The organism is Streptomyces sp. NPDC040545 (assembly GCF_055595065.1).
In genome coordinates, this window is the sequence record NZ_JBVIWA010000007.1 from 269,354 (window position 1) to 312,609 (window position 43,256).

Genomic DNA, 43,256 nt, shown 5'->3' on the forward strand with positions numbered 1-43,256 from the left:
TCGCTGCTGATCCTCACGGGCGCGTCCCTGTGGGACACGAGCGACGACCTGACGCCGTTCGCGGCCAAGGCGAGGGAGTTCCTGGCCGCCGGAGTGCCGGTCGCGGCGATCTGCGGAGCCACCGCCGGCCTCGCCCGCGAGGGCCTGCTGGACGGCCGGACCCACACCAGCGCCGCCTCCTTCTACCTGGCCGAGCAGCCCGGCTACGGGGGCGCCGAGAACTACGTCGAGGCCGACGCGGTCACCGACGGCGACCTGATCACGGCGGGGCCGACGGAGCCGGTGGCCTTCGCCCGCGAGGTCTTCGCCCGCCTGGACGTCTACAAGCCGGAGGTCCTGGACGCCTGGTACGGGCTCTTCCATGACTCGGACGTCAGCGCGTACCCGGTCCTGATGGCGGCATCGGCGGCCGGCGATGCGTGAGGCGACGCGTGAGGCGACGCGTGAGGCGACGCACGAGCCGCTGCCCGCCGGAAGCGTCGGGGAGGCGGGTGGTGTCGGGGACGTCGGGGATATCGGGGATGTCGGGGATCTCGTCGGCCTCGGGGACGTCGGGGACCTCAAGGAGGCCCGTACCCCGCAGGACCTGCTGAGCCGCACCGCGCTCGGGGTGTTCCGGCTGAACGGCCAGTTCCTCGCCATCTCGGAAGAGCTGGCCAGGCCGGCCGGGCTCACGGCCGCCTGGTGGCAGGTCCTGGGCGCCGTACTGAGGGAGCCACTGCCCGTCGCGGGCATCGCCCGGAACATGGGCATCACCCGGCAGAGCGTGCAGCGCATCGCGGACCTGCTGGTCGCCAAGGGCCTGGCGGAGTACGCCCCGAACCCCGCCCACCGGCGGGCGAAGCTGCTGCGGCCCACCGAGGAGGGGCGGGGCGCGGTGGACCGGATCGGCCCGGGCCACGCGGCCCTGGCGGCCCGCCTCACCGCCGAGCTGGGCGATGCCGCCTTCGCGGAGACGGTCCGCGCCCTGGAACGGCTGGCCACGGCGCTGGACGCGCTGGAATCCGCCGCGCCGTCCGCCGCCGTTCCCGCACCCGCGCCGGAGTGAACCGACACCGGACGGCAGCGCCCGCGGCACTCAGCCGGCCCTCTTCTGTCCTCTGCCTGCGTCCCGAAGGACCGCCACGAGCGATTGTGTCGAGGTCAATAAGCCTGCAGGCAAAGCTTGTTACGTACAACGGGGCTGTCGGACACTGCGGCACATGGAGCCGTTGACGGTAGTGGCACGACTGTGGGAGCGGATCGGGGCACGCGACTGGGACGGCGTGGCCGGGCTCATCGCCGAGGACGCGGTCATCGAATGGCCCGTGAGCGGTGAGCGCATCGTGGGGCGCGCCAACTTCATAGCCGTGAACAGCGACGACGGCGACGCGGACGAGAGATCCGTGGAACTGCTGCGGATCCTGGCCGACGGAAACCTCGTGGTCACCGAGGTGGAGATACCTCAGGACCACGTCGTCTACCGGGCCGTCTCCCTCTGGACCGTGCGCGACGGGGAGATCGTGGGGGCGAGGGAGTACTGGACCAGCCCCGGCCAGGACCCGGCACCGCGCTGGCGGGCGGGCTACGTCGAACCCCTGGTGGCAGACTGAGCCGCGCGCTCACCGCTCTTCTCGGCGCGACCGGGGTCCTGGCGCTCGCCCCTCTGTGCTGGCCCGGCCTCCAGGCCCTGCTGAGGCCGGGCGCGGTGCCGGCGGAGCCCGGGGTCCCAAGATCGCCGTCTTCTACACGGGGCTGCTGCCCGCCCTCGTCCCGCCCTCGTCCCGCCGGGCCCGCGGTCGGCGGTCGGCATGGCGCTGCTGGTCCTGGTCCATGTCTTGCTGACGGTGGTCTGACTGGGCACGGACGTGTACGTGCTGTCGCGCGCCGGGCGGTTCTTCGCGCGGCCGCGGGTCCGGCGGGCACTGGACCGGACGACGGGTGTCGTCCTGATCGGCTTCGGTGTGCGGGTGGCGACGACGTGACGTCGTGACGGTCGTGGCGTCGTGACGGTCGTTGCCCTGCCTCGCAGGTATCCCCCGTCATACCTGAGAGCTACGCGCGAACACGGCTCCATGGCGTGACGCCGACCACGGGTCCGGATTTCTAACTTCGGTAGCAGAGAAGAGCGTTCACGGCTCTTCCGGCGACCGGAGGAAGAGGACCATGGCAGCGGGGACGGGGACAGGCACGGGGCCGCAGACGGGGACAGGGCCGCAGACCGGGACCACGGGAAGGACCGGCGGTGCGGGCACGGCGCTCGCCACGGGGAGGCCGGGGTCCGGCGGCGGCCGGCTGCGCCGCGGCCTGCTGGCCGCTCTGGTCGCCGCGGCCGTGGTGGTCCCCGTGTCCGCCGCGGCCTCCCCCAACGTCCCGGCCCCCGCGCCCGCCACGTTCTCGGAGGGCGCCACGCCCCGGAGCCGGTACGCCGCCAACAGTGCCAACCTCGCCGAGGCGGCCCGTACCGCCGAGGACGCCGACCGCCCCGGCCGCGCAGCCAGGCTGCGCGCCATGGGGGCGGCCGGGGCAGCCCAGTTCCTCACCTTCGACGGCCGCGGCAGGGGCCGCGCCGTCGAGGTGTTCGGCGAGCTGGAGAGCGCCGACCGGGTGGCCGTCCTGGTGCCCGGGTCCGACACGACACTGGACACCTACGAGCGGTTCCGTGCCGGGGCCGTCTCCCTCCAGCAGCGTCTGCAGGCGGAGCATCCGCGCTCCGCCGTGATCGCCTGGCTCGGGTACGACACCCCCGGCACGGTGAGCACCACCGTGCTGAGCGCCGGCCGGGCCGACGCGGCCGCTGCCGAACTGGCGCCCTTCCTGGAGCGGTTGCGCGGCATATCGGGTCCCGGCGCCCAGCTCTCCCTGCTGTGCCACTCCTATGGCTCCGTGGTCTGCGCCCGGACCGCCACCGGGTCCGCGGTCAGTGACGTGGTGCTGTTCGGCAGCCCGGGCACCGGGGCCGGATCCGCCCGTGAGCTGCCGACCGGGGCCCGGGTCTGGGCAGGCCGGGGCAGCGGCGACTGGATAGGCAGCGTCCCGCATGTCCGGCTCGGCGGGATCGGTTTCGGCACCGACCCGGTCGATCCCGCCTTCGGCGCCCGGGCCTTCGCCGCCGGCGCCGTCGGGCACAGCGACTACCTCAAGCCGGGCACCGAGTCCCTCGACAGCCTGGCCGCCATCGTCCTCGGCACCACCCCCGCTCCGGAGGCCGACCATGGTTGAGCTCCGCGCCCGCTGGTCCACCCTGGCCGCGGACATCGACGCCGCCACCCCGGCCGGCCGTGACCGGGCCGTGGACGCACTGCGGGCCTTCGCGATCCTCGGCGTGGTCCTCGGCCACTGGCTGGTCACCGCGCTGACCGCACGCGACGGCGCTCTGACCACCACCAGCCCGCTGGCGCACATGCCGTGGCTGGCCCCGGTGTCCTGGGTGTTCCAGACGCTGTCCGTCTTCTTCCTGGTGGGCGGCCATGTCGCCGCCCACGGGTACGCGTCGGCGCGCGAGCGCGGCCTCTCGTACGGCGCGTGGGCCGGGCAGCGACTGGGACGGCTGTTCCGGCCGGTCGCCGCGGTGCTGGCGCTCTGGGCGGTCGTCGCGGGCGGGATGCTGATCGGCGGGGCGGAGTTCGACACCGTCCGGTCGCTGGTCAAGCTGGTGCTGTCGCCGCTGTGGTTCCTGCTGGTGTTCGCCGCGCTCACCGCAGCGACCCCGCTCGTGGCCCGGCTCAACCCGCTGTGGCCGCTGGCCGTGGTCGCTGCCGTCGATGTGTGGCGCTTCGGGTTTCAGGGCCCCGAGTGGATCGGCTGGGTCAATGTGGCCGCGGGCTGGCTTGTGCCCTTCACCCTGGGCGCCGCCTGGTCCCGCGGGGCGTTCTCCCGGCGCGGCCGGGCGCTGCTCCTGCTCGGCACGGGCGTCCTGGCCACCGCCGCGCTGATCCTCTGGGGCGGGTACCCGGCATCGATGGTGGGTGTCCCCGGTGCCGCCGTATCGAATCTGAACCCGCCGACGCTGGCCGCGGTCGCCTTCGGGCTGGCCCAGTGCGGGCTGGCCCTCCTGGTGCGCGAGCCGCTGGCCCGGGCAATGCGACGGCCGACGGCCTGGGCGAAGGTGGCCCTGGTGAACCTCTCCGCCATGACCGTCTTCCTGTGGCACCAGACCGCCATGATGGCCGTCACCGCCCTCGGCCTGCTGGCCTCGGCCGACCTGCCCGGTCTGCACACGGTGCCCGACTCGGTGGGCTGGATAGCGGCCCGGCTGCTGTGGCTGCCCGTGTTCGCCGCCGCGCTGTCGCTCTGCTGGGCCGCGTTCCGTATCCATGAGCAGGCCGCCCGCCGTCCGAAGCCGTCCCGTACCGCCCGTACCGCCGCCGTCCCCCGCCCCGCGACCGACCCCGCCGAGGAGATCATCCATGTCTAGGGGCCGCCTTAGCCTGGACGGCGTGAACCAGCAGCCCGAGCCACCCGCCGCCGACGTCCGCACCCGCCTGCCGCGCGGCCTGGCCCGGGAGTTGTTCACCCTGCGGCGGGATCCCCTGCCGAAGATGTCGCGGCCGCGCTGGCTGGCGTGGCTGCCGCACGTGGTCCTCTGCTACGTGGCCATTCCCTGCGGCGTCCTGACCGGGATGCAGCTGAACGACCATTACGGGGTGTTCGGTTCGGCCGTGCTGGGGCTGTCGCTGCTGACGTCCGCGTCCGTCCTGCTCAGCATGTTCCGGCCGATCGCCGCCTGGTGGCTCGGCCTCGTCACCGCGGCTCTCGTCGCCTGGGTCATCCACGACCACGTCGGTCACGGTCAGTCCTGGCCCTGGACGGCCGCCGGGCCGTTCACGCTCGCGCCCCTGATCCTGATGGTCGCCCTCCGGGTGCCGCCCCGGGTGACCGTCTGGGTCATCGGCATCACGCTCTCCCTCTCCGGACTGGCCGAGGCCGTCCTCAGACCGCCGCACAGCCAGACGATCATCGCGGGCGTGGCCATCCTCTTCGGGTTCGTGGGGATCCTCGGCTACGCCCTGCGGGCCACCCGCCTCGCCCGGGGCAAACTCGTCGAGCAGGAGACCCTCACCGAGGAGGAGCGGGCCCGGCGCACCCTGCTGGAGGAGCGCAGCCGGATCGCCCGCGAACTGCACGACGTCGTCGCCCACCACATGTCGGTGATCTCCATCCAGGCGCAGGTCGCCCCGCACCTGGTGGAGAACCCGTCCGAGGAGCTCAAGGAGAATCTGGCCGGCATCCGGGAGAACGCGCTGGAGGCACTGACGGAGCTGCGGCGGGTGCTGGGCGTGCTGCGGTCCGAGCGGCCCGACGATCCCGCGAACCCCCATCATCCGCAGCCCACCCTCGGCGAGCTGGAAGGCCTCGTGGACAACGTGCGGGGGGCCGGCCTGGACGTGACGACCGAGATCGCGGGGATACGGCGGCCGCTGACCCCGGGCGTGGAGCTCACCGCGTACCGGATCGTGCAGGAGGCGCTGAGCAACGCTCTGCGCCATGCGCCCGGTTCGCGGGTGGAGGTGGGCATCGTGTACGGGCCGCGTGATCTGCACCTGTGCGTCGCGAACAGCGCGCCGACCCGGTCGGCCCCGCCCTCGCCCGGTGCCGGGCACGGGCTGCTGGGGATGCGGGAGCGGGCAGGCATGCTGGGGGGCGAACTGGCCGCCGGCCCGCGCCCCGACGGGGGGTACGAGGTGAGCGCCGTACTCCCGATGGATCCGCAGGACCTGCCCGCGGTCCCCCACCCCGAGACGAAGAGGGCCTCATGAGCACCCCGATCAAGGTGATGATCGCCGACGACCAGATGATGGTCCGGCAGGGCTTCACCGTGCTTCTCAACGCGCAGCCCGACATAGAGGTCGTGGGGCAGGCGGTGGACGGGGCGGACGCGGTGGCGAAGGTCGCCGAGCTGGCTCCGGACGTGGTGCTGATGGACATCCGGATGCCGGGAATGGGCGGGATCGAGGCCACGTCCGTGATCACCGCGGTTCCGGACGCCGCTGTGAAGGTGCTGGTGCTGACCACCTTCGATCTCGACGAGTACGTGTACGAGGCGCTGCGGGCCGGGGCCTCCGGGTTCCTGCTCAAGGACGCGTCCGCCGACCAGCTCGCCGAGGCGGTGCGGGTGGTGGCGGCCGGCGAGGCGCTGCTCTCGCCGAACATCACGAAGCGGCTGATCACGGAGTTCTCCCGGCTGGGGGCTCCGCGCGCGCCGTCGCGGGCCAGGATCGAGGCGCTGACCGAGCGGGAGACGGAGGTGCTGTCGCTGATCGCCCAGGGCCTGTCGAACGCCGAGATCTCGGAGCACCTGGTGCTGGCCGAGCAGACGGTGAAGACGCATGTGAGCCGGATCCTGGTGAAGCTGGGGCTGCGGGACCGTACGCAGGCCGCTGTGTTCGCGTACGAGACGGGTCTGATCCGCCCGACGGGCTACTGAGCGGGCCCGGGTAGTACTTGAGAGGGACCCGGGGAAATCCCCATCAGCGGCGACGCGGACGACGCCGGTACGGACCTACGGTGGTGTGTATGACCGAGACGACCACCGGGGGGACATCCCGGGCACCTGAGTTCCGACTGGCATCTGAGGTGATCGCGACCCTTCGCCGGGATCTCGTCACCGATGCCTTGGCCTACCGGCCGCTGCCCCTGGCGGAGACCTCCGGGCGCTTCGTGCGCCGGCTTCCCGGCGTTCTGCGCCGGTACGCGCCGTGGCGGCGGCATGCGACGGTGGCGGTCCTGGCCTTCCTCGTCGGGCTGACCGCGCTCAACACGCAGTCGGCCGCCTGGGGCGACCTGGGGCCGATAGCCGTGGCGATGCTCTCCGCGGCCCCGGTCATGATGACGCTGGTGCGGCCGGTCGGCGCGTGGTGGGCGGCCATCGCGATGACGTTGGTGACGGCCGGCATCGACAGTGGCTACGACTGGCCCTGGACCGAGAGCAGTTTCTTCGCGTACATCGTGGTCATGTTCCTCGTCACGCTGCGGACCGGGGCCCGGGTGGCGGCCTGGATGTGGACGCTCACCCTCGTACTGGGATCGGCGATCTCCGTGGTGTTCAGCGGCCATTGGGGGACGAACCTGCCCGAGATGGCGGTGGCTTCGGCCTTCGCCCTGGTGATCGCCGGCAGTATCCGGATACGCCGTGACGCGCGGGCCGAGGTGAGCGCGCAGCAGGAGGTCACGGCCGTCGAGCGGGACAAGCGGACACTGCTGGAGGAGCGGACCACGATCGCGCGGGAGTTGCACGACGTGGTGGCCCACCACATGTCGGTGGTGGCGATCCAGGCGGAGGCCGCGCCGTACCGGGTGAAGAACCCGCCGCCGGAGCTGGAGGCGGCGTTCGTCACCATCCGGGAGAACGCGGTGGCGGCTCTGACGGAGCTGCGGCGGGTGCTGGGTGTGGTGCGCTCCGCGGACTACGAGGCACCGGACGCCCCGCAGCCGACGCTGGCCTCGCTGGAGGGGCTGCTGGCCAATGTGCGGGATGCCGGTCTGAGCGTGGAGAAGACGATCACGGGCTCGGTGCGGGAGCTGCCGCAGGGCGTGGAGCTGTCGGCGTACCGGATCATCCAGGAGGCCCTCAGCAACACGCTGCGGCACGCGCCGGGGGCCGCGGCCGAGGTGGAGGTCTCGTACGTGCTGGGGGGTCTGGGCATACGGATCGTCAACGACCGGGCGACCGGGGACGCGCGACCCTCGCCGGGGGCCGGGCACGGGATCACCGGGATGCGGGAGCGGGTGGCCATGCTGGAGGGCGAGATGACGGCCGGCCGGACGGCGGCGGGCGGGTACGAGGTGGCGGTGTTCATACCGGTGCCCCACCGTGCGGAGCCGGCGGCGGAGTCGCGGGAGGGGACGGTATGACGATCAGGGTCCTGATCGTCGACGACCAGGTGATGGTGCGCGAGGGGTTCTCCGTTCTGCTGAACGCGATGGAGGGCATCGAGGTGGTCGGCGAGGCGGTCGACGGCCGGGAGGCCATCGAGCAGGTGGCGGTGCTGCGGCCGGATGTGGTGCTGATGGACATCCGGATGCCGCGGATGAACGGGCTGGAGGCCACGCGGGAGATCGTGGCCGCCGACACGGACGCGAAGGTGCTGGTCCTGACGACCTTCGACCTCGACGAGTACGTGTACCAAGCGCTGCGGGCCGGGGCCTCCGGGTTCCTGCTCAAGGACGCGTCGGCCCGTCAGCTGGCCCACGGGGTCAGGGTGGTGGCGGCGGGGGAGGCCCTGCTGGCGCCCTCGGTGACCAAGCGGCTGATCGTGGAGTTCTCGAAGATCTCCGAGGCCCGCAAGCTGGCGGACCCGGCGGGTGTGGGGGAGCTGACGGAGCGGGAGACGGAGGTGCTGGTACTGATCGCGCAGGGGCTGTCCAATGCGGAGATAGCCGACCGGCTGGTCGTCGCCGAGTCCACCATCAAGACGCATGTGAGCCGGATCCTGGTGAAACTGGGACTGCGGGACCGGACACAGGCGGCCGTGTACGCGTACGAGACCCGCTTGGTGACACCCGCCTGATCGGGCCCGGCTGCCTTTAGGGTGCGGGGATGGGCTTTGATCCGTGGGATGCCGCGTTCGTCGCCGATCCGTATCCGGCGTACCGGGAGTTGCGGGAGCAGGGGCGGGCCGTGTGGTGCGGGGCCACCGGGCAGTGGCTGGTGCCGCACTACGCCGATGTGAGTGCGCTGCTGCGGGACCGGCGGCTGGGGCGGACCTATCTCCACCGGTTCTCGCACGAGGAGTTCGGCCGCGAGGCGCCGCCGCCGGAGCACGAGCCCTTCCACGTGCTCAACGGCAACGGCCTGCTGGACCTGGAGGATCCCGCGCACGCGCGGGTGCGCAGGCTGGTGGCGAAGGCCTTCACGCCGCGGACGGTGGAGCGGCTCGTGCCCGCGGTGCAGCGGCTGGCCGGGGAGCTGGTGGGGCGGCTGCGTGCGGACGGGGGTGGGGATCTGCTCACCGTCGTCGCCGAGCCGCTGCCGGTGGCGGTGATCGCGGAGCTGCTGGGCGTGCCCGAGGCGGACCGGGGGTTGCTGCGGCCCTGGTCGGCGGACATCTGCGGGATGTTCGAGCTCCGGCCGGACGAGGAGACGGCGCGGCGCGCGGTGCGGGCGAGCGTCGACTTCAGCGCCTACCTCCGGGGGCTGATCGCCGAGCGGCGGAGCCGCCCCGGGGAGGATTTGATCTCCGGGCTGATCGCCGCCCACGATGAGGAGGGGCGGCTCAGCGAGCAGGAGATGATCTCCACCTGTGTGCTGCTGCTGAACGCCGGGCACGAGGCCACCGTCAATACGACCGTCAACGGCTGGTGGGCGCTGTTCCGCAACCCCGCGCAGCTCGCCGCGCTCCGCGCGAGCCGCGATCCCGAAAAGTTGTCCACAGCTGTGGATGAACTCATGCGGTACGACACTCCTCTCCAGATGTTCGAACGCTGGGTGCTCGACGACATCCGGATCGGTGACACCGTCGTCCCCCGCGGGGCCGAGGTCGCGCTGCTCTTCGGCTCTGCGAACCGGGATCCCGCGCGCTTCGACGATCCCGACGCGCTGGACCTCGTACGGGCCGACAACCCGCACCTGACCTTCGGGGCCGGGATCCACTACTGCCTCGGGGCGCCGCTGGCGCGGCGGGAGTTGGAGGCCTCGTTCGGGGCGCTGCTTGCGGACGGAGTCCCGCCGCTGCGGCTCGTCGAGGAGCCGCAGTGGCGGGACGGGTACGTCATCCGGGGGCTGGAGCAACTGCTGGTGGAGTTCTAGGCGATCATGTCGCGGCGGCGCAGGGCGCCGAGGCCCGCCGCCGTCAGGGCCACCGCCAGGGCCGTCAGGGCCAGCAGCGGGGCCGGGTCCAGGGCCTGCGCTCCCGGGAGCCGGGGCAGGTGGGCGAAGGGCGAGAGGTTCAGGACGGCCTGCGGGAGGTTCAGCGCCGGGCCGACCCAGCCCAGGGCCAGCGCACCCCCGGCCACCGCCCAGGCGGCCGCCGCGTACTGCGGGACCGCGCCGTACAGCAGCGCCGCCAGCGCCCCGATCAGCCATACCGCCGGGAGCTGGGCGAGCGTGGCGCCGATCGCCGCGCCCGGCTCCCGGCCGTGCCCGAGGCCGAGACCGAGGCCCGCCAGCAGCAGGATCAGCGCCGAGCCGCCGAAGGCCACGGCCAGGTGGCCGCCGGCCCAGCGCAGCCGGCCGACCGCGTTCGCGAGCAGCGGCTCCGCGCGCCCGCCCGACTCCTCGCCGCCCAGGCGCAATACGGCCGAGACGGCGTACAGGGCGGCGACCATGCCGAACATGCCGGCCATCGTGGCGAGGAAGGCGTCGGTGAGCGCACCCTGCGCGCCCTGCGCACCCGACCCGCTCTGCCCGCCCATCCGCTCGATGATCTCGCGGGTCCGGTCGTTGTCGCCGACCAGGTCCGCGGCGCCGTCCGCCATCCCGCCGAAGACGACCCCGGCGATCAGGAAGCCCGCACTCCAGCCCAGTACGCTGCCGCGCTGCAGCCGCCAGGCCAGCGCACCCGCCGTGCCCAGGCGCCCCTCGGCCGGCCCCGGCCGCGACGGCAGGAAGCTCATGCCCAGGTCACGGCGCCCGGCCAGGGCGTACGCGGCGCCCGTCTGCACCGTGACGGCGGCGGCGAACAGGAGGAGCACCCACCAGCGTTCGGCGGCGAAGGCCCGTACGTTCTCCACCCAGCCGAGCGGCGAGGCCCAGGTCAGGGCCGACCGACCGCCCTCCGTACCGGCGTCGCCCGCGGCCTTCAGGACGAAGGCCGCGCCGAGCACGGCGGCCGTGATCCCCTTGGCGGCGCGGGCACTCTCGGTCAGCTGGGCGGCGATGGCGGCGGTGCAGGCGAAGAGCATCCCGGTGCCCGCGACGGCCAGGCCGAGAGCGACCGCGCCGGGCGCGCCCTGCCCCGCGAGACCGCCGGCCACGAGCACGGCGACACAGGAGTTGGCCACGAGGGCGGCCAGCAGGGCGGCGGTCAGCGGGGCCCGTCGCCCCACCATCGCGGCGGAGAGCAGTTCCTGACGGCCCGTCTCCTCTTCCTCGCGGGTGTGCCGGACGACGATGATCAGGCTCATGGCGGCCGCGAGGACGGCGGCGTAGACACCGCCCCGCCAGGCGGTCAGGGCGCCGAGCGAATCGTCGAAGACCGGTCCGTACAGGGCGCGCATCGAGCTGTTGGCGTTCATCGAGGCGGCGGCCCGGGCGCGTTCGGCGGCGGTGGCATACACACTGCCCAGCGAGCCGGGCATGCTCACCACCATGAGCGCGGTGAGCAGCGTCCACACCGGCATCATCACGCGGTCGCGGCGCAGGGCGAGCCGCAGCAGCGCCCCGGTGCCGGCCAGTTGGTCGTTCATCGGGTCGCCTCTTCGCCGTAGTGACGCAGGAAGAGCTCTTCGAGGGTGGGCGGGGTCGAGGTCAGCGACCGCACGCCCGACGCGGTGAGGGAGCGGAGCACCGCGTCCAGCTTGTCGGTGTCGGCCTGGAGACGGACCTTCAGCCCCTGCACCTGGACGTCGTACACGCCCGGCAGGTGTGCGAGGCCGTTCGGCGGGGCGGCCAGCTCGGCGCTGATCGACGTACGGGTGAGGTGGCGGAGCTCGGCGAGGGTGCCGGTCTCCACGGTGCGGCCCTTGCGGATGATGCTGACCCGGTCGCAGAGGGTCTCGACCTCGCTGAGGATGTGCGAGCTGAGCAGGATGGTGCGTCCGGCGGCGCGCGCCTCGGCCACACAGCTCTGGAAGACCTCCTCCATCAGCGGGTCGAGGCCGGAGGTGGGTTCGTCGAGGACGAGCAGTTCGACGTCGGAGGCGAAGGCGGCGACGAGGGCGACCTTCTGCCGGTTGCCCTTGGAGTACGTGCGCCCCTTCTTGGTGGGGTCCAGCTCGAACCGCTCGACGAGTTCGGCGCGCCGGGTCTTGTCGAGGCCGCCGCGGAGGCGTCCGTAGAGGTCTATGACCTCGCCGCCGGAGAGATTGCGCCACAGGGTGACGTCGCCGGGGACGTAGGCGACGCGGCGGTGGAGGGCGACCGCGTCGGCCCAGGGGTCGCCGCCGAGGAGCTCGGCGGTGCCGGAGTCGGCGCGCAGCAGGCCCAGCAGGACCCGGATGGTGGTGGACTTGCCGGCGCCGTTGGGGCCGAGGAAACCGTGGACCTCGCCGGTGGTGACGGCGAGATCGAGTCCGTCCAGTGCGCGGGTGCGGCCGAATGCCTTGTGGAGGCTGGCGACGCTGATTGCCTTCGTCATGCTTCCGAACGTACGCTACTTTCACAAACTTGTGAAGCTTAAGAATCTCAGGAATCACGTAAAGTCGGGAAGGTGGCAGATGACATGGTGAATGTGGACGCGGGGACCGAAACCGGGGCCGGGACCGGGACCGATGCCGGCACGGAGACCGGCGCCGCTGTCGGCGCCCGGGACGGCGACGCCGTCTCCCGCTTCGTGGAGCGGTTCGCCGCGCAGCTGACCGAGGCCGGGATGCAGCGGATGGCCGCGCGCGTCTTCGCCCAGCTGCTGGCCAGCGACGGCGGCGCGATGACCTCGGCGGAGCTGGGCGAGGCCCTGCAGATCAGCCCGGCCGCGGTGTCGGGCGCCGTGTCCTACCTGACCCAGGTCAACATGGTCAGCCGCGAACGCGAACCGGGCTCACGACGCGACCGGTACGTCCTGCACAACGAGCTCTGGTACGAGACCTTCACGCGCCGCGACCAGGTCCTGACCCTGTGGGAGAAGACCCTGCGCGAGGGCGCGGCCACCCTCGGCACGGACTCCCCCGCCGGGGCGCGCGTCGCGGAGACGGCGGCCTTCTTCGAGTTCATGCAGGGCGAGATGCTGGGCCTGATGGACCGCTGGCGGGTCCACAAGGCGGCGATCGGCCTCGGCTGAGCCGGCCGGAGCGCGCCCGGGGGGTGCCCGGGGGCGCCCGGGCAGGCCGATCACATGATGATCAGATCCGGAAGCACCGATACCCGCAGACGGCACACCCCATGCGTGCCATGCTGGAACGCATGAACCTGGAGGACCTGGTACGGCTGCGCCGCGCCCGGGACATGATGGACCGCGAGTACGCGGAGCCGCTGGACGTTCAGGCACTCGCGAACGTCGCCCTCATGTCGCCGGGACACTTCTCCCGCAGCTTCCGCACCGCCTTCGGGGAAACCCCGTACAGCTACCTCATGACCCGCCGCGTCGAGCGCGCGAAGGCGCTGCTGCGACGCGGCGACATGAGCGTGACGGATGTCTGCTTCGCCGTCGGATGTACCTCGCTGGGGTCCTTCAGCTCGCGCTTCACCGAGCTCGTCGGCGAGACCCCCAGCGCCTACCGGGCCCGCAGCCACGACGACGGCGCGGCGATCCCGGCGTGCGTCGCCAAGATCCTCACGCGACCGGTCAGGATCGGAGAAGCGAAATCCGCACCCTCCTCGTAGCGTCGACGGCATGGACATCAACCTCTCGCAGTGCTTCATCGCAGTCGACGACCACGACAAGGCGCTCGCCTTCTACCGCGACGTCCTCGGCCTGGAGGTCCGCAACGACGTCGGCTTCGAAGGGATGCGCTGGGTGACCGTCGCCTCCCCCATGCAGCCGGACGTGGAGATCGTCCTCGAACCGCCGCTCGCCGACCCGGGCGCCTCGGCGGCCGACAAGCAGGCCATGGCGGAGCTGCTGGCCAAGGGCCTGCTGCGCGGCGTGATCTTCTCCACCGACGACGTCGACGCCACCTTCGAACACATCCGGGCCGCCGGCGGGGAGGTGCTGCAGGAGCCCGTCGACCAGCCGTACGGCGTCCGCGACTGCGCCTTCCGGGACCCGGCCGGCAACATGCTCCGCTTCAACCAGCCCCGCAAGCCCTAGAGGACCGCCCCCGACCGCAGGAGTCCGCGCAGGCGGCCCGCCCGAGAAATGGAGACACGATGAGCAGGGCCACCGAGCCGGACCCCACACCGCCCGTACCCCAGGCACCGCACGCCGCCGACAGCCACGGCCTGATCCGCGTGCACGGCGCGCGCGTGAACAACCTCAAGGACGTCAGCATCGAGATCCCCAAGCGCCGGCTCACGGTGTTCACCGGGGTCTCCGGCTCGGGCAAGAGCTCGCTGGTCTTCGACACGATCGCCGCCGAGTCCCAGCGGATGATCAACGAGACCTACAGCACCTTCATACAGGGCTTCATGCCCACGCTGGCCCGCCCCGACGTCGACGTGCTCGACGGACTCACCACCGCGATCACCGTCGACCAGCAGCGCATGGGCGGCGACCCCCGCTCCACCGTCGGCACCGCCACCGACGCCAACGCGATGCTGCGCATCCTCTTCAGCCGGCTCGGGAAGCCGCACATCGGCCCGCCCAGCGCCTACTCCTTCAACGTCGCCTCCGTCCGGGCGAGCGGCGGCATCACGGTCGAGCGCGGCGAGGCCAAGACCAAGACGGTGAAGGCGACCTTCTCCCGTACCGGCGGCATGTGCGTGCGCTGCGAGGGCCGCGGCTCGGTCTCCGACATCGACCTCACCCAGCTCTACGACGACTCCAAGTCGCTCGCCGAGGGCGCGTTCACCATCCCCGGCTGGAAGTCCGACAGCTTCTGGACCGTGCGGGTCTACGCCGAGTCGGGCTTCCTCGACCCGGACAAGCCGATCCGCAAGTACACCAAGAAGGAGATGCAGGACTTCCTCTACCGGGAGCCCACCAAGGTCAAGGTCGAGGGCGTCAACCTCACCTACGAGGGCCTCATCCCCAAGATCCAGAAGTCCTTCCTGTCCAAGGACAAGGAAGCGATGCAGCCGCACATCCGGGCCTTCGTGGAACGGGCGGTCACCTTCACCGTCTGCCCCGAGTGCGAGGGCACCCGGCTCAGCGAGGGCGCCCGGTCCTCGAAGATCAAGAAGATCAGCATCGCCGACGCCTGTTCCCTGCAGATCAGCGACCTGGCCGAGTGGGTACGCGGCCTCGCCGAGCCCTCGGTCGCCCCGCTGCTCACCGCGCTGCAGCTCACCCTCGACTCGTTCGTGGAGATCGGCCTCGGCTACCTCTCGCTCGACCGGGCCTCCGGGACCCTGTCCGGCGGCGAGGCACAGCGCGTCAAGATGATCCGCCACCTCGGCTCCTCGCTCACCGACGTCACCTACGTCTTCGACGAGCCCACCATCGGCCTGCACCCGCACGACATCCAGCGCATGAACGACCTGCTCCTGCGGCTGCGCGACAAGGGCAACACGGTGCTCGTCGTGGAGCACAAGCCGGAGACCATCGCGATCGCCGACCACGTCGTCGACATCGGCCCCGGCGCGGGCACCGCGGGCGGCACCGTCTGCTACGAGGGCACCGTCGAGGGGCTGCGCTCCGGCGGCACCATCACCGGCCGCCACCTCGACGACCGGGCCAAGCTCAAGCCGTCGGTACGCACGCCCACCGGCGCGCTGGAGATCCGCGGGGCCACGGCGAACAACCTGCGCGACGTCGACGTCGACATCCCGCTCGGGGTGCTCACGGTCGTCACCGGCGTCGCCGGTTCCGGCAAGAGCTCGCTGCTGCACAAGTCGCTCTCCCCCGACGCGGACGTGGTCTCCATCGACCAGGGCGCGATCCGCGGCTCGCGCCGGAGCAACCCGGCGACCTACACCGGGCTGCTCGACCCGATCCGCAAGGCGTTCGCCAAGGTCAACGGGGTGAAGCCGGCGCTGTTCAGCGCCAATTCCGAAGGCGCCTGCCCCAACTGCAACGGCGCCGGCGTCATCTTCACCGACCTGGCGATGATGGCCGGGGTCACGACCACCTGTGAGGAGTGCGAGGGGAAGCGGTTCGAGGCGTCGGTGCTGGAGTACCACCTCGGCGGCCGTGACATCAGTGAGGTGCTCGCGATGTCGGTGACCGAGGCCGAGGAGTTCTTCGGCGCGGGCGAGGCGCACACGCCCGCCGCGCACCGCATCCTCACCCGGCTCGCCGATGTGGGGCTCGGCTACCTCAGCCTCGGCCAGCCGCTCACCACGCTGTCAGGCGGCGAGCGGCAACGGCTCAAGCTGGCCACCCACATGGCGGAGAAGGGCGGCGTCTACGTGCTCGACGAGCCGACCACCGGCCTGCACCTCGCCGACGTGGAGCAGCTGCTCGGGCTGCTCGACCGGCTGGTCGACTCCGGGAAGTCGGTCGTCGTCATCGAGCACCACCAGGCGGTCATGGCGCACGCCGACTGGATCATCGACCTCGGTCCCGGCGCCGGTCACGACGGCGGCCGGATCGTCTTCGAGGGCACCCCCGCCGACCTCGTGGAAGACCGCTCCACCCTCACCGGCGAGCACCTCGCGGCGTACGTAGGCGCCTGATCCGCCCCTCCCCGGACCCCTGCCGCTGCGGTGGCAGGGGTCCGGGGAGCTGTGACCCAGAAGGCTCCGCTCGGTTCGGCCTTCGGTGACAACCAGGTGTCCGCCGCGGACCGCATGATCCACCCCGACAGCGAGCGGCGGATGGCCGGGCGGATGAAGCCGCGCGAGGTGATCGAGCTCGACGCGGGCCACGCGTCGCTCACCTCGCAGCCGTGCCGGTCGCCGATCTCATCGAAAAGGCCGGAGCCCGCGCCCGCGGCGCGCGGGCCGGGCGTGGCCCAGCCCGCCGGAGTGCGGGACCCGGTGCGTCCGGTGCGCCCCGTTCCCGTGCACCCGGTGTGGTCACCGGGGCACGGTGAGTGTCCATGCCCCGGGACGCAGGGTCCACGTACGGCGGCGGACCGGGCCGGTCAGCGCCGCGTCGGCGCGGTAGCGGAAGTCCGCGCCCGACACCGTCACCGTCTTCGCCCGGGCCGTGACCGTCGATTCGGCGGAGCTGCCGCCACCCGTCCGGACCACGACCTCCGCCGGACCGCCGTCGTCCCGGGTGCGAACCGATACGTCCTCCACGGGCCGGTCCACGTCCGCGAGCAGCACCCCGTCGGCCTCGACCCGCAGCCGGTGCCGGCCGGTGGCCACCCCGCCTGCCGCCGCCACCGGCCGGACCAGCGTCCGGACCAGCGAGCGGTACGCACTCCACACCGACGGCCCGGCGGGCCGCGGGACCCCGTGCACCGGCGGGATCCGCAGCGCACCGAGCACCACGCCGTCGCTGTCATCGACCAGCAGGTCACAGACCCGCACCGACCCGTCGAGGACCGCCCGGGCCGCGGCGACGGCCGAAAGCGGCACGCCGAGGGACCTCGCCAGCCCCAGCGACCCCACCGGGCCCACCGGAACCAGCGCCAGGGGTCCCTCCCCCAGCCCGCGCTCGCGGTGCAGCAGCCCCACGGCGCGCACCAGGGCCCGGTCGTCACCGACGATCACCAGCCGCCGATGACCCCGGCGGGCAAGAGCCCGCGCAAATTCCTCCTGCGAATCCGGGAGGCAGATTTTCGCTGCCGCGCCCGCTGACAACACATCCTTCGCGATCCGCACGGACTCGCCGTCAAGACGGCGGGCGACCGGGTCGACGAGCACGAGCAGGCCGCCTACCGGCGCGCCCGCTTGGCTCATGGTGGGCTCTGGAGCCGACACCTCGGTCCTTCCTCGGGTAGCATCTTTGTGCAAGAGGCCCTTGCGCTATTGCGCCAGGGCCTTCGTCTATTCCGGGGTACCGGTCCGACGGCTCAGCCTGCGGTGTACATCGTCGTACGCCCCCTGACCTTGGACATGCCCCATCCGGAAGAGGTGTACGCCTGTGCCCGCTCTTGTGCTGCTCGGAGCTCAGTGGGGTGACGAGGGCAAGGGAAAGGCCACCGACCTGCTCGGTGGATCCGTTGACTATGTGGTGCGCTACCAGGGCGGCAACAATGCCGGCCACACGGTCGTCGTAGGCGACCAGAAGTACGCGCTCCACCTTCTCCCTTCCGGCATCCTCTCCCCCGGATGCACCCCGGTCATCGGTAACGGTGTCGTCGTCGACCCGGCCGTCCTGCTCTCCGAGCTGCGCGGCCTGAACGAGCGCGGCATCGACACCTCCAAGCTGCTCATCAGCGGCAACGCGCACCTGATCACGCCGTACAACGTCACCCTCGACAAGGTCGGCGAGCGTTTCCTCGGCAAGCGCAAGATCGGTACCACCGGTCGCGGCATCGGCCCGACGTACGCGGACAAGATCAACCGCATCGGTATCCGCGTCCAGGACCTCTACGACGAGTCGATCCTCATCCAGAAGGTCGAAGCGGCGCTGGAGGGCAAGAACCAGCTCCTCGCGAAGCTGTACAACCGCCGCGCGATCGACGCCGCCCAGATCGTCGAGGAGATGCTCCAGTACGCGGAGCAGATCAAGCCGTACGTCGCCGACACCACCCTGATCCTCAACAACGCGCTGGACGAGGACAAGGTCGTGCTCTTCGAGGGCGGCCAGGGCACCCTGCTCGACGTCGACCACGGCACCTATCCCTTCGTCACCTCGTCCAACCCGACCGCCGGCGGCGCCTGCACCGGCACCGGCGTGGGCCCGACGAAGATCAGCCGCGTCATCGGCATCCTCAAGGCCTACACGACCCGAGTCGGCGCGGGCCCGTTCCCGACCGAGCTGTTCGACCAGGACGGCGAGGACCTGCGCCGCATCGGCGGCGAGCGCGGCGTGACCACCGGACGTGACCGCCGCTGCGGTTGGTTCGACGCGCCGATCGCACGTTACGCCACCCGCGTGAACGGCCTCACCGACTTCTTCCTCACCAAGCTGGACGTACTGACCGGCTGGGAGCAGATCCCGGTCTGCGTCGCGTACGAGATCGACGGCAAGCGCGTCGAGGAGCTGCCGTACTCGCAGACGGACTTCCACCACGCGAAGCCGATCTACGAATACCTCCCCGGCTGGTCCGAGGACATCACCAAGGCCAAGACCTTCGAGGACCTGCCGGCGAACGCCCAGGCGTACGTCAAGGCCCTGGAGGAGATGTCGGGCGCACCGATCTCCGCGATCGGCGTCGGCCCCGGCCGTACCGAGACGATCGAGATCAACTCGTTCCTCTAGGACACCCTTCGGACCCCGGTCCCCCCGGAGGGGCGGCAGGCGCACCCGCGCCCGCCGCCCCTCCGGCGTTTCCGGGAAAAGAAATCTCCCGCGCCCTGTCACATCCGTGCGCTCCCCTCCGTCAGTGCTGTGCAGACACCGACCGAAGGAGAGCAGCAGCCATGACGAACACCTCCATCTCGCGGATGCCGAACCCGGCCGAATTCGTCCCCGAGCTGAACGACATCAGCGCCGCCCTCTTCCGGGCCACGGGCAACCGTTCGGTGCCCCGGACCACGATGAGCCTGGTCCACCTGCGCGCCGGGCAGATCGTCGGCAACACCTACCTGACCGTCCTGAACACCGGCTTCCTCCGCAAGGCCGGGGAGTCCGAGGAGCGCATCACGGCCGTCTCCTCGTGGCAGGACGCCCCCTTCTACACGGCCGCCGAGCGCGCCGCCCTCGCCCTGGTGGAGGCCACCCTCCAGCCCGCCCCGCACGGCCGGGAGCGGGTCACCGACGAGCTGTACGCCGAGGTCGCCGCGCACTACGACGAGAAGGCCCTCGCCACCCTTACCATCGCGATCGGGCAGATCAGCTTCTTCATCGCCCTGGCCGTCATCGGCAAGCCGCAGCCGGTCACCTCGCTGGCCGACGAGCAGTGGGGCTGAGGCCCCGGTAGGCCGCCGCAGGCTCCCGTAGCCCCCGTAGCCCCCTTAGGCCACCGCAGCCGCCGCAGCCGCCGCAGGCCCAGCAGGCCACCGCGCGCCGCCGCGGGGCGGGCCCGGTCTCGGGGGGCGGGTTCCGGGTGGGCGGAAATATGATGTCCACGGGCTTTTCGCGCAGCGGAAGCAGGGACGAATGGATGCACCTCGGAGCGTTCCGTGACTCCTCGCCGTGCCCCGCGGGCGGCCAGCGCCGACCTGCTCAGCACGCTCGGGCGGCTCGCCGACCAGGCCCGCCGTGGAGTGGAGCTGCAGCAGGCCCGGGTGGACCTGGCCGAGGCGCTGCAGAGCGAGATGCTGCCCGCCTCGCTGCCCGCGCTGCCGGGCCTGCGGACCGCCGCCCGGTACGCGCCCGCCCGGCACGGCCTGGACATCGGCGGCGACTGGTACGACGGCTTCCGGCTGCCCGAGGGAGCCCTCGCCTTCTGCATCGGTGACGTCCAGGGCCACGATGTGGAGGCGGCGGCCTTCATGGGGCAGGTACGGATCTGCCTGCGGGCCGTGGCAGCCGTCGTCGTCGATCCGGGCGAGGTGCTGAGCCGGGCCAACGAGGTGCTGCTCTCCATGGACCGCGACCTCTTCGCGACCTGCAGTCTGCTCCGCTTCGATCCGGAGACACGGGAGCTGGAGACCGCCCGGGCCGGCCATGTTCCGTCGGTCTGGGCCACCGTCGACGGCGAGTACGGCATAGCCGAGGAGGACGGCGGGCTGCCGCTGAACCTGATGCCCGGGGCGGGGTACGCGGTGACCCGCCGCCGGCTCACGAAGGCGGGGTCGATCGTGCTGCTCACCGACGGTGTGGTCGAGGGTCCGAAGTTCCCGATCGAGGTGGGACTGGAGCGGGTGGCCAAGGTGGTGCGGGAGGCCGCGGGCGCCGATCCGGGCGAGCTGGCCGCCGAGGTGATGAAGGTGGCCGACTCCACGGGCCACGCCGACGACGCCGCCGTGCTCGTGCTCAGCCATGACGCCCGGCCCGATCCGCAAGAAAGCCCGTAGCGCGTGTCACGGCCCGCGGGGACGCCGGGCTGTTGTCTGATGCTGTGGTGCGCACCGAGGGATGGCGACGTCTGCCCGCAGCTCTGCTGCCGATCCTCGCCGTCGCCGTCGCCTACTACCTGGGCGGACTGATCGGCCTGCACCAGCGTGTGGTCGTCAACGACGCCGAGGTCACCCCCCTGTGGCTGCCGACGGGCGTCGCGGTGACCTCCCTGCTCTGGCTGGGCCTGCGGGCGTGGCCGGGGATCGCGCTCGGTACGTACCTCACCATCGAGCAGATCACCGATTTCGACCCGCCCGGCCTGATCATCGTCGCGGGGAACGTCCTGGCCCCCGTGTGCGCGTACCTGATGCTGCGCCGGGCGGGTTTCCGTACCGAGTTGGACCGGCTGCGGGACGCCCTGGCGCTGGTCTTCCTGGGCGGTCTGTGGCCCATGCTGATCAGCGCCACGATCGGGACCTGGACGCTGGTGCTCACCGGTGACCTGCCGCTGTCGCAGTTCTGGCCCGTCTGGTCGGCCTGGTGGGCCGGGGACGCGATGGGCGTGCTCGTGCTGACCCCCCTGCTCCTCGTCCTGCGCAGGGTCGTGGGAGCCCGGCGGCCCCTGGACGGCTACCGCGCGGCCGAGGCCGCGGTCCTGGCGGTCACCGCAGTCGTCGTCACCCTGGTGGTCACCCGGAGCACCCTCTCGCTGCTCTTCCTCGTCTTCCCCGTGATCATCTGGGCGGCCGTACGCTTCCAGCTCGCCGGGAGCGCTCCGGTCACCCTGCTGGTCTCGGTCCTGACGATCTCGGCGGCGACCGGCCACGTCGGGCCGTTCGCCGACCACACCCTCCTGGAAGTCATGATCAACCTCCAGGCGTTCAACGGCGCGGCGGCCCTGACCGGGCTGCTGCTGGCGGCCCTGGTCACCGAGCAGAACAACGTCCGTCTGAAGATCGAGCAGGTCTGCGAGGACCTGGCGGAACTGGTGGAACACCTGGCTCCGGGCAAGCCGGATCGCTAGGAAGCGGCCCCCAAGTGACGGGGCGTCGGGTGTCGGAGGCGGGCCTTAGGGTCGGGGCGCGACACGAACGACAGGAGACCTCCATGCCGTCAGGGCACCCGCAGCAGATACCCGCTCAGGCCCGGCCGACCGGGCCCCGGCCGCTGGCGCCGGTCCCCTTCGACGTGGAGGCGGTCTTCCCGGAACTGACCGGATCGGCCCGCGAGGTGACCCTGCTCTACCCCCGGGCAGGGTCACCGGGCCCGGGTGACAGTTCCCTCGGCGGACCGCTGCTGTGGCCGGCGGACGAGCCCTGGCCGATGTGCGCCGAACCGGACCACTACGAGCCGCTCGCCCCGCCCGTCGGGCCCGAGCCGGTCGCGATGGTCCCGGTGGTCCAGCTGTACGCCCGGGACGTGCCCGGCCTCGTCTTCCCGGCCGGGACCGACCTGTTGCAGATCCTGTGGTGCCCGCTCGTCCACGCGGACGCCCCGTACGCGGCCGCCCCCCGGCTGCACTGGCGCAGCGCGGCGGCGACGGCCGCGGGTGCCGTCGCCGGGGAACCGCCGCGCCCGCACACCGCCGACGAGGAGTTCCTGCCCCGCCCGTGCACGGTGTCCCCGACGCCCGCGGTGGAATACCCGAACGGGGACATGCCGGAGGGACTCGGCGATCTGCTCGGTGAGCGGTTCGAGAGTCTGCAGGAGGAGCGGGGCTACGACTACTTCGAGGTGGCCACCACGCAGCAGAGCAAGGTCGGCGGATACCCGGGGTGGACCCAGCCGCCCTCCTGGCCCGACTGCGCGGGCTGCTGCACCCGTATGGAACACCTGCTCAGCGTCACCGCGACCGAACCGGGCACGGGCCGCTGGCTTCCCCTGGACGACCGGGACCCCCGCCAGGAGGGGATCGCGACCCCGTCGTGGCGGGCCGAGGCGGACCCGGCCGCCGTGGACGGATTCGGGCACGGCATGTGCCTGGGCGACCTCGGCGGCATGTACTTCTTCGTCTGCCGCAGCTGCCCGGACACCCCGTACGCCCACCGCTACGACTGCTGAGCTACGACTGCTGAGCACCGGCCCCGGCCGCAGGGGGCCGGGCCGCCGGGCGCTACCAGGCCAGCTGCGAGATCTCCTCGGCGACCACCGCGCACGCGTCCGCCGCCGGGTCGATCAGCGGGAAGTGACCGACCGCGTCCAGCAGGGTCAGCCCGACCATCTCCCCCGCCTTCGCGGCCGCCGCCACATACGCCTCGGCGACCTGCTGCGGGACCACGATGTCGTCCCGGCCCTGCACCACCGCCGTGGCGATCCCCGTCGGCAGCAGCGAGGCCGGATCGGCGTACGGCAGCCGCTCGCCCCAGTGGTCCGCCCCGCCCAGCAGCTGTGCGCTCGCGCCGCCGCACACGCCCAGTTCCTCCGCCACCGCGAAGTCCGCGATCGGGGCCAGCGCCACGACGCCCCGCAGCATCGGCGGGGAAGGCAGCCGCCACGGGGAGCCGGCCGGGAGCACGTGCCGGGCCGCGGCCCACAGCGCGAGGTGGCCGCCCGCCGAGTGGCCGGTGACGACCGTGCGGCGGACGTCGGCCTGCGGGAGCGCGTCGGCCGCCAGCCCCGGAAGGGCGTCCATCGCGGCGGCGACATCGTCGAAGGTCTCCGGCCAGCGCCCGGCGACCGGCCCCTCTGCGTTCTGGTGCGGCAGTGAACTGCCGCGCCGGTACTCGACGTTGGCGACGGCGAAACCCCGGCGGGCCAGGAAGTCCGCGAACGGCGTGACGTGCTGCCGGTCGTACGGGGCCCGCCACGCGCCCCCGTGCAGCAGCACCACGAGCGGGGCCGGCCCCTGGGTCTCGCCGCGCGGGGCGTAGAAGTCGACGACGTGGTCGGGGTGTTCCCCGTACGCGGCGGTCACGTCCGGCGCCACGGCCGGGTGGGCGAAGGCCGAGGCGGCCTCCGCGGCGTCCCGTTCCACTGCGGCGGGGTCCGTCATCGGCTCAACCTCTCGGTAACGCGTGGGACAGCGGGGACAGATGTTCCGGTGGTCCGGCAGAGCGGGACCGTATCAGTCCGGAACAGGCGCTTCCGTGCGGGGCCCGGAATATGACCGGGCGGACGGAGCCGTAGCCCCGCCCGCCCGGTGATGTGACGTTTCGCTACCGAGTCACCCGAAAATGTGACCCAGTGTCCGCGCGGCACGCTCGGCGTCGGCGAAACCGACGTAGAGCGGGGTGAAGCCGAAGCGCAGGACGTCGGGTGCCCGGAAGTCGCCGATGACGCCGCGGGAGATGAGCTCCCCCATGACCTCACGGGCGTTCTCGGTCCGCAGCGAGATCTGGCTCCCGCGGCGGCCGTGCTCGGCCGGGGTGACCGACTCGACCCGGCCCTGCGGGACGTACGCCGCCACGCATTCGAGGAAGAAGTCGGTCAGGGCGAGGGACTTGGCCCGTACGGCTTCGACGGACACTCCGTCCCAGGCGTCGAGCGCCGACTCCAGGGCCAGCATGGACAGGATGTCCGGCGTGCCGACGCGCCCACGGGTCGCGCCCGTGGCCGCCTCGAAGGCCGGGGTCATCGCGAACGGATCCGCGTGACCGTTCCAGCCCGGGAGCGGGGAGTCGAAGCCGGCCTGGTGGCGGGCGGCGATGTACAGGTACGCGGGGGCGCCGGGGCCGCCGTTGAGGTACTTGTACGTGCAGCCCACCGCGAGGTCGACGGCGTGCGCGTCGAGGCCTACGGGGAGGGCGCCGGCGGAGTGGCACAGGTCCCAGACCGTGATCGCCCCGGCGGCGCGGGCCGCCGTGGTGAGCGCGGGGAGGTCGTGGAGCCGTCCGCTGCGGTAGTCGACGTGGTTGAGGAGGACCACGGCGGTGTCCGCGTCCATGGCCTCGGCCGCGTGCGAGGGGTCCACCGGGACGACGGTCAGGCCCGTCATCCGGGCCGCCGACTCCGCGATGTAGCCGTCGGTGGGGAAGGTGGCGGCGTCGACCAGCAGCTTCGTCCGGCCGGGCGCCGCGAGACGGGCGGCGCCGACCAGGGCCTTGAAGAGGTTGACGCTGGTGGAGTCACCGACGACCACCTGGCCGGGGGCCGCGCCGATGAGCGGGGCGATCTTGTCGCCGATCCGCTCGGGCGCGGTCCACCAGCCGCTCTCGTCCCAGGACCGGATGAGGAGCTCGCCCCACTGCCGGGCGACGACGTCGGCGGTGGTGTCCGCGACCCCGGCCGGCAGGGCGCCGAGGGAGTTGCCGTCCAGGTAGACGACCCCGGCGGGGAGGGTGAAGCGCTCGCGGAGCTTCGCGAGCTCGTCGCAAGCGTCCAGCTCGGCCGCACGGCTGCGGAGGTCCGCCGCCGGGTCCGCCGCTATGTCGTGGGAGGTGTCAGACATAGCTGCGCGCCGTCCAGAGCTCCGGGAAGACGTTCTTCGTCGCGCGCTTCTCCAGCCAGGTCACGCCGGCCGAGCCGCCCGTGCCCGTCTTCGCTCCCATCGCGCGGCGGGTGGCGACCAGGTGGTCGTTGCGCCAGCGCCAGACGAGCTCGGCGACGTCCGTGAGGACCTCGCCGAGGCGGTGCAGGTCCACGGTCCCGCTGTCGTCCGGGGTGGCGTACAGGCCCGTCCAGACGGCCTCGACCTCGGCCGAGGGCTCGTAGCGCAGCGACAGGTCGCGGTTCAGGACGGCGTCCGGGACCGGCAGGCCGCGGCGGGCGAGCAGGCGCAGCACCTCGTCGTAGAGGCTGGGCTCGTGCAGGGCCTTCTCCAGCTCCGCGTGGACGCGCGGGGCGCCCCGGTGCGGGACCAACATGGAGGCGGACTTCTCGCCGAGCAGGAACTCCATCCGGCGGTACATCGCCGACTGGAAACCGGAGCCTTCGCCGAGGGCGGCGCGGTAGGCGTTGAACTGTCCCGGGGTGAGCTGGGCGAGCGGGCGCCAGGAGGCGTTGAGGGCCTCCAGTTCGCGGAGGGAACGTTTCAGCGCATCCATCGCGACCGGGATGCGGTCCTCGCGCAGGGCCTTCGCGGCGGTTTCCCACTCATGGACGATGACCGTGAACCACAGCTCCATGACCTGGGTCGTGACCAGGAAGACCATCTCGCCCGGGTCGTCCGAGCGCAGGTGCTGGAGATGGGTGAGAACGTCCGCCTGGACGTAGTCCTCGTACGGGGTCGTGCCGTCGAAGTCGAGGTTCGGGGTTTCCGACCCGCCGACTCCGGAGGCATCAAGGGTTTTCGACATCGCTGTCTCCTCGACACGTGCTTCCGGGTAGCGGTCCGCCCCTTCCGTGAGGTGAGTGGAGCCCCGGTCCCCTGCCCGCAGCATAGGACACCGGCGCGTCGGCGCTCCAGCGGGGAGTGACACAGACCACACAATTCGGTGCGTGTCACTCCCCGCCGTACGGACTCAGGCGCTCAGCGTGTCCGCGGCCGTCGGGGACGAGTCGCGCAGGAAGGTCGAGCAGCGCTCGTACTCCTCCTTCTCGCCGATCGCCTCGGCCGCACGGGCCAGGGCGTGCAGGGCGCGCAGGAAGCCGCGGTTCGGCTCATGCTCCCACGGGACCGGGCCGTGGCCCTTCCATCCGGCGCGGCGCAGCGCGTCGAGGCCGCGGTGGTAGCCCGTACGGGCGTAGGCGTACGACTCGACCGTATTACCGGCGGCGAAGGCCTCGTCGGCGAGGATCGCCCAGGCGAGGGACGACGTGGGGTGCGTGGCCGCCACCTCGACGGCGGGGGTGCCGGCGGCGATGGCCTCGCGGCCCGGCTCGTCGGGCAGGTGGGTGGGGGCGGGGCCCCCGAGCAGGTTCTGGTGAATGGACATGCCCCCAGTCTGCCGGGTGCGGTGGTCCGCAAAACCCGCTGTCCCCTCGCTGTCCCCTCGCTGTCGCCGCGCCGCCGTATGCACCGGTCCGCGGCCCCACACCCCTGCCGCGTCAGGGGCATTGCCGGGTGCGGGAGCGTGGGACCCGGTGTCCTTCGGCGTTACCGCACAGCCGTGTGCGGTCCTGCGGGCCCTCGGCGGCGGGCGCGTCCGCGGGCGGGAGCGGGCCCGTGAGGTGGGGAGGGCCGGGTCAGCTCGCGGGGGCGGTCGCCCCGACCGGCTCGCGGGTGGCGGGCGGACGCGCTGTCAAGGCCGGCTGCGTGGCGGAGCAGTCGCACCGGGGGACCTCGTTCGGACCGTGCAGCACCCTCGCGCCGCGGCCCGGCGCGGTGTCGAGCCGGGCCGCCACCGCCGGGACCACGATGCTCGGCAGCATGCTCGTGCAGAGCGCCGAGATCTCCCGGTCCAGGTCGAGCGCGAGGGTCTGCGCCATCACGTCGAGCCCCACCTGCGTGCGTTCGGCCCTCATGTGCACCAGCCCTCTCCCCGCCCGGACCGATCGGTCCGTACATGCCCCCAGCACGTACTGCCGGGGGCAGTTCACACCATCGTGCGGTCACCGTCCACCGCCGCCGTCACCCCTGCCGGGGGGAACGCCGCAGGGCCCGGCCTCCGTCGTGGGACGGGGACCGGGCCCTGCGGTGCGGCTCGCTGTGGGCGACTACTTCAGCTTGGTGCCGGAGGAGCGCAGGTTCGCGCAGGCCTCGGCGACGCGCGCGGCCATGCCCGCCTCGGCGGCCTTGCCCCAGGTGCGGGGGTCGTACTTGGACTTCGTGCCGACCTCGCCGTCGACCTTCAGCACACCGGCGTAGTTGGTGAACATGTGGTCCACGACCGGGCGGGTGAAGGCGTACTGGGTGTCGGTGTCGAGGTTCATCTTCACGACGCCGTTCTCCAGCGCGGTGGCGATCTCCTCGGCCGTGGAGCCCGAGCCGCCGTGGAAGACGAAGTCGAACGGCGAGGCCTTGCCGTACTTCTCGGCGACACCGGCCTGGAGGTCCTTGAGGAGCTCGGGACGCAGGACGACGTTGCCCGGCTTGTAGACGCCGTGGACGTTGCCGAAGGAGGCGGCCAGCAGGTAGCGGCCCTTCTCGCCCAGGCCGAGGGCCTCGGCGGTACGGATCGCGTCGTCGACGGTGGTGTACAGCTCGTCGTTGATCTCGTGGCTGACGCCGTCCTCCTCGCCGCCGGTCGGGGTGATCTCGACCTCAAGGATGATCTTGGCGGCGACGGCCTTGGCGAGCAGTTCCTGGCCGATGGCCAGGTTGTCGGCCAGGGTCTCGGCGGAGCCGTCCCACATGTGCGACTGGAAGAGCGGGTTCAGACCGCGGGCCACACGCTCGGCGGAGATGTCGAGCAGCGGACGTACGTAGCCGTCCAGCTTGTCCTTCGGGCAGTGGTCCGTGTGCAGGGCGACCGTGATGTCGTACTTGGCGGCCACGATGTGCGCGAACTCGGCCAGGGCGACCGCGCCGGTGACCATGTCCTTGTTGTACTGGCCACCCAGGAACTCCGCACCACCGGTGGAGATCTGGATGATGCCGTCGCTCTCGGCCTCCGCGAAGCCGCGCAGGGCAGCGTGCAGGGTCTGGGAGGAGGTCACATTGATGGCCGGGTAGGCGAACTTGCCTGCCTTCGCCCGGTCGAGCATCTCGTTGTAGACCTCGGGGGTTGCGATGGGCATCTGCCGGCTCCTTGGATGTGCGGGGAGTGTGCTTATTGCGGGCCCTGACCTGGGGGCGACGTCATCGTCGCGCCTATCTTTCCAGACTCAGCGCAGGGGTCCAGACTGCCGGTCTCACGTGGTGGGCGAACGGCCCGGGATGTTTCACGTGAAACACACCGGGCGCCCGGGAAAGAGCAGGTCAGACCGGTCCGGGCCTAGGAGAGGCCGAGATCCTGGAGGAGGTACCCGGTGAGGTAGGGCAGGCCCGCCGCGGCGATCGCGTCGGCCGCACCGCGGTCGACGATCGTGGCAACGGCGACGACCTCGCCGCCGGCCTCGCGGACCGCCTCGACGGCGGTCAGCGGGGACCCGCCGGTGGTCGAGGTGTCCTCGACCACCAGGCAGCGCTTGCCCTTCACGTCGGTGCCCTCGATACGGCGCTGCATGCCGTGGGCCTTCTGCGCCTTGCGGACGACGAAGGCGTCCAGGCGCTCACCGCGCGCGGCGGAGGCGTGCAGCATCGAGGTCGCGACCGGGTCGGCGCCCAGGGTCAGACCGCCGACGCAGTCGAAGTCGAGGTCGGCCGTGAGGTCGAGCATGACCTGGCCGACCAGCGGGGCCGCCTCGCCGTCGAGGGTGATCCGGCGGAGGTCGATGTAGTAGTCGGCCTCACGACCGGAGGAGAGGATCACCTTGCCGTGCACGACGGCCTTGTCCTTGATCTGCTGCAGAAGCGCATCGCGTACGTCACTCATGCTCTGAGCTTAGAGGGGGCCGAGTAGAGGGCCTAGCCGAGCCGGCGCCATGTCCAGGTGGTGGAGACCTCCAGCGGATCCACCGGGGTGACCAGGCGCGGGAGGGTGTTCAGTCCGTTCGGCGGACCCGACTGGGGCTCCACGCAGACGGCCTCGGGCTCCTCGTCGTAGATGACCACCCATTCGGCCCTGCTGGTGACCCGCAGTTCGAGGGCGCCGGGCCAGGTGAGGGTGACGTCGACGCCGTGCGGCATGCCGAAGCAGTCGTCCCAGGGGCGGGGCTTCGGGTCGATGCGGTTGCCGGTGGGGATGTGGTCGGCGCCGCGCTCCTCCTGCCACGCGGGCTCGAAGGAGACCTCCGCGTCCGGCCCGCCGGTGCCGAGGTTGCGCAGGAACCACGGGTGCCAGCCGACCTGGGCCGGGAAGGAGTCCCCGTACGTCTCGACGCCCATGGTGAGGGTCAGCGAGTCCTCGGCGAGCGTGACGACCTGGGTCACGCGGCCGGGGTAGGGCCACGGGTCGGTGAGGTCGTAGGTGAAGGCGGCCTCGGTGGCGGTGGCCCCGGCCGGGCGCCAGGGCGCGTCGCGGCCGAAGCCGTGGAGAGCGTGCGGCGGGTGGTTGAGCGGCATCTGATGGACTGTCGCGCCGTCGCGGAACTGCCCGTTCGCCGTCCGGCCGCACCAGGGGACCATCGGAAAGGCCCCGAACCTCGGCCCCTGGCGCAGCAGTTCCGTTCCGTCGATGCCCAGGCTGCTGATCCGGCAGCCGTTCTCCTGGTCGACCGTCACCTCGGCGCCGCCGGCGCTCAGTTGCGTACTCATGCCGTCGACCCTAATGCGGCCGGGCCCGCTGATCAGCGACGGCGCCGCAGGGCACGGCCGATGACGACTGCCGAGGCGAGCGCGAAGGCGGCGGCCGGGGCGATCCAGCGCAGGCTGTCACCGGCGCCGGCGGAGGCGGGCGCGGGGACCGGGGCGTACCGCCCGCGCGGCGGCGCGTGGTCCACCTCCTCCGCGCTGCGGCCGATCATGGTGCGGCGGGCGTGGGCGGCCTCGGCCGGGGGCCGGGGGGCTCCGTCGGGGCCCTCGAGCCGGCCGGCGAGGAAGGGGTCCAGGGACGGCGGCGGTACGTCGGTCTCGAAGAGGGAGGCGGTGACCTCGGTGACGTCGTCCTCGCCTGACCCCGGACCCGCTGCGTCCTCTCCGCCTTCGCCGCCCTCCGCTTCCTCGGCTTCCTCGGCTTCGGCCACCGGGTCGCTCACGGCGTCGGGCGCGGAGCCGAGGGTCAGCTGTCCGGCGGCCCGGTCCAGCAGCCGCCGTACGGCGGTGGTCGCGGCCTCCGCCGGGAAGGCGGCGGCGCGTCCGTCGGCGGTGACCTCGGCGGTGAAGTCGAGGCGGGTCCCGTCCGGGATCGGGACCAGCCGCAGGCCGAGGGCGAACTTCACGGTCCCGCTGCCCCGGACCTCCGCGCCCTCACCCTCGAAGGTGAAGTGCCCGGGGTCGCGCTCGGTGACGGCCAGGGCGCCCCGGTAGGTCACGGTGCTCCCGCCGACCCGGACCTTGAGCCGACCCGAGACCGGCCCGGCATCGGTGTCGGCATCCTGCTGGAGTCCCGGCACGCACCGGGCCACCCGGGCGGGGTCGCGCAGCACAGCGCGGAGATCGTCTGCCGGTACCGGGACGAACACCTGATGCTCCATGTGGTCGAGCCTACCGACGAGACCCGCACCGGGTCACGAATACCGCGGGTGCGGCAGCGTCGACGGCGGCAGTCCGGGCACCCGGGTGCGTTCCGCGTCACGTGCGGCGTCCTGCAGGGAGCGGGTCGACAGCGAGCGCAGGGCGGGCGTGTCGCGGTCCACGCGCAGGTGCGGATCCGCGTCCCTGGCGGCCAGGACGAAGCCCCAATCCTGCGGCGGTGCGTCGGTCACGCCGTGGGGGGTGCGGTCGGGGCCGGCGGCGAAGCCCGTGAGGCGGCCGCCCGCACTGTAGGGGGCGGTGCGCAGGCCGGCCGCGCGCAGGGTGGAGTCGACGGTCCAGTACGCACGCGGGCGCGTGGCCAGCGGTCCGGCGTGCACGGCGATGCGGCCCCCGGGGCGCAAGGCCCGCGCGGCCAGCCCGTAGAACTCCTGCGAGTACAGCTTCGTGCTGGGGGTGATGCCCGGGTCGGGGAGGTCGGAGACGATGACGTCGAAGCGGTCGCCGGCGGCCGGCCCCCGCAGCCAGCGGAAGGCGTCCTGTGTGACGACGGCGAGGCGCGGGTCCTCGTACACCCGGGCGTTGAGCGCGGAGAGCATCGGATCGGTGCGGGCCAGGCGGACCACCCCGGGGTCGAGTTCGACAACGGTGACGGAGGAGACGTCCCGGTAGCGGAGCACCTCGCGCGCGGCCAGCCCGTCACCGCCGCCGAGGACCAGGACGCGGGTGTGCGGGCCGGTCATCGCGGGGTGGACCAGGGCCTCGTGGTAGCGGTACTCGTCGTAGCCGCTGACCCGCAGCCGTCCGTCCAGGTAGAGGTCGAGGGAGCGCGGGGAACCGGTCCGCGGTCCGGTGAGCACCAGCTCCTGCACCCCGGTCTGGACGGCGACCCGCACCTCCCCGCCGTAGACGGCGCGCCGGGCGGTCCGCTCGAAGTCGTCGGCGAGGACGGTCGCGGAGGCGAGCACGGCCAGGACGGTCACGTTCGCGCCGATCAGCAGCCAGCGGCAGCGCCTGCTCAGATCCGGGCGGAACAGCCACAGGACCAGCCCTCCGCCGACGATCACGTTGACGGTGCCGGTGACCATGGCGCCGGTGAGCTGGCCGAGCACCGGGAGCAGCAGGAAGGGGAAGGCGAGGCCGCCGACGAGGGCGCCCACGTAGTCGGCGGCGAACAGGTCGGCGACGGCCCCGCCCGCGTCCTGTCTGCGGATGCGCTGGATGAGGACCATCAGCAGCGGGATCTCCGCGCCGATGAGCACCCCGATGGCGAAGGAGAAGGCGACGAGCGCGGGGCGGGACTCCCCCAGCCAGGCGAAGCTCGCGTACAGCGCCATGGCCGACAGCCCGCCGAGGAGGGCCAGCGCGGCCTCGATGGCGCCGAAACCGAAGGCGGGCCGGTGGCGGAAGCGCTTGGCGAGCAGGGAGCCGACGCCCATGGCGAAGACCATGACGGACAGCACGACCGACGCCTGGGTGACGGAGTCGCCGATGAGGTAGGTGCCGAGGGCGAGCAGCTCCAGCTCGTACACGAGCCCGCAGGCGGCGCAGATGAATACGGTGGCCAGGACGAGGAGTCGGCCGGTCCGGGGCCGTACGGGCAGGGCGGCCGGGACGGTCGCGGCGCCCCGAGGCTCCGGAGCCGGGAGCACCCGGCGCGGGACGGAACGGTCGATCATGCAGCGAACCGTACGTCACCGCCTCGCTGCATCCGGTCACCCACATGGGTGCAAGTGGCGTACTGATCCCGCCAGTTGGCGTAACCATGGCGGGATAATCGCGCCCCGGCGCCCGCTACAGCAGCGCGGGTGATTCCAGGGCCGCCGCGGCGGGTGCCCCGATCCGTGCGCCCACCCGCGTCCGGGTGGCCACCAGCTGGCCCTCCTGCGGGTACGCGTGCCAGGTCCGCCAGCGCACCTGGCCCTCGTAGCGCTGCGCGAGCATGGCGGTGAAGGCGTGCGGACTTCCGGGAAAGGTCCCCGCCAGTCCGTTCGGGTGATCGGCCACCAGTGCGAGCAACTCCTGGGCCCGCCCGGCGAAGGAGCCGCGGGAGAGGGTCTCGACCCGCGCGGCGAACTCGTACTCCCAGTCGCCCACCCGCTTGGCCACGCCGAGCGGCAGCGGCGTACTGCTGCCGGGCATACAGGCGACGGTCTCCGAGCAGAGCACCTCCCCCTCCTCCAGAAGCACCTGGTGGGACGCGCCGAGCAGGCGCAACTCCACCTTCGCACCCGAAAGTTCGAGGTTCAGTACGGCCAGGGCGGGCAGCCGGTCCCGACCCAGGGCCCAGGCGAGATCGGCGGCACGCGTGTCGGTGTATGAGGTCTGGAGGGTCGTGAGCATGAGTCGGCTCCGCAAACGCGCGAGGGAGATGGGCCGGGGCCCGCCAGCGGTAGCAAGCACGGGTGGGGGGAAACCGGCACGGGTCCACAGGAAGTCCAGGGAGGTCCGAGGACTGGTCTACTCAACCGAGGGAATCATGAAAGGCACGGCACTCACAGCGTTTTTACCCAACTTGCTGGGGTTTACATCCCCCCGGGGGCTCCGCAGTTCACGTGTTCAACAGGTTGCGTCCCGCGCGTCGTCATGCATCGGCGAACGAGTCGTCACGCAGGGGCGAACGACGAGGACGCCCGACGGAAACGGGACCGTCGAACGCCCTCCTCCATGCGGTGCCGGGCTGCCCCGTGTCAGCTGGAACCGCACCCCCCGCCGCCGCACGAGGACGACGAGCCGCAGGACGAGGAAGAGCCACAGCCCGAGCCTCCGCCCCCGTCCACCCACGAGCTGCCGCTGCTCTTGCGGCGGCCCCCGGTCTGCCCGCTCTTGGCCGAACGGGCTGCGATCACCACGACGAACGCGATGATCAGGAATGCGCCAACGATGAAGACGAACATGCGGTCCGCCCTTCTCTCACGCCCCGGTCTTCCCGGGGGAGCGGGATCCCCGCGTCCCGCGTGAAGAAGGGATGCCCCGGGTCCGCGCGGCCCAAAGCACACTTGAGGAAGTCCAGAGGTTGCCCTCAGGATGACGACCATGACCACCCCCGTGAGCAGCGACCGCCCCTTCCTGAACCGCCGCCTGGCGGCCTTCGGCACGACGATCTTCGCGGAGATGTCGGCGCTGGCCGCGCGCACCGGTTCGATCAACCTCGGCCAGGGTTTCCCCGACACCGACGGCCCCGCGCAGATCGCCGAGACGGCCTCCCGCGCGGTCCTCACGGGACTCGGCAACCAGTACCCGCCCGGCCCCGGCGTCCCCGAGCTGCGCACCGCGATCGCCGCACACCAGCAGCGCTTCTACGGGCTCGGCCTCGACCCCGACACCGAGGTCCTCGTCACGGCGGGCGCCACGGAGGCCATCGCCGCCTCCCTCCTCGCCCTGCTGGAGCCGGGCGACGAGGTCATCGCCCTGGAGCCGTACTACGACTCGTACGCGGCCTGCATCGCCATGGCCGGCGCGGTACGCGTCCCCGTCACCCTGCGCCCGCACGCCGGAGCCTTCGCCCTCGACCTGGACGAACTGCGCGCCGCCGTCACCCCGCGCACCCGCCTGCTGCTCCTGAACACCCCGCACAACCCGACGGGCACCGTCCTGACCCCGGCCGAGCTCTCGGCGATCGCCGAGCTGGCGGTCGAGCGCGACCTGCTGGTCGTCACGGACGAGGTGTACGAGCACCTCGTCTTCGAGGGCGCCCACACCCCCCTGGCGGGCCTGCCCGGCATGCGCGAGCGCACGGTCACCATCTCCTCGGCCGGGAAGACCTTCTCGTTCACGGGCTGGAAGGTCGGCTGGGTCACCGCGCCCCCGGAGCTGATCACGGCGGTCCGCTCGGCGAAGCAGTTCCTCACCTACGTCTCCTCGGGCCCCTTCCAGTACGCGATCGCCGAGGCCCTCGCCCTGCCCGACAGCTACTACGACGCCTTCCGCGCCGACCTGGCCGCCAAGCGCGACATCCTCGCCGACGGCCTCGCGGCGGCCGGCTTCGAGGTCTTCCGCCCGCAGGGCACGTACTTCATCACCACCGACATCACCCCCCTGGGCGAGAAGGACGGCCTCGCCTTCTGCCGCGCCCTCCCGGAACGCTGCGGCGTGGTCGCCATCCCGAACCAGGTCTTCTACGACGACAAGGCCGCGGGCCGGACGCAGGTCCGCTGGGCCTTCTGCAAGCGGACGGTTGTATTGCAGGAGGCGGTTGAGCGCCTCGGTCGGCTGGCCCGCTGAGAGCGAGCCAGATGGACGTGCGGGCGTGGGGCCCGGCCTTTCAGCCGGCCCCGTGCCGCACGGGAGAGACGAGCTGTTCAGTGTCCTTCGGGTGCCGAGTAGACGCGTATACGAGAACGACGGTCGATGTCTCAGGGCTGACCAGGTAGCGCACGCGGCCACCGCTTGTGACCTCGAACTCCCCCTGGTCCAGCAGCGATCCCTTCCGCTCCTTCGTGGCGAGCCTTCCACGGAGCTGATGCTGACGGTTCCAGTTGTCACGCGACAACGGGTCGGTGCGCAGCGCCTCAAGGCAGCGGTGGGCGCTGTGCAGCGCAGCACAGCTCCTCCCACCCCGTCACCGCATCGGTTGTCCCGAAGACGACGTTCCATCCGCTCAGCGGCGGAACGCTGACACGATCGCCCTTCTTCGGGCTCACCCGCCCGCCTCGACCGGACCCAGGTCCTCCCCGTCGAGCGGACGCAGCCGATGCTCACGCCTTGCCCTTCTGCAAGCGCGAGGACGTCCTGCGCGAGGCCGCCGAGCGGGTGCGCCGGCTCTGAGCAGCGTCCCGGCGATCGCTTTCGGATGGGCCGTTCCCACACCGGCCACCCCGCGTCCTTGCGGGGTTGTAGGGCCGGTGTGAAGCTGTGCGTCGTGCAAGTGCCCGAAGCCCTCACCGCCGGGTGAGCGGACCCACCGCGAGCTGGAGAGTCGGGATTCATGGCAACGGGCAGAGCGGCCGTGTCCGCGTCGCCGCTGGAGATGCGCGCGGTCCGGGCCGTGCGGTCGGCCGCGCCGGCCACCGTGCTCGCGCTCGGGGTGTTCGCCGCCGTGCGCGGGGCCGGGGTGCTGGTGCTCGGCCTCGGGGCCTGGTGGGCCGGGCGGGATCCGCTGAAGGTGCTCGGCAGGTCCTGGGACTCGGACTGGTACCTCCGGATCGCCGCCCACGGCTACGGACGGACCCTGATGTGGCCCGAGGCCGTCACCGGGACCGGGCCCGTCCAGAGCGACTACGCCTTCTTCCCGCTCTACCCCACCCTGATACGGCTCGTCTCCTCGATACTGCCCGGCGGGATGGTCCCCGCCGCGCTCCTCGTCGCGTGGGTCTCCGCCGCCGTGGCCGCCCTCGGGATCTACCGGGTCGGGGAGCGGGTGATCGGCCCGCGCGCCGGACTGCTGCTCGTGGGGCTGTGGGCGGCCCTGCCGCACGCGGTGGTGCTCACCCTCGCCTATACCGAGGCCCTGCTGGCCGCCCTCGCCTCCTGGGCGCTGTACGCCCTGCTGCGCGACCGCTGGCTGTGGGCCGCCGGCCTGGCCGTAGCGGCCGGGCTGACCCGGCCCACCGGGCTGGCCGTGGCGGCCGCCGTCTCGGCCATGGCCCTGTACGCGATCGTCGTACGAAGATCCCGGGCACCCGAGGTGTGGCTGGCCGGGCTGGTGGCGCCGGCCGGCTGGACGGCGTACGTCCTGGCCGTCGGGGTGAAGGTCAGCGACCCCTTCGGCGGCTACTTCGCCGTGCAGCGCGGCTGGGGCTCCCGCTTCGATTTCGGCGTCGGGGCGCTGCGCTCCGCCGAACGGGTGCTGACCGGCGGGCACGTGCCGCTCGCCACCACCGTGACGGTGGTCCTGCTGGCCATGGCCGGGCTGCTGGCGGTGCTGCTGCTCCTGGACCGCACCCCGCTGCCGCTGCTCGCGTACACCACGGTCCTGCTGGTCATCGGCTTCGGCGGGGCCGGCTTCTTCGAGTCCAAGCCGCGCTTCCTGCTGCCGGCCTTCCCGCTGCTCCTGCCGCTGGCCGCCGTCATGGCGAGAGCCCGGCCGCGCACCGCGGTCGTGGTGACCGCGGTGGTGGCCGGGCTCGGTTACGGCTACGGGCTGTATCTGCTGCTGATCGCCCGTGTACCGCTGTAACGGCTAGCTGTTGGTGTCGCCGTTGCTGTCGTCGTCGTCGCCGTCGGTGGAGTCGATGTCCTGCTCCAGGCCGAGCTGCTCGACGAGCCACTTGTCGAACTCGATGGACGCGCGGACCCAGCTGACCGTGGAGGACACGAAGTGCTCCAGGTTGACGCCGGTGCCGATCAGCATCTGCGCCTCACCGATCAGGCGGACCGAGCCGTCGTCGTGGGTGTGGCTGTAGACCTTCGGCCACAGGGTGCGGCGGTTCCAGTCGTCGATCGACTCGAGAAGCTGCGGCTTCTCGTCGATCTTGTGCGGACGGTCGTAGAAGGTCCGCACCGAGAAGACCTGCTGCTCGTCCTCGCCGCGGAACATGAAGTACGTGCGGAACTCCTCCCACGGCGCCGCGAGGTCACCCTCGTCGTCGACGACGTACTTGAGCTCCATCTGCTCCAGCAGCTGCTTGACCAGATCCTGGTCGGGGACGACGGGGCCCGCCGGTCCTGTGGCCTGCGGATCGGGCTGCTGCCCTCCGAAGTTCGGAATCGAGGCCGGGTCGATGCTCACCGTGTTTTCCCTTCGTGCGGATACCTGCATCCTCCCCCATCGCGCCCACCTTGTGTCCAGCCCCGCACGTACGATCCGCTCCGGGCGGAACGAGTAAGAACCGAGTAAGAACCAGGTAAGGGGGGCGCATGGCCCTGCGCGGCACATTCAAGCTGGTCATGGGGCCGGCGCTGGCCGTCGGTGCCGCCGTGTGCGCCGTGGTGCTGTGGCAGGTCACGGAGGATCCGGGCGACGAAGGCGGCCCCCGGGGGACGGCCGACTGCGCGGAGGTGATGGCGTTCGCCCGGATGGCCCCGCCGGCGGGCCTGCGGGACGGCACGTGCGACCGGACCGGGGCGGCGGACGGCCGTGCGACGGTCCTGGGCACGTTCCGCATCGAGCACGCCGATGTCGAGGCGTGGCTCGCGTCCTTCCCGAAGGCGCCGGAGCAGGTCGTCTGCCCCGGTCCCCGGCCGGAGAACTACGACCCGGAGAGCGAGGGGTGCTTCGCCCTCGCCCACGACGAGCCGCAGCCCGGCCGGGCGGCCGGGCTGCGGCTGCGGATCACTCCGGAGGTCGGGACGACCGCGAAGATCCGCTTCGACGCCTCCTGAGGCGGCCGACGCCGATCTGAGCCGGTGTCCTGGGCTGGTGTCCTGGGCTGGTCTCCTGACGACGGCGCCCCGCTCAGAGGGCCTTGCCGACCAGCAGGTCCTCGCCCGCGACGTCGACCCGTACGGTGTCGCCGTCCCGGACCTCGCCGGAGAGGATCTCCTTCGCCAGCCGGTCGCCGATCGCCGTCTGGATCAGGCGGCGCAGCGGCCGGGCGCCGTACGCCGGGTCGTTGCCCTTCTCGGCCAGCCAGGCCAGGGCCTCGGGCGTGACGTCCAGGGACAGCCTGCGGTCGGCCAGGCGCCGGGCCAGGCGTCCGATCTGGAGCTGCGCGATGTGCGCGAGCTCGTCCTGGGTCAGCGCGGAGAAGACCACCAGGTCGTCCAGGCGGTTGAGGAACTCCGGCTTGAAGGAGGCCCGCACCACGTCCAGGACCTGCTGCTTCTTCTGCTCCGGCGGGGTCAGCGGATCCACCAGGAACTGGCTGCCCAGGTTCGAGGTGAGGATCAGGATGGCGTTGCGGAAGTCCACGGTGCGGCCCTGGCCGTCCGTGAGCCGGCCGTCGTCCAGGACCTGGAGCAGGACGTCGAAGACCTCGGGGTGGGCCTTCTCCACCTCGTCCAGGAGCACCACGCTGTACGGGCGGCGGCGCACGGCCTCGGTGAGCTGACCGCCCTCCTCGTAGCCGACGTAGCCGGGCGGGGCACCGACGAGACGGGCCACGCTGTGCTTCTCGCCGTACTCCGACATGTCGATGCGGACCATGGCCCGTTCGTCGTCGAAGAGGAAGTCCGCGAGCGCCTTGGCCAGCTCCGTCTTGCCCACGCCCGTCGGGCCGAGGAAGAGGAAGGAACCGGTCGGGCGGTCCGGGTCGGCGATGCCGGCCCGGGTGCGGCGCACGGCGTCGGACACGGCCCGTACGGCCTCGCCCTGGCCGATCAGGCGGCGGCCCAGCTCGTCCTCCATGCGCAGCAGCTTCTGGGTCTCGCCCTCCAGCAGCCGGCCGGCCGGGATGCCGGTCCAGGCGCCCACCACGTCGGCGATGTCGTCGGGTCCGACCTCGTCCTTGACCATCGAGTCCTTGGAGTGTCCGGTCTTGGAGGCCTCTTCCTCCTCCTCCGTGGCCTCGGCCAGCTCGCGCTCCAGAGCCGGGATCTCCCCGTAGAGCAGCTTGGAGGCGGTGTCGAAGTCGCCGTCACGCTGGGCGCGCTCGGCCTGCCCGCGCAGGTCGTCCAGGCGCTCCTTGAGCTCACCGACGCGGTTGAGGGACTGCTTCTCCTTCTCCCAGCGGGCGGTCAGCCCGCGCAGCTCCTCCTCCCGGTCCGCGAGGTCCTTGCGGATCTTCTCCAGGCGCTCGATCGAGGCCGGGTCGGACTCGTTCTTCAGGGCCAGCTCCTCCATCCGCAGGCGGTCCACGGAACGCTGGAGCTCGTCGATCTCCAGCGGGGAGGAGTCGATCTCCATGCGCAGCCGGGACGCGGCCTCGTCGACGAGGTCGATGGCCTTGTCGGGGAGGAAGCGGGAGGTGATGTACCGGTCGGAGAGCGTCGCGGCGGCCACCAGCGCGCTGTCGTTGATGACGACCTTGTGGTGCGCCTCGTAGCGGCCCTTGAGGCCGCGCAGGATCGCGATCGTGTCCTCGACGGACGGCTCGGCGACCAGCACCTGCTGGAAGCGCCGCTCCAGCGCCGGGTCCTTCTCGATCCGCTCGCGGTACTCGTCGAGCGTGGTCGCGCCGACCATCCGCAGCTCGCCGCGGGCCAGCATGGGCTTGAGCATGTTGCCCGCGTCCATGGCGGAGTCGCCGCCGGCGCCCGCGCCGACGACCGTGTGCAGCTCGTCGATGAAGGTGATGATCTGGCCGTCGCTCGACTTGATCTCGGCCAGTACGGTCTTCAGCCGCTCCTCGAACTCGCCGCGGTACTTGGCGCCGGCGACCATCGCGCCGAGGTCCAGGGAGACGAGGCGCTTGTTCTTCAGGGACTCGGGGACGTCTCCCTTGACGATGCGCTGGGCCAGGCCCTCGACGACGGCGGTCTTGCCGACGCCGGGCTCGCCGATGAGCACGGGGTTGTTCTTCGTCCGGCGCGAGAGCACCTGGACGACGCGCCGGATCTCATGGTCACGGCCGATGACCGGGTCGAGCTTGCCCTCACGCGCCGCTGCCGTGAAGTCGGTGCCGAACTTCTCCAGGGCCTTGTACTGGCCCTCGGGGTCGGGGGTGGTCACCCGCCGTCCTCCTCGTGCGTTCTCGAAGGCGTCGAGCAGCTTCTTCGCCGTCGCGCCCTGGGTGGAAAGGACCTCGCCGGCCGCGCCGCCCTTGGCGGCGAGGGCGATGAGGAGGTGTTCGGTGGAGAGGTAGTCGTCGCCGAGCTTGCCGGCCTGCGCGTCCGCCTCGGCGAGTACGGCGAGCAGGTCCCGGGTGGGCTGCGGGGGCGCGACGGTGGAGCCGGTGACGCTGGGCAGGGCGGCGAGCAGCCGCTCGGCCCCGGCCCGCACGGCGGCCTGGTCGGCGTCGGTGGCGACCAGCAGGTCGATGACGTTCTCGTTGTCCTCGCCGGCGAGGAGGGCCAGCAGCAGGTGCGCGGGGGTCAGGTCCGCATGACCGTCCTTGACGGCCCTGCTGGTGGCCGCGTTCAGCGCGTCGCGGCTCTTGTTGGTCAGTTCGGCGTCCACTGCGACTTCTCCTCTCCCCGAGGGGTAGCTCCCACGACAACACTGACAGAGTCAGCGTATGCAAAGTTGAGTCTATTCCACTCAAGGCAAGTGGGGACACCGTTGCCCCGTACCCTTCGGGCCATGTCCCATGACGTACTCAACCCGACGCCCGAGTACCTCGCCTTCTGGCGGGAGCGGCACGTCTGCACCCTGACCACCCCGCGCCCCGACGGCACGCCGCACGTGGTGCCGGTGGGGGTGACGTACGACCCGGAGGCCGGCCTGGCCCGGGTGATCAGCAACCGGCACAGCAAGAAGGTGCGCAACATCCTGGCGGCGCAGGAGGTGCACGAGGCGCAGGAGGCGCAGGCGGAGCGGCCGGACGGCGCGCCGGTGGGCGCGCGGGTCGCGGTCTGCCAGATGGAAGGGCGCCGCTGGGCCACGCTGGAGGGCCGCGCAGTGATCCGCACGGACGAGGCGTCGGTCGCCGACGCGGTCGCGCGCTACGCGGAGCGCTACGGGCGCACGCCCTCGCCCAATCCCGACCGGGTCGTCATGGAGATCACCCTGGACCGGGCCATGGGGCGCGCGTGAGCCGTTGATTCTTCATCTTGTCCGGTTCGCGCACTGGACGCGGACATCACAACGGCGCCATCGTGGTCAGGTCCACGATGGCGCCGTTGTGTGGGGGTAGCGCCTGAGCGATCTGGAACGACGGGGGAATCGCTTCAGGCACTGCGGGGGGTGGCGGTGGTGATATCGGGTTCGAAGAGCTGGTGGTCACGCTGATCGAGATTGACGAAGACCATTCCGTAGCGCACCTCGCAGCGGACGGGCTGCGGCGCGCCCCGCGGGCGGCGCAGGCACCGGTAGGCACGTACGTCCTCGTCCTCCTCGCGCACGACGACGATCGGTTGGCCGAACAGGGTGACCATCAACGAGTCGCCAGGGTGGGGGATGGCCGTGGCGAGATCGATGAACTGCCAGCCCGAACGGTAGGCGGAGGCCATCTCGCGGCGGAAGCCGCGATCGTCGGGGGTCATGCGGACACCGTCACAGGCGCATCGGTCCAACCCGTATCGCCGTTTCCGCCCAGCAGGCCGCTGGTCCATCCGGTGTCCGCGTACTTACCCGCGGGCGCCGTGGTCCAGCCCGTGTCGTCCGTGCTCGTCAGGCTCGTGCCCTGACCGTCCCTAGCGCTCCCCGCGTCACTTTCGACGGCGCTGACTGCCCCAAAAACCGCAACGGCGGAGAAAACTATGGCAAGCACCGAGCGAAGCATTCTCTTGTACATGGTCGGCTTCGTCCTCACTTGATGGAATCCTCTCCCCCGCGTGACAGACGATGGCTCATTCAGGCACGTCAATGCCACAGGGACGATGCATCATGTTCTTGCATGTTCAGGACCCTGGGGGGTGGAGATTTGACGCGAAACCAGACAAAGGCGACACATCCCCACCCTGTGACGTCCATGTGCGCCGAGGGGACGCGGCTCTACGCGACCGCGCTGAGCACCGGCCGGATCGCCCGGGGCGAGATCCAGAACGCCCCCTGCCTGCTTGAATTCGCTCTCCTGCAGCCCGACCCGGATGACGCGAACCAGCTCCGTCCGGTTCCCCCGTCCGTAGCTTTGGCTCAACGGCTCCATCCGATTGAACGCGAGATCCAGGACCGCCGGCGCAGCGCTGTAGATCTCACCGACACTTTCGAGCCTTTCCTGGCCATCAGCGCACAGAGCCCGGCCAACACGCACGCCATCACGGTGCTGGAGGGCTTCGAACAGATCAATGCCGCCCTGAACCTCGCGACGGCCGAATGTCATACCGAGGTGCTGACGGTCCAGCCGGGCGGCGCCCGGCCCTCCCTGGCCCTCACCCAGGCCCTGGAGCGCGACCAGCCGCTGATCGACCGCGGGGTCAGCATACGGACCCTGTACCAGCACACCGCACGGCACAGCCAGGGCACGCTCGCCTACGTGGAGCGGATCTCGACGGGCAAGGTGGAGATCCGCACCCTGGAGGAGCTGATCGAACGCCTGATCATCTTCGACCGCACGGTGGCCTTCATCCCCGTGAGCGACGACCGCCGGGTCGCCCTGGAGCTGCGCCACCCGGGCCTGGTCGACTACCTCATCAAGGTCTTCGAGCAGCTGTGGCACCGCGCGGTGCCCCTCCAGGAGGAAGTGACCTACCGCAGCACCCCCGGCGGGATCTCAGGCGTGCAGCGGACCATCGCCCAGCTCCTGATCGAGGGCCACGTCGACGAGGCCATCGCGCGCCGCCTCGGCATGAATGTCCGTACCTGCCGGGCGCACATCGCCAAGCTCGCCACCACCCTCGGCAGCGGCAGCCGCGCGCAGCTCGGCTATCTCATCGCCCAGGCCGGCATCCTGGGCCGGCCCTCCTGCCCGGAGCAGGACTCCGACGGGCATCCGGACCACGAGGACCACGACCGGGACCAGGAAGGTCTCTGAAACTCCGCCGGCAGCGCTCGCACCACCCCCAGGTGACAGAAGAACGGCGCCCTCCCCGGTGTTGTTGGGGGAGGGCGCCTGTGTCGTGCGTGTGTGGTGTTGTTGTGGCTTATCCGATGGTGAGGAAGGTGCTCCAGCCGTCTTCGTCGCGTCCGGTGGCGTCGCCGTAGCCGGTGGTGCCGCCCTGGAAGTAGTACTGGTGGCCGTCGGAGGCCTGGACTCCCCAGATGTCGGGGATGCCGTCTCCGGTGTTGTCCT

The 43,256-nt window shown here is 71.8% G+C and carries 41 protein-coding genes (1 of these 41 cut by a window edge); 24 read left to right on the forward strand and 17 right to left on the reverse strand.

Annotated features, from left to right (window positions below; translation table 11 throughout):
* From ACZ573_RS17115 to ACZ573_RS17160, 10 genes are all read left to right on the forward strand, one after another.
* Nucleotides 1-423, forward strand: partial view of a DJ-1/PfpI family protein gene (locus ACZ573_RS17115; RefSeq protein WP_471304573.1) — the 3' portion only. It extends 207 nt beyond the left edge of the window; 423 of the gene's 630 nt are visible here — the last part of the coding sequence; its start codon lies beyond the left edge, outside the window; the stop codon is at nt 421-423.
* Nucleotides 424-586: 163 nt separating this feature from the next.
* A complete protein-coding gene (locus ACZ573_RS17120) occupies nt 587-1,048 on the forward strand; it encodes a MarR family winged helix-turn-helix transcriptional regulator (RefSeq protein WP_471304667.1) in 462 nt (153 codons plus the stop codon).
* Between the two features lie 154 nt (nt 1,049-1,202).
* Complete coding sequence (locus tag ACZ573_RS17125; RefSeq protein WP_471304575.1) at nt 1,203-1,592, forward strand: nuclear transport factor 2 family protein; 390 nt, start codon at nt 1,203-1,205, stop codon at nt 1,590-1,592.
* A 553-nt stretch (nt 1,593-2,145) separates the two neighbouring features.
* Complete coding sequence (locus ACZ573_RS17130) at nt 2,146-3,201, forward strand: alpha/beta hydrolase (protein WP_471304578.1); 1,056 nt, start codon at nt 2,146-2,148, stop codon at nt 3,199-3,201.
* Nucleotides 3,194-4,396: an acyltransferase family protein gene (locus ACZ573_RS17135; protein ID WP_471304579.1), complete on the forward strand. Its 1,203-nt coding sequence runs from the start codon at nt 3,194-3,196 to the stop codon at nt 4,394-4,396. The genes ACZ573_RS17130 and ACZ573_RS17135 overlap by 8 nt, the downstream gene beginning before the upstream one ends.
* Before the next feature lie 22 nt (nt 4,397-4,418).
* On the forward strand, nt 4,419-5,738 hold the full coding sequence (locus ACZ573_RS17140) for a sensor histidine kinase (protein ID WP_471304582.1): 1,320 nt from the start codon (nt 4,419-4,421) through the stop codon (nt 5,736-5,738).
* Entirely contained in the window at nt 5,735-6,406 is a 672-nt protein-coding gene (locus ACZ573_RS17145; RefSeq protein ID WP_030383691.1) for a response regulator, read from the forward strand. The genes ACZ573_RS17140 and ACZ573_RS17145 overlap by 4 nt, the downstream gene beginning before the upstream one ends.
* Before the next feature lie 149 nt (nt 6,407-6,555).
* Nucleotides 6,556-7,833 (forward strand): sensor histidine kinase, encoded by a 1,278-nt coding sequence (locus tag ACZ573_RS17150; RefSeq protein WP_471304584.1) that lies wholly within the window; start codon nt 6,556-6,558, stop codon nt 7,831-7,833.
* Nucleotides 7,830-8,489, forward strand: coding sequence for a response regulator (locus tag ACZ573_RS17155; protein WP_471304586.1), 660 nt, complete (start codon nt 7,830-7,832; stop codon nt 8,487-8,489). Before ACZ573_RS17150 ends, ACZ573_RS17155 begins: the two co-directional genes overlap by 4 nt.
* Before the next feature lie 29 nt (nt 8,490-8,518).
* Nucleotides 8,519-9,727, forward strand: coding sequence for a cytochrome P450 (locus ACZ573_RS17160; protein ID WP_471304589.1), 1,209 nt, complete (start codon nt 8,519-8,521; stop codon nt 9,725-9,727).
* Here ACZ573_RS17160 and ACZ573_RS17165 read toward each other — a convergent pair.
* Entirely contained in the window at nt 9,724-11,325 is a 1,602-nt protein-coding gene (locus ACZ573_RS17165; RefSeq protein ID WP_471304592.1) for an ABC transporter permease, read from the reverse strand. The two genes, ACZ573_RS17160 and ACZ573_RS17165, sit on opposite strands and share 4 nt — an antisense overlap.
* Nucleotides 11,322-12,215 carry an ABC transporter ATP-binding protein gene (locus ACZ573_RS17170; protein WP_471304594.1) on the reverse strand — a complete coding sequence of 298 codons (894 nt, stop codon included), beginning with the start codon at nt 12,213-12,215 and terminating at the stop codon, nt 11,322-11,324. Before ACZ573_RS17170 ends, ACZ573_RS17165 begins: the two co-directional genes overlap by 4 nt.
* 84 nt (nt 12,216-12,299) lie before the next feature.
* Here ACZ573_RS17170 and ACZ573_RS17175 point away from each other — a divergent pair, with 84 nt between their 5' ends.
* From ACZ573_RS17175 to ACZ573_RS17190, 4 genes are all read left to right on the forward strand, one after another.
* Nucleotides 12,300-12,854 (forward strand): GbsR/MarR family transcriptional regulator, encoded by a 555-nt coding sequence (locus tag ACZ573_RS17175; protein ID WP_471304668.1) that lies wholly within the window; start codon nt 12,300-12,302, stop codon nt 12,852-12,854.
* A 122-nt stretch (nt 12,855-12,976) separates the two neighbouring features.
* Nucleotides 12,977-13,396, forward strand: coding sequence for a helix-turn-helix domain-containing protein (locus ACZ573_RS17180; protein WP_030755782.1), 420 nt, complete (start codon nt 12,977-12,979; stop codon nt 13,394-13,396).
* A 10-nt stretch (nt 13,397-13,406) separates the two neighbouring features.
* A complete protein-coding gene (locus ACZ573_RS17185) occupies nt 13,407-13,823 on the forward strand; it encodes a VOC family protein (RefSeq protein ID WP_471304597.1) in 417 nt (138 codons plus the stop codon).
* 59 nt (nt 13,824-13,882) lie between these two features.
* The gene (locus tag ACZ573_RS17190) at nt 13,883-16,288 is read left to right on the forward strand and encodes an ATP-binding cassette domain-containing protein (protein ID WP_471304599.1); all 2,406 of its coding nucleotides are present in this window, start codon (nt 13,883-13,885) and stop codon (nt 16,286-16,288) included.
* Nucleotides 16,289-16,630: 342 nt separating this feature from the next.
* Here ACZ573_RS17190 and ACZ573_RS17195 read toward each other — a convergent pair whose 3' ends face one another.
* Complete coding sequence (locus ACZ573_RS17195) at nt 16,631-17,464, reverse strand: diacylglycerol kinase catalytic domain-containing protein (protein WP_471304672.1); 834 nt, start codon at nt 17,462-17,464, stop codon at nt 16,631-16,633.
* A gap of 184 nt (nt 17,465-17,648) precedes the next feature.
* On the opposite strand from ACZ573_RS17195, the gene ACZ573_RS17200 reads away from it, so the two are divergent.
* The 5 genes from ACZ573_RS17200 to ACZ573_RS17220 all read left to right on the forward strand — a co-directional run bounded on the left by ACZ573_RS17200 (nt 17,649) and on the right by ACZ573_RS17220 (nt 22,676).
* Nucleotides 17,649-18,932, forward strand: a complete 1,284-nt coding sequence (locus tag ACZ573_RS17200) for an adenylosuccinate synthase (protein WP_189971896.1) — start codon at nt 17,649-17,651, stop codon at nt 18,930-18,932.
* 161 nt (nt 18,933-19,093) lie between these two features.
* Nucleotides 19,094-19,582: a carboxymuconolactone decarboxylase family protein gene (locus ACZ573_RS17205; RefSeq protein ID WP_471304600.1), complete on the forward strand. Its 489-nt coding sequence runs from the start codon at nt 19,094-19,096 to the stop codon at nt 19,580-19,582.
* A gap of 213 nt (nt 19,583-19,795) precedes the next feature.
* Nucleotides 19,796-20,632: a PP2C family protein-serine/threonine phosphatase gene (locus tag ACZ573_RS17210; protein WP_471304603.1), complete on the forward strand. Its 837-nt coding sequence runs from the start codon at nt 19,796-19,798 to the stop codon at nt 20,630-20,632.
* Nucleotides 20,633-20,676: 44 nt separating this feature from the next.
* A complete protein-coding gene (locus ACZ573_RS17215; protein ID WP_471304605.1) occupies nt 20,677-21,639 on the forward strand; it encodes an MASE1 domain-containing protein in 963 nt (320 codons plus the stop codon).
* Between the two features lie 83 nt (nt 21,640-21,722).
* Nucleotides 21,723-22,676, forward strand: a complete 954-nt coding sequence (locus tag ACZ573_RS17220) for a hypothetical protein (RefSeq protein ID WP_471304608.1) — start codon at nt 21,723-21,725, stop codon at nt 22,674-22,676.
* 52 nt (nt 22,677-22,728) lie between these two features.
* Here the strand turns inward: ACZ573_RS17220 and ACZ573_RS17225 are convergent, their stop codons facing one another.
* From ACZ573_RS17225 to ACZ573_RS17275, 11 genes are all read right to left on the reverse strand, one after another.
* Nucleotides 22,729-23,607: an alpha/beta hydrolase gene (locus tag ACZ573_RS17225; protein ID WP_471304610.1), complete on the reverse strand. Its 879-nt coding sequence runs from the start codon at nt 23,605-23,607 to the stop codon at nt 22,729-22,731.
* A 171-nt stretch (nt 23,608-23,778) separates the two neighbouring features.
* Nucleotides 23,779-25,002, reverse strand: a complete 1,224-nt coding sequence (gene kynU, locus ACZ573_RS17230) for a kynureninase (protein ID WP_471304613.1) — start codon at nt 25,000-25,002, stop codon at nt 23,779-23,781.
* Complete coding sequence (locus ACZ573_RS17235) at nt 24,995-25,849, reverse strand: tryptophan 2,3-dioxygenase family protein (protein WP_471304615.1); 855 nt, start codon at nt 25,847-25,849, stop codon at nt 24,995-24,997. Before ACZ573_RS17235 ends, kynU begins: the two co-directional genes overlap by 8 nt.
* A 165-nt stretch (nt 25,850-26,014) precedes the next feature.
* Nucleotides 26,015-26,428, reverse strand: a complete 414-nt coding sequence (locus ACZ573_RS17240; protein WP_471304619.1) for a DUF3151 domain-containing protein — start codon at nt 26,426-26,428, stop codon at nt 26,015-26,017.
* A 250-nt stretch (nt 26,429-26,678) separates the two neighbouring features.
* Nucleotides 26,679-26,957, reverse strand: coding sequence for a hypothetical protein (locus ACZ573_RS17245; RefSeq protein ID WP_471304620.1), 279 nt, complete (start codon nt 26,955-26,957; stop codon nt 26,679-26,681).
* Nucleotides 26,958-27,149: 192 nt separating this feature from the next.
* Complete coding sequence (gene fbaA, locus ACZ573_RS17250; RefSeq protein ID WP_471304623.1) at nt 27,150-28,172, reverse strand: class II fructose-bisphosphate aldolase; 1,023 nt, start codon at nt 28,170-28,172, stop codon at nt 27,150-27,152.
* A gap of 197 nt (nt 28,173-28,369) precedes the next feature.
* Nucleotides 28,370-28,909 (reverse strand): orotate phosphoribosyltransferase, encoded by a 540-nt coding sequence (gene pyrE, locus ACZ573_RS17255; protein WP_351147833.1) that lies wholly within the window; start codon nt 28,907-28,909, stop codon nt 28,370-28,372.
* Nucleotides 28,910-28,941: 32 nt separating this feature from the next.
* Nucleotides 28,942-29,730, reverse strand: a complete 789-nt coding sequence (locus tag ACZ573_RS17260; RefSeq protein WP_471304626.1) for an aldose epimerase family protein — start codon at nt 29,728-29,730, stop codon at nt 28,942-28,944.
* A 32-nt stretch (nt 29,731-29,762) separates the two neighbouring features.
* A complete protein-coding gene (locus ACZ573_RS17265) occupies nt 29,763-30,608 on the reverse strand; it encodes an SRPBCC family protein (RefSeq protein ID WP_471304628.1) in 846 nt (281 codons plus the stop codon).
* 33 nt (nt 30,609-30,641) lie between these two features.
* Entirely contained in the window at nt 30,642-32,285 is a 1,644-nt protein-coding gene (locus ACZ573_RS17270) for a polyamine aminopropyltransferase (RefSeq protein ID WP_471304629.1), read from the reverse strand.
* Nucleotides 32,286-32,400: 115 nt separating this feature from the next.
* A complete protein-coding gene (locus ACZ573_RS17275) occupies nt 32,401-32,949 on the reverse strand; it encodes a DUF2617 family protein (protein ID WP_471304631.1) in 549 nt (182 codons plus the stop codon).
* Nucleotides 32,950-33,642: 693 nt separating this feature from the next.
* Here ACZ573_RS17275 and ACZ573_RS17280 point away from each other — a divergent pair.
* On the forward strand, nt 33,643-34,830 hold the full coding sequence (locus ACZ573_RS17280; RefSeq protein ID WP_471304633.1) for a pyridoxal phosphate-dependent aminotransferase: 1,188 nt from the start codon (nt 33,643-33,645) through the stop codon (nt 34,828-34,830).
* A gap of 703 nt (nt 34,831-35,533) precedes the next feature.
* The gene (locus tag ACZ573_RS17285; protein ID WP_471304636.1) at nt 35,534-36,724 is read left to right on the forward strand and encodes a hypothetical protein; all 1,191 of its coding nucleotides are present in this window, start codon (nt 35,534-35,536) and stop codon (nt 36,722-36,724) included.
* 3 nt (nt 36,725-36,727) lie between these two features.
* On the opposite strand, the gene ACZ573_RS17290 is transcribed toward ACZ573_RS17285, so the two are convergent.
* A complete protein-coding gene (locus tag ACZ573_RS17290; RefSeq protein WP_327736563.1) occupies nt 36,728-37,276 on the reverse strand; it encodes a type III secretion system chaperone family protein in 549 nt (182 codons plus the stop codon).
* A gap of 128 nt (nt 37,277-37,404) precedes the next feature.
* Here ACZ573_RS17290 and ACZ573_RS17295 point away from each other — a divergent pair, with 128 nt between their 5' ends.
* The gene (locus ACZ573_RS17295) at nt 37,405-37,869 is read left to right on the forward strand and encodes a hypothetical protein (RefSeq protein WP_471304638.1); all 465 of its coding nucleotides are present in this window, start codon (nt 37,405-37,407) and stop codon (nt 37,867-37,869) included.
* Between the two features lie 73 nt (nt 37,870-37,942).
* On the opposite strand, the gene clpB is transcribed toward ACZ573_RS17295, so the two are convergent.
* Nucleotides 37,943-40,543 carry an ATP-dependent chaperone ClpB gene (gene clpB, locus ACZ573_RS17300; RefSeq protein WP_471304640.1) on the reverse strand — a complete coding sequence of 867 codons (2,601 nt, stop codon included), beginning with the start codon at nt 40,541-40,543 and terminating at the stop codon, nt 37,943-37,945.
* Between the two features lie 123 nt (nt 40,544-40,666).
* On the opposite strand from clpB, the gene ACZ573_RS17305 reads away from it, so the two are divergent.
* Complete coding sequence (locus tag ACZ573_RS17305; protein WP_471304642.1) at nt 40,667-41,119, forward strand: pyridoxamine 5'-phosphate oxidase family protein; 453 nt, start codon at nt 40,667-40,669, stop codon at nt 41,117-41,119.
* A gap of 134 nt (nt 41,120-41,253) precedes the next feature.
* On the opposite strand, the gene ACZ573_RS17310 is transcribed toward ACZ573_RS17305, so the two are convergent.
* Nucleotides 41,254-41,568, reverse strand: coding sequence for a Rieske (2Fe-2S) protein (locus ACZ573_RS17310; RefSeq protein WP_030383724.1), 315 nt, complete (start codon nt 41,566-41,568; stop codon nt 41,254-41,256).
* Nucleotides 41,569-41,921: 353 nt separating this feature from the next.
* On the opposite strand from ACZ573_RS17310, the gene ACZ573_RS17315 reads away from it, so the two are divergent.
* Nucleotides 41,922-42,998, forward strand: coding sequence for a helix-turn-helix transcriptional regulator (locus tag ACZ573_RS17315; protein WP_471304646.1), 1,077 nt, complete (start codon nt 41,922-41,924; stop codon nt 42,996-42,998).
* Nucleotides 42,999-43,256 lie beyond the last annotated feature (258 nt).

What these genes read in the sequence shown, in the direction of transcription:
- ACZ573_RS17125 (WP_471304575.1), top strand. Translation starts at nt 1,203, where the DNA reads ATGGAGCCGTTGACGGTAGTGGCACGACTGTGGGAGCGGATCGGGGCA.
- ACZ573_RS17130 (WP_471304578.1), top strand. Translation starts at nt 2,146, where the DNA reads ATGGCAGCGGGGACGGGGACAGGCACGGGGCCGCAGACGGGGACAGGG.
- ACZ573_RS17135 (WP_471304579.1), top strand. Translation starts at nt 3,194, where the DNA reads ATGGTTGAGCTCCGCGCCCGCTGGTCCACCCTGGCCGCGGACATCGAC.
- ACZ573_RS17145 (WP_030383691.1), top strand. Translation starts at nt 5,735, where the DNA reads ATGAGCACCCCGATCAAGGTGATGATCGCCGACGACCAGATGATGGTC.
- ACZ573_RS17155 (WP_471304586.1), top strand. Translation starts at nt 7,830, where the DNA reads ATGACGATCAGGGTCCTGATCGTCGACGACCAGGTGATGGTGCGCGAG.
- ACZ573_RS17160 (WP_471304589.1), top strand. Translation starts at nt 8,519, where the DNA reads ATGGGCTTTGATCCGTGGGATGCCGCGTTCGTCGCCGATCCGTATCCG.
- ACZ573_RS17165 (WP_471304592.1), bottom strand. Translation starts at nt 11,325, where the DNA reads ATGAACGACCAACTGGCCGGCACCGGGGCGCTGCTGCGGCTCGCCCTG.
- ACZ573_RS17170 (WP_471304594.1), bottom strand. Translation starts at nt 12,215, where the DNA reads ATGACGAAGGCAATCAGCGTCGCCAGCCTCCACAAGGCATTCGGCCGC.
- ACZ573_RS17175 (WP_471304668.1), top strand. Translation starts at nt 12,300, where the DNA reads ATGGTGAATGTGGACGCGGGGACCGAAACCGGGGCCGGGACCGGGACC.
- ACZ573_RS17180 (WP_030755782.1), top strand. Translation starts at nt 12,977, where the DNA reads ATGAACCTGGAGGACCTGGTACGGCTGCGCCGCGCCCGGGACATGATG.
- ACZ573_RS17185 (WP_471304597.1), top strand. Translation starts at nt 13,407, where the DNA reads ATGGACATCAACCTCTCGCAGTGCTTCATCGCAGTCGACGACCACGAC.
- ACZ573_RS17190 (WP_471304599.1), top strand. Translation starts at nt 13,883, where the DNA reads ATGAGCAGGGCCACCGAGCCGGACCCCACACCGCCCGTACCCCAGGCA.
- ACZ573_RS17195 (WP_471304672.1), bottom strand. Translation starts at nt 17,464, where the DNA reads ATGAGCCAAGCGGGCGCGCCGGTAGGCGGCCTGCTCGTGCTCGTCGAC.
- ACZ573_RS17205 (WP_471304600.1), top strand. Translation starts at nt 19,094, where the DNA reads ATGACGAACACCTCCATCTCGCGGATGCCGAACCCGGCCGAATTCGTC.
- ACZ573_RS17220 (WP_471304608.1), top strand. Translation starts at nt 21,723, where the DNA reads ATGCCGTCAGGGCACCCGCAGCAGATACCCGCTCAGGCCCGGCCGACC.
- ACZ573_RS17225 (WP_471304610.1), bottom strand. Translation starts at nt 23,607, where the DNA reads ATGACGGACCCCGCCGCAGTGGAACGGGACGCCGCGGAGGCCGCCTCG.
- kynU (WP_471304613.1), bottom strand. Translation starts at nt 25,002, where the DNA reads ATGTCTGACACCTCCCACGACATAGCGGCGGACCCGGCGGCGGACCTC.
- ACZ573_RS17235 (WP_471304615.1), bottom strand. Translation starts at nt 25,849, where the DNA reads ATGTCGAAAACCCTTGATGCCTCCGGAGTCGGCGGGTCGGAAACCCCG.
- ACZ573_RS17240 (WP_471304619.1), bottom strand. Translation starts at nt 26,428, where the DNA reads ATGTCCATTCACCAGAACCTGCTCGGGGGCCCCGCCCCCACCCACCTG.
- ACZ573_RS17245 (WP_471304620.1), bottom strand. Translation starts at nt 26,957, where the DNA reads ATGAGGGCCGAACGCACGCAGGTGGGGCTCGACGTGATGGCGCAGACC.
- fbaA (WP_471304623.1), bottom strand. Translation starts at nt 28,172, where the DNA reads ATGCCCATCGCAACCCCCGAGGTCTACAACGAGATGCTCGACCGGGCG.
- pyrE (WP_351147833.1), bottom strand. Translation starts at nt 28,909, where the DNA reads ATGAGTGACGTACGCGATGCGCTTCTGCAGCAGATCAAGGACAAGGCC.
- ACZ573_RS17260 (WP_471304626.1), bottom strand. Translation starts at nt 29,730, where the DNA reads ATGAGTACGCAACTGAGCGCCGGCGGCGCCGAGGTGACGGTCGACCAG.
- ACZ573_RS17265 (WP_471304628.1), bottom strand. Translation starts at nt 30,608, where the DNA reads ATGGAGCATCAGGTGTTCGTCCCGGTACCGGCAGACGATCTCCGCGCT.
- ACZ573_RS17270 (WP_471304629.1), bottom strand. Translation starts at nt 32,285, where the DNA reads ATGATCGACCGTTCCGTCCCGCGCCGGGTGCTCCCGGCTCCGGAGCCT.
- ACZ573_RS17275 (WP_471304631.1), bottom strand. Translation starts at nt 32,949, where the DNA reads ATGCTCACGACCCTCCAGACCTCATACACCGACACGCGTGCCGCCGAT.
- ACZ573_RS17280 (WP_471304633.1), top strand. Translation starts at nt 33,643, where the DNA reads ATGACCACCCCCGTGAGCAGCGACCGCCCCTTCCTGAACCGCCGCCTG.
- ACZ573_RS17285 (WP_471304636.1), top strand. Translation starts at nt 35,534, where the DNA reads ATGGCAACGGGCAGAGCGGCCGTGTCCGCGTCGCCGCTGGAGATGCGC.
- ACZ573_RS17295 (WP_471304638.1), top strand. Translation starts at nt 37,405, where the DNA reads ATGGCCCTGCGCGGCACATTCAAGCTGGTCATGGGGCCGGCGCTGGCC.
- ACZ573_RS17305 (WP_471304642.1), top strand. Translation starts at nt 40,667, where the DNA reads ATGTCCCATGACGTACTCAACCCGACGCCCGAGTACCTCGCCTTCTGG.
- ACZ573_RS17310 (WP_030383724.1), bottom strand. Translation starts at nt 41,568, where the DNA reads ATGACCCCCGACGATCGCGGCTTCCGCCGCGAGATGGCCTCCGCCTAC.
- ACZ573_RS17315 (WP_471304646.1), top strand. Translation starts at nt 41,922, where the DNA reads ATGTTCAGGACCCTGGGGGGTGGAGATTTGACGCGAAACCAGACAAAG.